Source organism: Streptomyces sp. NPDC107654 (assembly GCF_055639035.1).
In genome coordinates, this window is the sequence record NZ_JBVKBI010000019.1 from 56,298 (window position 1) to 112,750 (window position 56,453).

Annotated in this window: 50 protein-coding genes and 3 pseudogenes (2 of these 53 cut by a window edge); 27 read left to right on the forward strand and 26 right to left on the reverse strand. The window is 72.9% G+C overall.

From position 1 onward, the window contains the following. Both ACZ7N4_RS28215 and ACZ7N4_RS28220 read left to right on the forward strand, forming a co-directional pair. On the forward strand, positions 1-333 hold the 3' portion of the coding sequence (locus ACZ7N4_RS28215; RefSeq protein ID WP_471363073.1) for a vWA domain-containing protein. It extends 711 nt beyond the left edge of the window; the window shows 333 of its 1,044 coding nt (coding positions 712-1,044); its start codon lies off the left edge, out of view; its stop codon occupies positions 331-333. Between the two features lie 196 nt (positions 334-529). After that, positions 530-1,153: a DinB family protein gene (locus ACZ7N4_RS28220; protein WP_471363075.1), complete on the forward strand. Its 624-nt coding sequence runs from the start codon at positions 530-532 to the stop codon at positions 1,151-1,153. A 12-nt stretch (positions 1,154-1,165) separates the two neighbouring features. Here the strand turns inward: ACZ7N4_RS28220 and ACZ7N4_RS28225 are convergent, their stop codons facing one another. From ACZ7N4_RS28225 to ACZ7N4_RS28235, 3 genes and pseudogenes are all read right to left on the reverse strand, one after another. Further along, complete coding sequence (locus tag ACZ7N4_RS28225) at positions 1,166-2,125, reverse strand: RimK family alpha-L-glutamate ligase (protein WP_471363078.1); 960 nt, start codon at positions 2,123-2,125, stop codon at positions 1,166-1,168. 220 nt (positions 2,126-2,345) lie between these two features. After that, positions 2,346-3,089, reverse strand: a complete 744-nt coding sequence (locus tag ACZ7N4_RS28230; protein ID WP_471363081.1) for a class I SAM-dependent methyltransferase — start codon at positions 3,087-3,089, stop codon at positions 2,346-2,348. A gap of 197 nt (positions 3,090-3,286) precedes the next feature. Then, positions 3,287-4,138, reverse strand: a pseudogene (locus ACZ7N4_RS28235) (GNAT family N-acetyltransferase); the annotation flags it as partial. A gap of 211 nt (positions 4,139-4,349) precedes the next feature. On the opposite strand from ACZ7N4_RS28235, the gene ACZ7N4_RS28240 reads away from it, so the two are divergent. Beyond that, positions 4,350-5,252, forward strand: a complete 903-nt coding sequence (locus tag ACZ7N4_RS28240) for an EamA family transporter (protein ID WP_471363300.1) — start codon at positions 4,350-4,352, stop codon at positions 5,250-5,252. 7 nt (positions 5,253-5,259) lie between these two features. Further along, entirely contained in the window at positions 5,260-5,835 is a 576-nt protein-coding gene (locus tag ACZ7N4_RS28245; RefSeq protein WP_471363084.1) for a hypothetical protein, read from the forward strand. A gap of 144 nt (positions 5,836-5,979) precedes the next feature. Here ACZ7N4_RS28245 and ACZ7N4_RS28250 read toward each other — a convergent pair whose 3' ends face one another. The 5 genes and pseudogenes from ACZ7N4_RS28250 to ACZ7N4_RS28270 form a co-directional block, all read right to left on the reverse strand. Next, on the reverse strand, positions 5,980-8,730 hold the full coding sequence (locus tag ACZ7N4_RS28250) for an alkaline phosphatase family protein (RefSeq protein ID WP_471363086.1): 2,751 nt from the start codon (positions 8,728-8,730) through the stop codon (positions 5,980-5,982). A 92-nt stretch (positions 8,731-8,822) separates the two neighbouring features. Further along, entirely contained in the window at positions 8,823-10,214 is a 1,392-nt protein-coding gene (locus tag ACZ7N4_RS28255) for an ABC transporter permease (RefSeq protein ID WP_471363088.1), read from the reverse strand. Positions 10,215-10,402: 188 nt separating this feature from the next. Next, positions 10,403-11,335 (reverse strand): annotated as a pseudogene (locus ACZ7N4_RS28260) (ABC transporter ATP-binding protein); the annotation flags it as partial. A gap of 395 nt (positions 11,336-11,730) precedes the next feature. Beyond that, positions 11,731-12,366 carry a response regulator gene (locus ACZ7N4_RS28265; protein ID WP_471363090.1) on the reverse strand — a complete coding sequence of 212 codons (636 nt, stop codon included), beginning with the start codon at positions 12,364-12,366 and terminating at the stop codon, positions 11,731-11,733. A gap of 126 nt (positions 12,367-12,492) precedes the next feature. After that, positions 12,493-13,857, reverse strand: a complete 1,365-nt coding sequence (locus ACZ7N4_RS28270; protein ID WP_471363093.1) for a sensor histidine kinase — start codon at positions 13,855-13,857, stop codon at positions 12,493-12,495. Positions 13,858-14,121: 264 nt separating this feature from the next. Here ACZ7N4_RS28270 and ACZ7N4_RS28275 point away from each other — a divergent pair, with 264 nt between their 5' ends. The 5 genes from ACZ7N4_RS28275 (at position 14,122) to ACZ7N4_RS28295 (ending at position 18,530) form a co-directional block, all read left to right on the forward strand. Continuing rightward, a complete protein-coding gene (locus ACZ7N4_RS28275; protein WP_471363303.1) occupies positions 14,122-15,219 on the forward strand; it encodes an ABC transporter permease in 1,098 nt (365 codons plus the stop codon). After that, positions 15,216-15,899, forward strand: a complete 684-nt coding sequence (locus tag ACZ7N4_RS28280; protein WP_471363096.1) for an ABC transporter ATP-binding protein — start codon at positions 15,216-15,218, stop codon at positions 15,897-15,899. The genes ACZ7N4_RS28275 and ACZ7N4_RS28280 overlap by 4 nt, the downstream gene beginning before the upstream one ends. A gap of 258 nt (positions 15,900-16,157) precedes the next feature. After that, positions 16,158-17,039 (forward strand): helix-turn-helix domain-containing protein, encoded by an 882-nt coding sequence (locus tag ACZ7N4_RS28285; RefSeq protein WP_471363099.1) that lies wholly within the window; start codon positions 16,158-16,160, stop codon positions 17,037-17,039. 269 nt (positions 17,040-17,308) lie between these two features. Further along, the gene (locus tag ACZ7N4_RS28290; protein ID WP_471363102.1) at positions 17,309-18,073 is read left to right on the forward strand and encodes an SDR family oxidoreductase; all 765 of its coding nucleotides are present in this window, start codon (positions 17,309-17,311) and stop codon (positions 18,071-18,073) included. A gap of 130 nt (positions 18,074-18,203) precedes the next feature. Beyond that, a complete protein-coding gene (locus ACZ7N4_RS28295; protein WP_471363105.1) occupies positions 18,204-18,530 on the forward strand; it encodes a hypothetical protein in 327 nt (108 codons plus the stop codon). Between the two features lie 197 nt (positions 18,531-18,727). Here ACZ7N4_RS28295 and ACZ7N4_RS28300 read toward each other — a convergent pair whose 3' ends face one another. Together ACZ7N4_RS28300 and ACZ7N4_RS28305 are read right to left on the reverse strand one after the other, a co-directional pair. Further along, a complete protein-coding gene (locus ACZ7N4_RS28300; protein WP_471363106.1) occupies positions 18,728-19,774 on the reverse strand; it encodes a beta-ketoacyl-[acyl-carrier-protein] synthase family protein in 1,047 nt (348 codons plus the stop codon). Between the two features lie 116 nt (positions 19,775-19,890). Then, positions 19,891-20,781: an MmyB family transcriptional regulator gene (locus ACZ7N4_RS28305; RefSeq protein ID WP_471363109.1), complete on the reverse strand. Its 891-nt coding sequence runs from the start codon at positions 20,779-20,781 to the stop codon at positions 19,891-19,893. Positions 20,782-21,229: 448 nt separating this feature from the next. Between ACZ7N4_RS28305 and ACZ7N4_RS28310 the strand changes: the two are divergent. Both ACZ7N4_RS28310 and ACZ7N4_RS28315 read left to right on the forward strand, forming a co-directional pair. Next, positions 21,230-21,439: pseudogene (locus ACZ7N4_RS28310) on the forward strand (DUF1330 domain-containing protein); the annotation flags it as partial. A gap of 189 nt (positions 21,440-21,628) precedes the next feature. Next, positions 21,629-22,381, forward strand: coding sequence for a hypothetical protein (locus ACZ7N4_RS28315; RefSeq protein WP_471363112.1), 753 nt, complete (start codon positions 21,629-21,631; stop codon positions 22,379-22,381). Between the two features lie 399 nt (positions 22,382-22,780). Here ACZ7N4_RS28315 and ACZ7N4_RS28320 read toward each other — a convergent pair whose 3' ends face one another. Both ACZ7N4_RS28320 and ACZ7N4_RS28325 read right to left on the reverse strand, forming a co-directional pair. After that, positions 22,781-24,010, reverse strand: coding sequence for a cytochrome P450 family protein (locus ACZ7N4_RS28320; RefSeq protein WP_471363114.1), 1,230 nt, complete (start codon positions 24,008-24,010; stop codon positions 22,781-22,783). A gap of 161 nt (positions 24,011-24,171) precedes the next feature. Next, complete coding sequence (locus ACZ7N4_RS28325; RefSeq protein WP_471363117.1) at positions 24,172-24,537, reverse strand: hypothetical protein; 366 nt, start codon at positions 24,535-24,537, stop codon at positions 24,172-24,174. Between the two features lie 214 nt (positions 24,538-24,751). Between ACZ7N4_RS28325 and ACZ7N4_RS28330 the strand changes: the two genes are divergently transcribed. Beyond that, positions 24,752-25,729: an AraC-like ligand-binding domain-containing protein gene (locus ACZ7N4_RS28330; protein ID WP_471363119.1), complete on the forward strand. Its 978-nt coding sequence runs from the start codon at positions 24,752-24,754 to the stop codon at positions 25,727-25,729. A 24-nt stretch (positions 25,730-25,753) separates the two neighbouring features. Here ACZ7N4_RS28330 and ACZ7N4_RS28335 read toward each other — a convergent pair whose 3' ends face one another. From ACZ7N4_RS28335 to ACZ7N4_RS28350, 4 genes are read right to left on the reverse strand one after another with little or no spacing between them, the layout of a single operon-like run. Then, positions 25,754-27,142, reverse strand: a complete 1,389-nt coding sequence (locus ACZ7N4_RS28335; protein WP_471363122.1) for a GH1 family beta-glucosidase — start codon at positions 27,140-27,142, stop codon at positions 25,754-25,756. A gap of 17 nt (positions 27,143-27,159) precedes the next feature. Further along, positions 27,160-27,993, reverse strand: a complete 834-nt coding sequence (locus ACZ7N4_RS28340) for a carbohydrate ABC transporter permease (protein ID WP_471363125.1) — start codon at positions 27,991-27,993, stop codon at positions 27,160-27,162. Positions 27,994-27,999: 6 nt separating this feature from the next. Then, positions 28,000-28,944, reverse strand: coding sequence for a carbohydrate ABC transporter permease (locus tag ACZ7N4_RS28345; RefSeq protein WP_471363128.1), 945 nt, complete (start codon positions 28,942-28,944; stop codon positions 28,000-28,002). Then, positions 28,941-30,215, reverse strand: a complete 1,275-nt coding sequence (locus ACZ7N4_RS28350) for an ABC transporter substrate-binding protein (RefSeq protein WP_471363131.1) — start codon at positions 30,213-30,215, stop codon at positions 28,941-28,943. The genes ACZ7N4_RS28345 and ACZ7N4_RS28350 overlap by 4 nt, the downstream gene beginning before the upstream one ends. Positions 30,216-30,497: 282 nt before the next feature. Here ACZ7N4_RS28350 and yicI point away from each other — a divergent pair, with 282 nt between their 5' ends. The 3 genes from yicI (at position 30,498) to ACZ7N4_RS28365 (ending at position 34,428) form a co-directional block, all read left to right on the forward strand. Beyond that, on the forward strand, positions 30,498-32,768 hold the full coding sequence (yicI, locus tag ACZ7N4_RS28355) for an alpha-xylosidase (RefSeq protein WP_471363134.1): 2,271 nt from the start codon (positions 30,498-30,500) through the stop codon (positions 32,766-32,768). Between the two features lie 189 nt (positions 32,769-32,957). Continuing rightward, positions 32,958-33,524, forward strand: a complete 567-nt coding sequence (locus ACZ7N4_RS28360; protein ID WP_471363137.1) for a GNAT family N-acetyltransferase — start codon at positions 32,958-32,960, stop codon at positions 33,522-33,524. 49 nt (positions 33,525-33,573) lie between these two features. Next, complete coding sequence (locus tag ACZ7N4_RS28365; RefSeq protein WP_471363140.1) at positions 33,574-34,428, forward strand: GNAT family N-acetyltransferase; 855 nt, start codon at positions 33,574-33,576, stop codon at positions 34,426-34,428. A 71-nt stretch (positions 34,429-34,499) separates the two neighbouring features. Here ACZ7N4_RS28365 and ACZ7N4_RS28370 read toward each other — a convergent pair whose 3' ends face one another. Further along, positions 34,500-35,444 (reverse strand): MurR/RpiR family transcriptional regulator, encoded by a 945-nt coding sequence (locus ACZ7N4_RS28370; protein ID WP_471363143.1) that lies wholly within the window; start codon positions 35,442-35,444, stop codon positions 34,500-34,502. 155 nt (positions 35,445-35,599) lie between these two features. Between ACZ7N4_RS28370 and ACZ7N4_RS28375 the strand changes: the two genes are divergently transcribed. From ACZ7N4_RS28375 to ACZ7N4_RS28385, 3 genes are all read left to right on the forward strand, one after another. Further along, positions 35,600-36,598 (forward strand): N-acetylglucosamine kinase, encoded by a 999-nt coding sequence (locus ACZ7N4_RS28375; protein ID WP_471363146.1) that lies wholly within the window; start codon positions 35,600-35,602, stop codon positions 36,596-36,598. A gap of 8 nt (positions 36,599-36,606) precedes the next feature. Continuing rightward, entirely contained in the window at positions 36,607-38,175 is a 1,569-nt protein-coding gene (locus ACZ7N4_RS28380; RefSeq protein WP_471363147.1) for a sodium:solute symporter, read from the forward strand. 91 nt (positions 38,176-38,266) lie between these two features. Continuing rightward, positions 38,267-39,436 (forward strand): anhydro-N-acetylmuramic acid kinase, encoded by a 1,170-nt coding sequence (locus tag ACZ7N4_RS28385; protein WP_471363150.1) that lies wholly within the window; start codon positions 38,267-38,269, stop codon positions 39,434-39,436. 66 nt (positions 39,437-39,502) lie between these two features. Here ACZ7N4_RS28385 and ACZ7N4_RS28390 read toward each other — a convergent pair whose 3' ends face one another. The 3 genes from ACZ7N4_RS28390 to ACZ7N4_RS28400 all read right to left on the reverse strand — a co-directional run bounded on the left by ACZ7N4_RS28390 (position 39,503) and on the right by ACZ7N4_RS28400 (position 42,755). Beyond that, entirely contained in the window at positions 39,503-40,726 is a 1,224-nt protein-coding gene (locus tag ACZ7N4_RS28390) for a beta-ketoacyl-[acyl-carrier-protein] synthase family protein (protein WP_471363153.1), read from the reverse strand. Continuing rightward, positions 40,723-41,031, reverse strand: coding sequence for an acyl carrier protein (locus ACZ7N4_RS28395; RefSeq protein WP_471363156.1), 309 nt, complete (start codon positions 41,029-41,031; stop codon positions 40,723-40,725). Before ACZ7N4_RS28395 ends, ACZ7N4_RS28390 begins: the two co-directional genes overlap by 4 nt. Before the next feature lie 113 nt (positions 41,032-41,144). Next, positions 41,145-42,755: an MFS transporter gene (locus ACZ7N4_RS28400; RefSeq protein WP_471363159.1), complete on the reverse strand. Its 1,611-nt coding sequence runs from the start codon at positions 42,753-42,755 to the stop codon at positions 41,145-41,147. 50 nt (positions 42,756-42,805) lie between these two features. On the opposite strand from ACZ7N4_RS28400, the gene ACZ7N4_RS28405 reads away from it, so the two are divergent. The 6 genes from ACZ7N4_RS28405 (at position 42,806) to ACZ7N4_RS28430 (ending at position 48,863) form a co-directional block, all read left to right on the forward strand. After that, complete coding sequence (locus tag ACZ7N4_RS28405) at positions 42,806-44,017, forward strand: cytochrome P450 (protein ID WP_471363161.1); 1,212 nt, start codon at positions 42,806-42,808, stop codon at positions 44,015-44,017. 116 nt (positions 44,018-44,133) lie between these two features. Further along, positions 44,134-44,490 (forward strand): PRC-barrel domain-containing protein, encoded by a 357-nt coding sequence (locus tag ACZ7N4_RS28410; RefSeq protein WP_471363164.1) that lies wholly within the window; start codon positions 44,134-44,136, stop codon positions 44,488-44,490. Positions 44,491-44,515: 25 nt separating this feature from the next. Beyond that, the gene (locus tag ACZ7N4_RS28415; RefSeq protein WP_471363167.1) at positions 44,516-44,689 is read left to right on the forward strand and encodes a hypothetical protein; all 174 of its coding nucleotides are present in this window, start codon (positions 44,516-44,518) and stop codon (positions 44,687-44,689) included. Positions 44,690-44,960: 271 nt separating this feature from the next. Then, positions 44,961-46,133: a polysaccharide pyruvyl transferase family protein gene (locus ACZ7N4_RS28420; RefSeq protein WP_471363170.1), complete on the forward strand. Its 1,173-nt coding sequence runs from the start codon at positions 44,961-44,963 to the stop codon at positions 46,131-46,133. 34 nt (positions 46,134-46,167) lie between these two features. Next, entirely contained in the window at positions 46,168-47,577 is a 1,410-nt protein-coding gene (locus ACZ7N4_RS28425; RefSeq protein ID WP_471363173.1) for an FAD-dependent oxidoreductase, read from the forward strand. A gap of 536 nt (positions 47,578-48,113) precedes the next feature. Then, a complete protein-coding gene (locus tag ACZ7N4_RS28430; protein ID WP_471363309.1) occupies positions 48,114-48,863 on the forward strand; it encodes a beta-glucanase in 750 nt (249 codons plus the stop codon). Between the two features lie 80 nt (positions 48,864-48,943). Here the strand turns inward: ACZ7N4_RS28430 and ACZ7N4_RS28435 are convergent, their stop codons facing one another. The 6 genes from ACZ7N4_RS28435 to ACZ7N4_RS28460 form a co-directional block, all read right to left on the reverse strand. Next, complete coding sequence (locus tag ACZ7N4_RS28435; protein ID WP_471363176.1) at positions 48,944-49,210, reverse strand: hypothetical protein; 267 nt, start codon at positions 49,208-49,210, stop codon at positions 48,944-48,946. Between the two features lie 95 nt (positions 49,211-49,305). Then, positions 49,306-49,782 carry an MSMEG_6728 family protein gene (locus tag ACZ7N4_RS28440; protein ID WP_471363179.1) on the reverse strand — a complete coding sequence of 159 codons (477 nt, stop codon included), beginning with the start codon at positions 49,780-49,782 and terminating at the stop codon, positions 49,306-49,308. Positions 49,783-49,823: 41 nt separating this feature from the next. Beyond that, entirely contained in the window at positions 49,824-50,705 is an 882-nt protein-coding gene (locus tag ACZ7N4_RS28445) for an SDR family oxidoreductase (RefSeq protein WP_471363182.1), read from the reverse strand. Between the two features lie 62 nt (positions 50,706-50,767). Beyond that, positions 50,768-51,220, reverse strand: coding sequence for a hypothetical protein (locus ACZ7N4_RS28450; protein WP_471363184.1), 453 nt, complete (start codon positions 51,218-51,220; stop codon positions 50,768-50,770). A gap of 91 nt (positions 51,221-51,311) precedes the next feature. Further along, the gene (locus ACZ7N4_RS28455) at positions 51,312-52,931 is read right to left on the reverse strand and encodes a phytoene desaturase family protein (protein WP_471363187.1); all 1,620 of its coding nucleotides are present in this window, start codon (positions 52,929-52,931) and stop codon (positions 51,312-51,314) included. Then, positions 52,924-53,421, reverse strand: a complete 498-nt coding sequence (locus ACZ7N4_RS28460) for an SRPBCC family protein (protein ID WP_471363190.1) — start codon at positions 53,419-53,421, stop codon at positions 52,924-52,926. Before ACZ7N4_RS28460 ends, ACZ7N4_RS28455 begins: the two co-directional genes overlap by 8 nt. Positions 53,422-54,279: 858 nt before the next feature. Here ACZ7N4_RS28460 and ACZ7N4_RS28465 point away from each other — a divergent pair. The 3 genes from ACZ7N4_RS28465 to ACZ7N4_RS28475 form a co-directional block, all read left to right on the forward strand. Next, entirely contained in the window at positions 54,280-54,540 is a 261-nt protein-coding gene (locus ACZ7N4_RS28465) for a GlsB/YeaQ/YmgE family stress response membrane protein (protein WP_471363193.1), read from the forward strand. A gap of 193 nt (positions 54,541-54,733) precedes the next feature. Beyond that, positions 54,734-56,251 carry an MFS transporter gene (locus ACZ7N4_RS28470; RefSeq protein WP_471363195.1) on the forward strand — a complete coding sequence of 506 codons (1,518 nt, stop codon included), beginning with the start codon at positions 54,734-54,736 and terminating at the stop codon, positions 56,249-56,251. A 118-nt stretch (positions 56,252-56,369) separates the two neighbouring features. Further along, on the forward strand, positions 56,370-56,453 hold the beginning of the coding sequence (locus tag ACZ7N4_RS28475; RefSeq protein WP_189295676.1) for a hypothetical protein. The gene runs 132 nt beyond the window's last position; the window shows 84 of its 216 coding nt (coding positions 1-84); the start codon lies at positions 56,370-56,372; the stop codon falls past the right edge of the window.

A 56,453-nucleotide genomic window follows, 5' to 3' on the forward strand; every position in this document is an offset into this window, starting at 1 on the left:
GCGAACCCGTCGGAGTACCGGCTGATCCCGGTGACCCGTGACGCCGGGATCCGGGAATGGGTCGTCGAGAGCGGACACGCGTACCGCACCGGTGGTGCGTTCTACCAGCTGAGCAAGTCGGAGAAGATCCAGGCGCGCAAGCGGATAGCGGTCCTGGAGAAGAAGACGGACCGGGTGTACACGGGCCCCGAGGCGCGGGCCCTGCTCGGCCTGCCGGACGTCGAGGTCCGCGTCAAGCCGGACCACAACGACGACTTCACGATCTTCGTACAGAGCACCAGCGTGAACCGGAAGCTCGTGCCGAACACGCGGCTGCTGCTCATGCTCGCCTGAGAACACCGAGTCACGGCGCGGGCCGCCCGTCAGCAACCAGCGCGGTGTCTGCCCCTCGTTCACCTCGGTGCCGTCCGCCGCAGAGGCGAACGCCGTCGGGAAGGTCCCGCTCGCACGCGCGGTCCCTTCCCGACGAGGGCGGCGGTGCCGGTCGCAGGTCGAGCCACGTCGGCAGCGCATGACAGGCTCGTGCTCCGTGATCGATGATTTCGCGAAGGAGTACCTGCACAACGACCTGCGAGAGATTCGGCAGGCGATGCTCCCGAAGCTCGACGGGCTCTGCGAGTACGACATCCGCCGCCCTCTGACCACGACGGGGACCAACCTCCTCGGCTTGGTCAAGCACCTGTCGATGTGGGAGTCGAGGTACTTCGGAGAGGTCTTCGACCGACCGTTTCCCGAGCCCCTGCCACGGTGGGACGACGCCGTGGAGCCCGGGGCCGACATGTGGGCGACCGAGAGCGAAACACGGGAGGAGATCATCGACCGTTACCGTCGTGTATGGGTGCACTCGGACGCGACGATCAGTGTTCTGGCCGTTGGCTCCCCCGGCTATGTTCCCTGGTGGCCCCGCCCCCGGGTGAAGCTGTTCAACGTCCTGGTCCACATGCTCACCGAAACGAGCCGGCACGCCGGACATGCCGACATCCTGCGCGAGCAGCTAGACAACTCGACGGGGATGACGCCGAATTCCACGGGCCAGCCGTACGACGCGGCCTTCTGGGAGGCCCGTCGCGCGAAAATCGAGCGAGTTGCCGAGGCAGCCGCCGGAGTGACCCAGCCTGCTGGTTCGGTCCACGTGCGGAACGATGGCCCGTGAGGTGCACGGTCGTCAGGACAGCCGGTGACTCGGCGGGTCTGGGTTGGTCAGGTGGTGGTTGATCAGGGATGTGATCGCCGGGGCGACCGCGGTCATCTCCGGGCGCCAGCCGGGGACGGCGTTCACCTCGCAGATGGTGTGGGTGTCCGGGGAGGTGAAGAGCAAGTCGACCCCGGCGATGTGCAGGCCCAGGGCGTGGGCCGCTCGTACGGCCAGGTCTTCCGCTTGGGGGTGGCGGCCCGTGCACACGGTGGCGGTGCCGCCGTTGGCGATGTTCGCGGCGAGTGTGCGGCCGTGGGAGATGTGCAGGACGGCGGCGATCGCTTCGCCGCCGACGACGATGACCCGCAGGGTACGGCCGTGCGAGGGGGCGATGTGTTCCTGGAAGAGGAACGGTGTTTCCCGGGCCAGGCTGCCGGCCACCTCGCGCAGGAGGCGGGTATCGGGGGCCAGGAAGACCTGGGCGCCCTTCGCGCCGTTGACGCTCTTCACCACGCACGGGGCGGTGACGTGGGGGCTGCGGACGACACCTGCCAGAGGGGCGGTGGCGTACGAGAGGGTGTCGGGGACCGGCAGTCCGGCCAGGGCGAGTTCCTGTAACTGCCAGATCTTGTTGCGGGACTTCAGCTGGGAGTCCAAGGGGTTGACGAGTGTGCTGCCCATGCGTTCCAGGTGGCGCAGCAGGGTGACCTCGCGGTCCTGGTCCATGGGTCCTGCGACCTGACGCACGCACACCACCCTGGGTGCCGGCACGTCCGTTCCGCCCAGGGTGTGGAGGGTCAGCCGGCCGTCGCGGACGCCGAAGACGAGTTCGTCGGTGTGCCACAGAGCGAAGCGGGGGCCGTGGGCGGCGGCCAGCGCCGCTGCGAGTTCCCGGGTGGAGCGGCGGAGTACGGACGGGTGCTGTCGTACCAGCAGCCATACGTCGGCGGCGGCAGGGGTGTCCCGCTGGGCGGAGTGCTGGTCGGTCACGGTGGCTCCTTGCCCCTGTTCGTCACTCGTCGCCCGCTCGGGCACCGGCGCGGTCAGTCTCGCAGTGTCACCGACCGCGTCCCGGTGTTTTCGCAGATCCTGACGCGCCGGTGGCGGTGTCGGGGGGCGGGCGCTGGGGGGTCGCCCTCTCCCCCGCCCCCCTTCAGACCGTGCGACGGCAGCCGCGTACGGAGCCGCTCACGTCACTCCCCCCGGCCGGTCAGGCGCGGCAGCGCAGCATCTCCAGCGGGGGGTAGTCGATGAGGTCCGCCCAGAAGTCCTCGCCGAACTCGCGGATGCCGGCCTCGGACACCTGCAGCGGCACCCACTCCACCGCGCTGAACCCGGCGGCGCCCAGACAGTCCTCGTAGACCTCGCGGCGCGGGGCCGAGGAGACGATGGTGATCGGCTGCGGGTCGATGAGAGCGGTGACCCGTACCCGCGTTCCCGTCTCGATCTCCTCGCCGGCCGGCTCACAGAGGAACCCGTACTTGTCCAGGGACGGGTTGTCGAACCGGTAGTCGGGGTTCTGGGAGAGCACGAAGAACTCCCCGCCCGGCACGAGGTTCCGGTGGATGTTGCGGCACATCCGCTTCATCGTCGCGATGTCCTCGGCGTAGTTGAGGCACTGCACTCCGAGCGCGATGTCGAAGCGCTGCCCGAGAGGCCGCAGTTCGGCCACGTCACCGACCTCGTAGCGCACCCCCAGCGGGTCACGCTGTTCGATCTCCCGCGCGGCGGCGACCATCTCGATGGAGATGTCGACGCCGAGGACGTCCGTGGCGCCGCGCCGCTTGAACTCCCTGCTGTAGAAACCGGTGCCGCACGCCAGGTCGAGAACGGACTTGCCGCTCACGTCCCCGACCAGGCCCAGGAAGCTCGGTACCTCGCCGTAACGCGTCAGCGGGAGGCCCTTGAAGCCCTCGAACGCCTCGCCGATCCCGTCGTACTGCTGCACGCTCACGTGCGCCCCCTCATGTGTTCCGGTTCTGTACGCGGCTACGCCGGCCCTCCGTACCCGGAGGCTCGCCGGGGCCGCGCTCGTGGCAGAGAGTCTTCCTCCGCGCGGTCTGCTCGCCGTACTGGCAGATGACACGAAGTAGGGGGCCGGCGGAACCTCCGATCACCCAACTCCGGCGCGCTGGTCAGGCGTCCCGGGCGCCGGTCCCGGCTTTCGGGGCCTTGCCGGAAACCGGCCGACCTGTAGGTGGCGACCGCGCCGGCGCGGGCGCTCGGGGTGCAGACGGTCGCGCTCGACGAGCCCAGCTCCCGGAGTGCGGCCGCGGCGGCGACGGTGATCGCCTTGCCGTAGCCGTGACCTCAGTGTTCCCGGTGCACGCCCATCGGTTCGAGCAGCCCTGGCCGCCCGGGACCGGCCGACCAGACCGTCACCGCGGCCACCGCGCGCCAATGGTCGTCGTAGGCGACCAGGCAGCGCGCGTCGGCGTAGGGCAGCCCGGCCGCCATCGTGTGCCAGCGCTCTTCGGTGAACGAGGAGTTGTCGAACGACGCCCGGTGCACGGCGGTCCGCACGTGCGCCCGCTCCGGTCCGGTCACCTCGATCCGCACTCCGGGGTCCTCCACCGGCTCCGTGAGGTCGCGGCGCAGTGGCGTCCACGGCTCGTCCGGGTGCCAGCCGTGTCCGGCCAGCAGGTCGCGGACCAGTGCGCCGGCCGGCGCCTCCACGTACACCGGTCCCTCCGGCAGCACGCCGTGCCCCGGCTCGCCGAGGTCCCGGGCCAGCTGCCGCGCCAGTTCCTCGTCGCGCCGGGCGTCCGGCGCGGTCGTCAGCCGCAGCAGACCGGGACCGTCCAGCAGGCCGACGGCGAGGATCCGTCCGGCCCGGCTCCAGGTCCGGACCGCCGCGGCCGTCGCCTGCGCACCGAACCGCCAGAACCAGCCCAGGTCGCCCGGATGGAGTTGCATCGGCGCTCCGTCGTACTGCCACTCCCGCAGCACGGCCACAGCCTCGTACAACCCGTCGACGCCCGGCCTGCCCAGCACAATCGCCACAGCCCCCGATCAGACACCATCCGGTTGGTCCGCCACCAGTGGGGAGGGCTCGCGGCCCGGGGGCCGGGCCGACGCGGCGGGAGGCGTGCTGCCGCGGCGGTTCGGTCGTGTGCACCATCCACCCACCGTGCGGAGCCGGAGGACGGGGTGGGGCTCGGGAAAACCATGTGACGCGCGGCGGCGGAGCCCGGACAATCCACGCGTGGCCACCATGAACCTCGACGGGACAGAGCGCGGCCCGTCCCCGCGCCCCTCGCTGCCCGCGACGGTAGGAGGTGCTCTCGGCTCGGTCCCGCCGACGACACTGGTCCTGCTCGGCATCGTCAGCGTTCAGGTGGGTTCCGCTCTGGCCAAGCACCTGTTCAAGGCGGTGGGCAGTTTCGGGACGGTCTCGTTGCGGCTGTTCTTCGCGGCGGCGGTGCTGATGCTGCTGTGGCGGCCGTCGCTGCGCACGAGTCGTCGTACGTGGACCGTGGTGCTCGGCTACGGCGTGACACTCGGGCTGATGAACCTGTGCTTCTACCTCGCGCTGGCCCGTATTCCGCTGGGTGTCGCGGTGACCATCGAGTTCCTCGGGCCGCTGGCGGTGGCCCTGGCCGGGTCGAGGCGCCCGCTGGACGTGCTGTGGACCGGGCTCGCGGCAGGCGGTGTGGTACTGCTGATGGAGGGACGCGGTGACCTGGACCTCGTCGGTCTCCTGTTCGCGGTCGCCGCGGGGACGTTCTGGGGCCTGTACATCCTGGTGGGCGCGGCGTTGGGCCGCCGCACCGCGGAGGGCGACGGTCTGGCTCTGGGGATGGCCGTCGCGGCACTGGTGGTTGTGCCCTTCGGCGTGTCCTACAGCGGGACGGCGCTGGCGCAGCCGTGGGTCCTGGTCGCGGGGCTCGGCGTGGCACTGCTGTCTTCCGTCGTCCCGTACTCGCTGGATCTGGAAGCACTGCGCAGGATCCCCCCGCGGGTGTTCGGCATCCTGATGAGCCTCGAACCGGCGATGGCGGCCCTGATCGGCCTGGTCGTGCTGCGGGAGTCGCTGCACTGGTCGCAGTGGATCGCGGTGCTGTGCGTGGTGGCGGCATCGGCGGGTGCCGCCCGCGGGGCCCGGGAAGACGTCTGACCGCGGCGTGGTGCTCGCCGCGTCCCGCCTTGGCTTCCTCGCGGACACCTTCTACCTGCCGCGCCAGACGTCCACCGCGCACCCCGAGACCGGTGCCCCCGCCTACGGCCACGACCTGACGCCGGTCTACGGCAATCCCGACCGGCTGTGGGTTTCCGGCAACGGCGGCCTCGTGCAGTTCTCCAAGAGCGGCGGCGCCGTCTGCTACGACACCAGCGTCTCCCAGTCCTGGCCGGTGAACGCGTTCGTGGAGACCCTGCGGAACGAGAAGGGTGCGGTCGACACGGCGAAGGACGGCACCAGGCACTGGTGCAACGACTATCCGCACGCCCAGCAGATCAACACGCGGAAGTTCGTCAAGAGCATCGGCAACGACCCGGTGACCGGCAAGGTGGCCACCACCTGCGCGGACGAGTGCCCCATGGCGAACACCCACATCGATCCCACGACCGGTCAGGTCGTCAGGGACTACCACACCGCCGTCATCGAGATCATCCAGCCGAACGGCAGCCGCGGCGCGTACCAGTGGTCGGACAACAGCAAGCACTACCGGGCCACCTGGGCGGTCCCGTCCTACCAGTGACGCCGGCTCGGCGACGCTCCTTGTGAAGCCGAGGTGGGACAAGGGGGCCGGCGCGACCCGGAGTCGCGCCGGCCCTCCCGCCGTTCAGCACGGCCGGCACCGACATCAGCCGGGGTCGGCGGGCTCGGCCGGGAACGCTCGGCGTCAGCCGTCGGACTCCGGCGACGGGAGGTAGGCGCCGGGCACGTCGTTCGGAGCGTGGATCTTCTTCTCACCGGGGTACGGCCGTGTCCAGTTGTGCGTCTGGTACCAGGTGAGGTGGTTCATCTGGGCCGGGTTGGCGTAGTCGGGGACGGCGTGCGGGCCGGTCAGGTGCTGCTTCGACTTCCAGGTGTCCCACTCGGCGGCGAGGGACCTCTTGTCCGCCGGCACCTTCGCCGACGGCACGGCCGCCGCCTTGGGGTCCTGCGCGGCCGGGGTGTCCACACCGCAGGACGGCGGGGTCTTCAGACCGTCGGTCAGCGAGGTCCGGTTGGGCAGTGCGGTGAACGGCGTGTAGTCCGGGTGCCGGGTGAACGCCTGCCGCATGGGGGTGGCCGCGCTGTCCTTCTGGTTCATCGGGTGGATCCCGAGGATCTGCTCGATGGTGCGGATCATCGTGATCTGGGTGTAGTAGTGGCTGTCGACGGGGCCGTGCCGGGCCCAGGGGCTGATGATCTGGACCGGGGCGCGGTGGCCGTCGACGTGGTCGAGGCCGGCCTGGGAGTCGTCCTCCACGACGAAGATCGCCGAGTCCTTCCAGTACGCGCTGTGCGAGATCGTGTCGATGATCCTGCCGGTGGCGAGGTCGTTGTCGGCGACCTGGGCGGCCGGGCTCGCCGGGCCACCGGTGTGGTCGCTGGAGAGCCAGAACATGTTCAGGTTCGCCGGGCCGTTCCTCTCGAAGTCCTGCTTCCAGATCTGGTACCGGTAGACGTCCGGGACGCTGGTGTCGAACTTCGGGAAGCCGGGCACCGACACGCTGTTGAGGGACGGGATCGGCGACGACGAGTTCAGGGGGTAGGCGGTGGGCCGCCCGGTGGCGTCCATGTCCTTCGCGTCGCAGTACAGGTTCTGCCAGCTCGCCCCGGCGGGCTTGGTCAGGAACTGCTGGAACTCGCCGAAGTCCCGCACGCTCCTGCCGGCGGCCTGCGCGCCCGTCCACAGGAACCCGGTCTTCTGGTGGCCGAGGGCGTCGTCCTCGGTGTCGTAGCTGCGCGCGTACTCGCCGGCCGAGGACTCGGTGTACTCGGGATTGTCGGCCTGCATCAGCCAGTTGTGGCCCTCGGCGGAGTTGGTGCCGATGTCGTAGGTGTTGTCGTAGAGCCCGAACTGCTCGGCCAGGGCGTGCTGGTTCGGTGTCACGTTCTCGCCGAACTGGGTCAGCGACGGGTCGCCGTCACCCTTCGCGAGGTCCCCGAAGACCTGGTCGTAGGTGCGGTTCTCCTTCACGATGAGGAAGACGTGCTTGATGGTCGACGGGTCGCCGATCCGTGTGGGGACCGGCCGGGGCCTGGCATGGCCACGGCCCTTGGCCGGCTGGACCGAGCCGGCGCTCCAGCCGTTCTGCCGGAAGACCTTGGCGGTCTGGGAGCGGATGACACCGTCGCGGGGCAGGGTGAACCGGGTGAGGCTGGACGTCGTGTCATGGGTGCCGTGGCCCGCGCTGCCGGGGCGGCGCGCGTCGATGCCGCGGGTGTGGGAGACGACGACCTTCCGGCCGACGGAGGCGATCTCGGCGGGGAAGTAGTCGGTCGGCAGGAGACCGACGTAGCCGACCGGCTCCTGCGGGGAGGTGTAGCGGTAGACGGCGACGGCGTTGGCGCGGCCGAGTGTGACCAGCAGGCGGCCGTCGTCGGTGAGGGTCACCGCGGTCGGCTCGTAGCCGACCGAAGCCTCGGGCCAGGGCTGGGTGGAGATGGTCTGGACGACCTTGTCCTTGGCGGTGTCGATGACCGACACGTTGTTGTCGGCGGTGTTGGTGACGAACACCGCTCCGTGCTTCGCGTACAGCGCGGTCGGGTGCAGGCCGACGTCGATGGTGCCGACGGCGGCGGAGGGGTCGGCCAGGTCGATGACGCTGACCGTGCCGGTGGTGGTGGCGCCGGTCCGCGGGTCGGCGGGTACCTGGGTGCCGTAGGAGTTGAGGGTGGCGTCGCCGGACTTCGCGGGCCGTCCGCCCTCGTTGCCGACGTACAGCTTGTCGCCGACGCGGACCATGCCGCGCGGGGCGTTGCCCACCGCCCAGCTCCGCCTGACGGCCCCGGTGGCCGCGTCGAGGGCGACCACCCGGTTCTGTCCGTTGACGGCGGCGTACACGGTGGAGCCGTCGGCGGAGAACACCGCGGCGGCGACCAGGGCGTGCCTGCTGCCGTCGGCCGGGATCCTGACGGTCACCGGGTCGGTGAGGGTGCCGTCCGGGGTGACCGTGAACCTGGTGTAGCCGTCGGTCTGGCCCAGCCACAGCTGCTTGCCGTCGGGTGAGTACGCGGGGCCTTCCTGGCCGACGGCGCCGCTGCCGATGCGCAGGTCGTCGGCGGCGTTGGCGCCGACGCGCTGCTTGATCCGCCCGGTCGCGAGGTCCACGACGACCAGCGCGGCGTCGCCGTCGGCGACCGAGGCGGCGAGGTGGCTGCCGTCCGGGCTGACCGTCGAGGACATGATCTTGCCGTCGTCGATGACGAGACGGTCGCCGTACGGGGCGATGTACTGGTCGGCGGAGACGACCCGGCCCCGGTCGGTGACCTGGCCGACCTGGTCGGTGCCGAACGGATGCGTCGAGGCGACGGCGGTGCCGGTGGCCAGGGCGGCCGTGGTGATGCAGGCCGTGACCAGCGCTGCCCGGCGGCTGACGCGTCTGCCCAGCAGGTCGTAGTGCCCCTTCTCGGTCTGCCGGCGGCGGCGCGCTATCTGCATGTGGTGATCCCTTCGGGAACTTCGGGAACTTCGGGAACTGCGGGGCTGCGGGGCTGCGGGGATTGGAGCTGAGTCTTCGGGGTCGTTTGGGTCTACTTTGTTCTGGGGGTCTTCTGGGTTCTGGGGGTCTTCGGCGAGGTGGCGAGCAGTTCGACGTTGCCGTCGAACTGCCACAGCGGGTTGGGTGCGTCTCCTGTCGGAGTCCGCACCAGGAAGTAGCCGTTCACTTCCTTCGGCCCGTCGCCGTCGGCGACGAACCGGCCGTCGGCCGTGATGTCGAGCTGGTAGACGGCCGAGCCGGTGGCGGTGACGCCGGGCAGGTGCCAGGAGACGACGCACCGCCAGTCGTTGCCCGGGCCCCGGGCGCCGTCCTGGACGCCGGCCTTGGCGCAGGCCGCCGTGGTCCGCAACTGCGCCTCCGTGACGGCGGGCCGGTGGAGCTGCGCGGTCTGCATGCGGTACAGGTGGGCGAACCCCGTGGCGAGCGAGCGCTCGACATCGGTCTGTTCGATCCCGGAGCCGGTGGCCGTGGTCGTCGCCGCCAGGACCGCGACGGTCATCCCGAGGACTCCCGCGAGGGGCAGGGCGCCCGTGGTGAGCGCGCGGCGCACTGATCCGTCGTCGGTGGGGTTGGTGAAGTCGCGCCGTAGGAAGAGGAAGTGGGCCAGCGCTGTCGCGGTCACCGCCCACACGAGGCTGACGGCGATGCCGATGAGGAGCGGGGTGCGCTGCGCCGGGCTGGTGAACAGCCCGTTCCAGACTACGAAGGCGTCACCGGGCAGGGCGAGGCGTACGGCGACGGGGAGCGGCAGCATCTGGGCGAGCTGCATCGCCAGCGCGACGAACGCGGGCAGCAGCAGACCCATCGGTGACCGCCCGAACGCGACCGATCCCAGGAGCCCGATGCCGGCGAGGGCCACGGTCGGGGCGAGTACGCAGAGCCAGGCGAGGAGGACCCTGCCGGCGGCGTCCCCCGGCGCGAGGAGACGGCCGTCGAGGCCGACCAGCGGCTGGTCGCCGACGGCCACCAGTCCGCCGACCGTGCTGGAGACGGCCAGCCCGGCCACGAGCAGCAGGATGACGGTGAAGCTGGCCAGAGCCTTCGCCGCGAAGACACGCCGGGGCGAGCGGACGGCGACGAGCAGGTGGCGCCAGGTGCCGAGCCGGTCCTCGGCGGCGAACACGTCGCCGGCGACGACGGAGGTGAGCAGCGGGAGCGCCCAGGTGCCGGCGAAACCGAGCGTCACCAGTGGACCCGCCCACCCGGTGGCGTGCATCCAGCGGCCGAACAGGGTGTCCGTGGGCAGGGTGCTCTGCTCGCTCACACCGGCCACGAAGAGCGCCGGCGCGATCCAGCAGGCGAGGACCAGCAGGCGGATCCGCCATTGCGAGACGAGTTTGACGACTTCGAAGCGATAGCCCCGGGCAACCGAGGTACGGCCTGGTACGGCGGTGAGCGCGGGGGTCGTAGAGGTCGCGGTCATCGCCCTGCCCCCTGCCGCGGACCGGCGGTGCCGTGCTGTCCGACCGTCTGCCCGCCCTCGTGCCCGGCCGCCTGCCCGGTCTCGTGCCCGCCTTGGTGCCCGGTCGTCTGCCCGTCCTCGTGCCCGGCTCGACGACCGGTCTCCTGGTCGCCCTCCTGTCCGCCCTCCTGTCCGCCCTTCTGCCCGTCGGCCGCCGGCTGCGAGGTCAGGGCGAGGAACGCCGCCTCCAGCGGGGAGACGACCGGGGCGAGTTCGCGCAGCGCGATACCCGCGTGGACGAGCCGCACCACCAGGTCGTCCAGAGCGGGCACCAGCGCGCGCACCACGAGCACCTCGCGGCCCCGACGTCCGGCGGTGTCGTCGGTCAGGCGGATCCCCGGGGCGTCGAGGGCGAGCCGGCGGACGCGCTCCGGGTCGGACGTGACCAGCCGGTAGTCGAGTTCACGGCTCTCGGCGGCCAGTGTGTCCAGCGGCCCGGAGAAGACGACCCGCCCGGTGGCGAGGAGGGTGACCTCGGAGCACAGGGCCTCCAGGTCGTCCATGCGGTGACTCGACAACACGACGCCCGTCCCCTCGTGCGCGAGCCGGGTGAGAACGCCGTGGACGTGCTTCTTGCCGGCGGGATCCAGGCCGTTGGAGGGCTCGTCGAGGACGAGCAGCCGTGGCCGGGTGAGGAGGGCCGCGGCGAGACCGAGGCGTTGGCGCATGCCCAGCGAGAAGCCGCGGGTGCGGTCGTCGGCGACGTCCGTGAGCCCGACCTGGTCCAGTGCGTCGTCGATCCGCGCCGACCGCGTGTGGTCACCGCGCAGAGCGGCGAGCGCGGCGAGGTTCTGGCGGGCGGTGAGCGAGGGGTACAGCCCCGGCCCGTCCACGAACCCGGAGACACCATCCGGGGCCTCGAACGCCCGGCCCACCGGAGTGCCGAGAATCTCCAACCGGCCGCTGTCGGCCGCGGCCAGGCCGAGCAGCAGGCCGAGCAACGTCGTCTTGCCGGCGCCGTTCGGCCCGACCAGGCCGTGGACCCGTCCCCGCGCCACCTCCAGGTCCACGCCGTCGAGGGCGACGACATCACCGAAGCACTTGGTGATCCCGCGAGCCCGGATCGCGAGCTGTGAGTCCATGAGCCCCTTCTTTCGGAACGCCTCATGGACCCTAGGAAGCACACACGACACCGACAGGAGGGGGCAGTTGAACGCTCAGGGAACGGAAACCCAAACCGTGGTCAATTTCCCGACCCGGTGTCGGCAGACGTCCGCCGGACGGTGCGGAAGTCGTCCGGCGGACGTGGGGCGCGATTCGGTGCCGCGTTCCGCGCCCACCTCGGAGGCCTGGCCCGGTCCACGCCGGTCGGGTCCGGCGTTCGCCCCGCGGCACTCTTCGGATTCGCGCACGCGCGCGCCGTCCGCCCGGTGGAACCGGCGCACCGCGCGCTGGACTTCCCCGGCCGGCTTCCATTGCCGTTCGCGGCGCTCTCCGGACCGGCGCCCCCCGAGTCCCCGCCTGCCGAGGTTCCCGGTCAGCGGCGGATGAGGCCGAGCTGGGCGGCGGTGGCGACGGCGGCGGTGCGGGAGTCGACGGCGAGCTTGGTGTAGATCCGGGCCAGGTGGGACTTGACCGTTCCCTCGGTGAGGTGGAGGCGGCGGCCGATGGCCTGGTTGGACAGGCCCTCGGCGACCAGGGTGAGGACTTCGGTCTCACGCCGGGTGAGGGCGGTGCCCGGTGTGCGCAACCGGTTCAGGAGGCGCTCGGCGACGGCCGGGGCCAGGGTGGTGCGTCCGACGGCGGCGGTGCGCACGGCGGCGGCCAGGTCCTCGGGAGGGGCGTCCTTGAGGAGGTAGCCGGTGGCGCCGGCCTCGATGGCGGGCAGGGTGTCGGCATCGGAGTCGTACGTCGTGACGATCAGCACGCGCGGGGCGCCCGGACGGGCGGTGATCCTGGCGGTGGCCTCGGCGCCGTTCATGCCCTTGCCGAACTGCAGGTCCATGAGTACGACGTCGATGTCGCCCCCGGCGGCGCGGTCGACGGCCTGCTCGGCGGTGGCGGCCTCGGCGACCACCTCCAGGCCGGGTTCCGTCTCCAGCACGGCGCGGAGCCCGGCACGGACCACGGGGTGGTCGTCGGCCAGGAGGAGACGGATGGGAATGTCGGTCACGGGAGGCCCTTGGGGTCGGTGGGGCTTGGGACGCGGGGTCGGGGGGCGGCCTCGGTCGCGGGTGGGACATGGGGTCGGAGGGCGGCTTGCGTCACGGGCGAGGCGCCGGATCGTCGGCGGCTTGCGTCACGGGCGAGGCGCCGGATCGTCGGCGGCTTCCCTCACGGGCGAGGCGCCGGATCGTCGGCGGCCGCGTTCACGAGCGGACGCCGGACGCGGTCTCGGATTCGGTCGGGGACGGGCCTCGGATGCGCTCACGGGTCTGGTCTCCGGTCCGGTCCCGGTTCCGGTCGCGCCGGGCGGGGTCAGGGGCAGCCGGGCGAACAGGGCGGTGCCGTGGCCGGGGGCGGACGCGAGGGTCAGGGTTCCGCCGAGCGCGTGCACACGGGTGCGCATGGCGGCGAGGCCGAAGCCTCCGCTCTCGGGGCCGGGAGCGGGCAGTCCGCCGGGGTCGAAGCCGGTGCCGTCGTCGACGATGTCGAGGGCGACCTGGTCGCCGAGGTAGCCGAGGGTGATCTCGGTGGTGGTGGCGTCGGCGTGGCGGACGGTGTTCGCGACGGCGGACTGGGCGACGCGCAGCAGGGCGACCTCGTGCTCGGTCGGGAGCGGGACCGGGGCGCCGGTGAGGTGGAAGCGTGCGGTGAGCCGGTGGCGGGTGCCGGTGGTGGCGCAGAGGCGTTCCAGGGCGCCGGCCAGGGTGGTGCCGTCCAGGGCGGGCGGGGTGAGGGCGGCGACGAAGCGGCGGGCCTCGGCGAGATTGTCCACGGCGGCCTGACGAGCCGCCTCCACATGGCGGGCGGCGGCGTCGGTCCGGTCGGGAAGGGCGCGTTCGGCGGCGCGCAGCAGCAGCTGGATGCTGGACAGGCCCTGGGCGAGGGTGTCGTGGATCTCCCGGGCCAGACGTTCGCGTTCGGCCAGGACGCCGGCCGTGTGCTGGGCCTCCGCCAGGTCGGCGCGCGTGGCGGTCAGCTCCTGGATCAGGCGCCTGCGCTGCTCGCTCTCCCGGTACAGGGCGTCGTACCCCCGCACCACCGCGACGGCGACGGCGGCCCCCAGCGCCGGGCCGATGGCCATGGCCGGGCTGAAGGAGCCCTGGTGGGCGGCGAAGGCGACGATCGCGGCCAGCGCGGTCACGGCGACGGCGGGCAGGGCGGCGCGGCGGGACAGCAGGTGGAGCTGGAGGAAGTACAGCGGGAAGGCGGCCCAGACCCCGTCGGCGGTCAGCGCCAGCAGCACGAGCCACACGGCGCCCACGGCGGCCAGCCACCAGGCGGCGGCCCGCCGGGAGCCGCGGATCCGGGGCAGCAGCGGCCCGGCCGCGTACACCAGCCCGCACACCGCCGCGACGGCGACGATCAGTGCCGCGTACGACCGCCCGTCCGCCACGGCCCGGACACCGGCCAGGACGAGCAGACCGACGGTCAGCAGATGCAGGCACCAGGCCAGGGCACGGGTGGTGGGGGTCGGGGCGGGAGCGGTGGTGGTGTTCACAGTCCCTCCAGCCTAAGGAAGCGGACCCGGTGGTGCCTCTATCGAAAGATGGAGCCCGCGGATCACCTTCCGACGTGAGAACTGCCGTCCGTCGCCGGATGCCGGCGCAGGGGGTGGACGGCGAGAGTGGATGCGCTCCGCGTCCACAGCGGCCTCATTCCGCTGGACGCAGGGCGGCGCATCCCGCGGCACCGCTGGGGAGCGCGTTCCGCCGGACCGCTGGACAGCGTTCCGCCCCACCGCCGGAAAGGACTGGCCGAGGCCGTGTTCGTCGCCTGGAGAGACCTGAAGTTCGCCAAGGGGCGGTTCGCCCTGATGGGAACCGTCATCGTGCTGATCACCCTGCTGGTCGGGCTGCTGTCCGGGCTGACCGCCGGGCTGGGCCGGCAGAACATCTCCGCGATCACCGGCCTGCCCGCCGACCGGATCGCCTTCGACGCGCCCGGTGAGGGGCAGGAGTTGTCGTACGGCGACTCCACCGTCACCGAGGAGCAGTGGCAGCGGTGGGCCCGTACCCCCGGTGTCACCGCTGCCGAGCCGCTGGGCATCACGACGACCCGGGCCACCGCGGGGGCCCGCAGCGCCGGGGTCTCCGCCTTCGGGGTCGAACCCGGCTCCCGGCTCGCCCCGGACAGCGGCCGGATCACGGAGCGCGCGGCGGTGCTGTCCGTCCCCGCCGCCGACGCCCTCGGTCTCAGGCCGGGTGACGTCTTCACCCTGGCCGGGCGGCGGCTGAGGGTGGCCGCCGTCCAGGGCGACGCCTCCTTCAGCCACACCCCGGTCGTCTGGACCAGCCTGGAGGTCTGGCGGAGGACGGCGCCCCCCAGCGGCGACAGCGGGGGGCCGACCGCGACGACCGCGACCGTGATCGCTCTGAACACCACCTCCGCCGCCGACGTGCCGGCCGCCGACCGGGCCGCGGGCACCGAGACGGTCTCCAGGGAGGACTCGCTGTCCGCCATCGGCTCCTACGCCTCCGAGAACGGGTCCCTGCAGCTCATGCGCGGTCTGCTGTTCGTCATCTCCGCCCTGGTCATCGGCGCCTTCTTCACCGTCTGGACCGTCCAGCGCGGCAGCGACATCGCCGTCCTGAAGGCCCTCGGCGCCTCCACCGCGCACCTGCTGAGGGACGCCCTCGGGCAGGCGGTCGTCCTGCTCACCGGCGGCACCCTGCTCGGCACCGCCGTCGCCGCCGCCCTCGGCGCCGTCGTCGCCGGCTCTGCGGTGCCCTTCGCGCTGACGCCCGCGACCGTCCTCGTACCGGCCGCGGTGACGATCGTGCTCGGCGCGGTCGGGGCCGCCCTGGCCGTGCGCCGCATCACCTCCGTCGACCCGCTGACCGCACTGGGGAGCACCCGATGAGCCTGCAGCTGACCGGCATCACCCTCACCTACCCCGACGGCGAGGACCGCCTGACCGCGCTCGACCACGTCACCCTGGACGTGCCCCGGGGCAGTCTGACCGCCGTCGTCGGGCCGTCCGGCTCCGGCAAGTCCAGCCTGCTGGCCGTCGCCGCGACCCTCGTCGCCCCGGACACGGGCACCGTCACCGTCGACGGGACCACCACCACCGGCATGACCCGCGGCGACCTCACCGACCTGCGCCGCCACAAGATCGGCATCGTCTTCCAGCAGCCCCACCTGCTCCCCTCCCTCACCGCCGCCGAACAGCTCCAGGTCATGGCCCACATCGACGGCCGGTCCCCCGCCAGGGCCCGCGGCCGGGCCATGGACCTGCTCGACGCGGTCGGCCTCGCCGACCTGGCGCACCGTCGCCCTCACCAGCTCTCCGGCGGGCAGCGCCAGCGCGTCAACATCGCCCGCGCCCTGATGAACGACCCCATGGTGCTCCTGGTCGACGAACCGACCAGCGCCCTCGACCACGAACGCGGCGCCGCCGTCATCGACCTCATCGCCCGCCTCACCCGACGACGGGCCACCGCCACCGTGCTGGTCACCCACGACCGCGCCCACCTCGGCGCCGCTGACAGGATCGCCGAGGTCCACGACGGACGACTCCGCCTGCCGGCGGGCACGGGCTGAGACGCTGAGACGCTGAGCAGCGTGCGGTCGCCGGCCCCCGGCACCCGCCACTTGCGCCGGCTCCGGCACCCGCCATTGCGCCGGCCCCGGCGCCCGAGCCCTCGCACCGGAGCCGGCACCGCCACCGGAGCCGGCACCGCCACCGGAGCCGGCACCGCCACTGGAACTGGCACTGGCGCTGGCACTGGCACGGACCCACCGGCCGGGAGCGTCGCGCTCACGCGAGCCGCCGGTGCCCCGGGGCCGGATACTGGTGGGATGAGTGTGTCGCGCATCAAGCCTCACCTGCGGTGTCTGCACGGCAGCGGGACCGACCTCGGCCACGCGGTCGCGGAGCGGGCGCTGGAGCGGGCGGCGGGTGTGTCCGACGTGGCGCCGACACCGGCCGGCCCACCGGTGCACGTCCTCGTCGTGCACACCGGGAGGTCGGCCAACCTGCTCTGGTCGGCGGACGGGACCGCGCGACGCGAGCGGTTCCACGCCGGGGAGGCCTTGGTCAATCCGGCGGGATGGGCGTCCCGGCCCCGGTGGCAGGAGGACGTGGAACTGCTGCTGCTCGGCATCGATCCGGCGTGGCTGGAGAAGCTGGCGGCCGAGAGCGGGGCCAGGGGCAGGGTCGAGCTGGTGCCTCGGTTCCACTTCACCGATCCGCTGCTGAAGATGCTGCTGGAGCGGCTGGTGGCCGAGTACGCCGGCCCCGGCCCGGCGGACACGCTGTACGCGCAGTCGCTGGCGCAGGCCGCCGCCGCGATGATGCTGCGCGTCGCGGGCGAGGGCGGCGCCGTGCCGGTCCGCGAGGGCGGGCTGTCACCGCGTCGGCTGACCGAGGTTGTGGACTTCATGCACGCGAACCTGTCCCGGCGGGTCACGCTGGCGGACCTGGCGGCGGTGGCGGGGGTCAGCGAGTCCCACTTCACCCGAGCCTTCAGGACGTCGACCGGCCAGTCACCGCACCGATACCTGACACAGCGGCGCCTCGACCACGCACGGCGCGAGCTGGTGCGGACCGACAGGCCCATCGCGGAGATCGCGACGGAGGCGGGTTTCGCCGACCAGAGCCATCTGACCCGGATGATGCGGCGCTACGAGGGGGCCACCCCCCGGATGCTGCGGGACGCCGACGGCGGCGGCCGACGCTGAGGGCAGCGGCCGAGCGTAACCGTGGCTGATCGCCGGACCGCTGCCGGGGCAGACGGCCGGCCCGCGACCGCGGCAGACCCCGCGGGCAACGCCCGAGTCGACAGCGGGGGGCGGGTGGCCGTGTTCGACGTCGTGAGCGGTTCGTTCCAGCGGCGATCGGATCGTTCAAGATCTACGGCCCCTGCCGCGGCGAAGCTGCTGGACGTGTCACGGCCCGGGTGTCCGCCCAGGCCGTGTCCTCCCCGTTCGGCACACCGTAGGAGGCTGTCATGGTCAACACCCCGGACAAGACTCTCGCAGGCAAGGTCGCCTTCGTGGGCGGCGCGTCCCGCAACCTCGGCGGGCTGATCAGCACCACCCTCGGTGCGGAAGGCGCGCGGGTCGCGGTGCATTACAACAGCGACTCCTCCCGGGCCAAGGCCGAGGACGTGGTCGCCCAGATCAACGCGGGGGCGGGCGAGGCGTTCGCGGTCCAGGGCGACCTGACCCGGGTGGCAGAGGTGGAGCGGGTCTTCGACGAGGTCGTGAACCGGTTCGGCAGGCTCGACTACAGCATCAACACCGCCGGCATGGTGCTGAAGAAGCCGCTCACGGAGATCACGGAGGAGGAGTACGACCGGATGTTCGCGGTCAATTCCAAGGCCGCGTTCTTCGTGATGCGCGAGGCCGCGCGCCGGATCGAGGACGGCGGGAAGATCATCACGATCGTCACCTCGCTGCTCGCCGCGTACACGGGCCTGTACTCGGCGTACGCGGGCAGCAAGGCACCGGTCGAGCACTTCACCCGGGCTCTGTCGAAGGAGCTGTTCGGCCGGAACATCTCGGTGAACAACATCGCTCCGGGGCCGATGGACACCTCGTTCTTCTACCCCGCCGAAGACGACGAGTCCGTCGCCTACCACAAGTCCTCCGCCATGAACGGCGACCTCACCAAGATCGAGGACATCGTGCCGTGGGTGAGGCACCTGCTGACCGACGGCTGGTGGGCCAACGGCCAGACGCTCTTCCTGAACGGCGGCTACACGACGCGCTGAGCGGCGGCAGTCGCGGGTCCGGCGGGCCGCCCCGGCGCGCCCTTTCCCCAGCTCTCCCCATGTGGAACCGGGGGCCGGTGAAGGCGCCCCTCACTACCGCGAGAACAACGGCTTCCGGATCTCGGGCGACATGTCCGCCGCGAGCGCCGAGGACGCCCAGCGGGAGGCCGGGCGCATCGAACCGGTGCTCAAGCGGCTGTGGCAGCAGGGAGAATGGGACCCGCAGACGGTACGTGCCGCGCTGCTGAGGCTCGGCTACGGCGGAACACTGCGGGTGGAACCGATGGACTCCCGTTACGTGGACGGCCGGGAGGTCCGGCCCGAGGGTGCGCTGGTGGGTCTGCGCGTCCATGACGACGCCTGCGTCACCGCGTTCGTGCAGAAGACCAACTACCAGGTGTCGACCAACGGCCCCTACCCGGAGACGGGTTGCTTCGAACCACCGGCCGGTCACTGAGCACCGGGTCGGTCCCCCGCTTCCGCCAGCCTCACGGCACGCATCGACCAAGGCCGTGGCCGTTCCAGGCGGAGCGGGTGAGAGGCGGCTCGCCCTGCCTGGATCGCCGCTCCGAGACCGGCCCGTGTCCGCCGCGCCGGGTCGGCGCGGAGCTTCCCCAGGACGAGGGGGAGGCCCTGCGCGGCCCGGCCGGCCGGCTAGTTCCGCCAGGTTCCGTGGAGGGCGGAGACGGAGAACCCCGGCCCGTAGGCGACCATCAGCGCGCTCTGGTCGTCGGCCGGGGGCCGGCCGTGGGTGCGTTCGAGGACGCGGAGAACCGAAACGCCGCCGAGGTTGCCCTCCTCGACGAGGGTGTCGAGGGAGTGGCGGACGTCGGTTTCGGTGAGGCCGAGGGCGGTGGCGGTGTCGAGGATGATGGGCTTCGACCCGGGGTGGATGACCGGCACGTCGACGGGGCGGCCGGCGAGCCAGTCGAGGACGGCGGGCATGACGTGTCTGGCTCCGCCGGTGGCCTGCTTCGTACTGTCGAAGTGCAGGCCCGTGCCGTCGATGCGGCCGGCGTACATGGTGAGGCTGTCGGGGAGGGCGTACTCGAAGACCCCGTCGGCGTCGACGGTGAGGCCGGGACCGAGAGGCTCGCTGGAGACGAGGGTGGCGGCTCCGCTGTCACCGAACAACGCCTTGTAGATCATGTGCTCGATCTCGGTGTCGACGTGGTTGTAGGCGGTGGACAGCACTTCCGCGGCGACGACGAGGACCCGGGAGCCGGGGCGGAGGAGGGCCTGCTCCACGGCCCGGACGAGGGCGTGGGCACCGCCGGCGCAGGCGACGGTCGTCAGGGCCGTACGGCGGACGGTGGGCCGTAGGCCGAGCCGGGCGATCAGGTGGATGTCGAGGTTGGGGACGGCCCAGCCGGTGGCGTGGGTGGTGATGAGGCCGGTGATGTCGCCGGGCTGGAGCCCGTGTTGGTGGAGGGCGGCGCGGGCGGCTTGTTCGGCCATGGCGAGGCCGTCCGTGAAGGCGCGGGTGGCGCGTTCGCCGATGCCCGCCGTGCCGTTGACGGTGGGCGTGTCCAGTGGCTGCGTGAAGTAGCGGGTGTCCACGCCGCAGTTGCGAATGACGCGGAGTATCGCACCGAGGCGTGGATGGTCGGGGTGATGGGTCCGAATGTCCTCTGCTATCTCGTCCGTGGTGATTTTGTGCGGGGCGAGGACGGTACTGGGGCGGGCGATATGAGCGGGCATGAGTTCCCCCCTGAAGGCGCTGCGACCTGTTTGGGTCAAGGTACGGCAAAGTTGGCTGGTTCGTTTCCTTCACCGTCCCCGAAATAGTGCTGGCCGTGCACCAAAGAGGGGCAAATTCAGGCGTCCAGGCGGGTTCCCGGTGCCTGCAACATGCGCGGTCGGTTCCCGGCCCGCCGCGGACCCGACCGAAAAACGAGGATCATGCACCGGGATCCGGGCGCCGCGAGCGGCTGCGCCACACACATCGTCACCCAGCCCGGCCCCTCGACCGCGTGGCGGATCGGACGCTCGTCACCGTCGGGGTGGATGGAGGCGCCGCCCTTCTCGTACAGGAGCCGGGCGGCGGGGTCGGCGAGGACCTCCGCCTCGATCTGCCGGAGCACCTTGTCCTCGGGGCGCTGGGCGAGCGCGGCCTGCAACTGCGGCATCACCAGCGGCGCCCACGCCGTGTCCCACTCGATGAGCTGGTCGCGTCCGTCCAGGAGCATCCACCGCATGGTGTTGGCGGGGGCCTGGCCGCTTTCGAACAGGGCGTGGAAGCGGTCGTTGCAGGTGACGAGGTTCCAGGAGGCGTCGGTGACGTACGCGGCGTGCGTGATGCCGGCGACGGCGTCGGCCCAGGCGGCCGGGAGGGCGTGGCCGGAGGTGTCGTAGAGGGGGCCGGGCGGATCCTCGCCCCGGGCGTACCGGCAGAGGCTGATCCACTCCTGCTCGTTCATGTCGTAGAGGCGCGCTACGTCCCGGAGGAGGTCGACCGGGGGATGGGGGTAGTTGCCGGACTCCAGGCGCTGGTACGTGCGGTCGGCGTAGCCGAGGAGTCCGTCCACCTGTCCCTGGGACAGGCCCGGGGCGCGGCGCCCCCGGCCGGTGGGGCGGGAGAGTCCGTGGGATTCGGGGGATATGAGGGCACGGCGGTCTTTGAGAAGTTTTTTCAGTGCGTGGCGGTTCACTGGCGCGTAGTCCCCCGGGGGCTTGTGTTGACTGCCGGTCAGTGTAATTAGTGTCATGCGGTTTTGCTGTAAAAGATTGGCCCTAGATATCCGGTGATTGCGTGCTGCATGCTCGGTGACGCGGGGTCGCCCGGTCGCCTTGTGCGGTCATCAGTGACCTCGCGCACCCCTCGCGGGCGCGCATCGGCAATGCGGAACGCGCCGACTGCTGTCCGCGAGCGGGAGACCGGGGGCGAGCCGGGTTTGCCGTCGGTTTCCGGGGCCGTTTCCCGTGAGCGGGAATCGCGGGTACGGCGCCTGGGAATCCGTCAGCACTCCAGATCTCGCGTCCCGGCGGCCAGGCCACGGCCGGTGCCCCCTCGCCCTACCCCAGGGGCCTCGGCACCGGCCGTCCGGTGCTCCTGCCGGTCGGACCACGGGAGATCAGGCGCGCCGGTACGCGGTACGGGGCGCACGACCACGGCACCTCACCGGAAGACCGTCCCCGTCGTTCACCACGCCGTCGGCGATTCGCCGCACCGGCGGTCGGACCCTCGTCCGTGTCGGTCGGGTCGTGGCGCATGACGCCGGAATCGCCGAGCGCACCGTCCTGGTCGAGTTCGACGGCTTCGAGCAGGCCGTCGCGGCGCGCGAGAGTGCGGCCTGCCAGGAGGCCCTGGCCGCCCTCTCCGACGGCGTCGAGCGCGACTTCCGCATCGTCGAAGGCCTCGACTGACGGAGGTCCAGCCGACTCTTCGCTGAGGCCCTCCCGCCTGCTCCAGCCCAACGGTCACGGCCGACTCACATCCGTGACCGGCGAGGGGCGAGCCGGAGCCCCTCGACCTCGCCCAGCCACCCGGCGAGGGGCGAGCGAAGTACGCCTGGGAGGATGGCCGTGCCCTGGACACGGGCGAGGAGGGGATCGATGGCAGACGTCCACGGAGAGCCGGTGGCCGCATCAGGCCCCCTCCCCCACCCCCTGCGGACGCGCGCTCTCGCGAGGGAGTCCGGCCGCGTCCGGGAGTTCCTCGACGCAGGGGCGTGGCGCCTTTCCCCGGCGGACACCCACGCCATGGGGGCCGCCCTGGCTCGACTGGACGCTCCCCTCCCCACCCGGCGGGGCCCGGCGGAGAAGATCCGGGCGACGGACCGGGACAGGCGGCTGCAACGCGTTCTGCGGACCACCGTCCACCACCTCGACGCCGGTGCCGTCAGCCCGTCCGCCGCCGCCCTTCTGGCCGCCGTCGCCCGCGCCCTGCTGCCCTGGCACGCCGCCCCCGATCCACCGAAGGCGGCCGCGGCCCCGAGGTACGCAGCCGTGCCGGGTACGGCGAACGGCGCGGCGCCACCGACGGCGGCGGGCGAAGCACTGCTCCCCGAGCTGACCGCGCTGTTCACCGCGCTAGCCGCGACGAGCGCGCCCGGCACCGTCCCGCTCACACCGCCGGTCGAGCCCTGGCAGGTCCGGCACACGGGGAGGTTCCGCCACTACAGCAGGCCCGGGCCGGGGGTGTGGGCGGCGAAAACCGTCGCCTGTCCCGGATGTGGAGGCGAGGACGGGCCGTGGACGGTGACCTGCGACTGGCGTCGGGCCGCGCTGGGGTGTCCCTGCGGAGCGGTGAACCGCGAACACGGCCTCGCCCTCTCCGAGATCTGGCTCGTGCTGCCGGAGGCCTGACCACCGGCATCGGCGACCGGGACGGGTGAGGCGCGGGCCACTCACCAACACCCACGACCGGAACGGACAAGAGGCGGGCCACTCACCAACACCCACGACCGGAACGGGTAAGAGGCAGGCCACTCACCAGCCCCCACTACCGGAACGGACAAGGGCGCAGGCGGCGCGGAGCCGCGTCGCGCCCGTTCCGGTAGCACGGTCGGCGGCACTCCGGCCCGGCCCACGTCGACGCCCGGACGGACGCCCGGAGCTCGCCGCCGGGTTCGCCTCCGCCGGCCGGACGACTCTCGGCGTCCTGCGTCCGGGCCCGCACGCGGCGGGCCGCCGTGTTCCCGAGGACGTCACCGTGGAGGCGGCGGACCGCGCGGACCGGCACCGCGACTGCGGGTCCTCCCCGGTTCAGTCCGCCCGGCCGCCGGGGGTGAACGTGACGGGTAGCCGGGCCGGGCCGCGGAGGCCGCCGGGCCGCCAGTCCAGTTCCGCCGGGGGCACGGACAGCGCGAGGTCCGGGAGGCGACGCAGCACCGTTCCGATGGCGATCCGGCCTTCGAGCCGGGCGAGCGGCGCGCCCAGGCAGTAGTGGATGCCGTGTCCGAAGGCCAGGTGGGCGTTGTCCCGCCGGGTGATGTCCAGCCGGTCGGGGTCGGGGAACCGGGCCGGGTCGCGGTCGGCGATGGCGGACGCGATGAGCACGGTCGCGCCGCGCGGGACGGTCACGCCCGCGATGTCGACGTCCTCTCGGGCGAACCGGGCGATGCCCGGGCTGACCGGGCCGTCGTAGCGGAGGAACTCCTCGATCGCGTCGGGCAGCAGGTCCGGGTGCTCGCGCAGGAGGGTCAGCTGGTCGGGGTGGGCGAGCAGCGCGGCGATGCCGCCGCCGATCAGGTTGACCGTCGTGACGTATCCGGCCACCAGCAGCAGGAAGGTCATCGCGATCAGCTCGTCGTGGTTCAGTCGCTGCTCCTCGTCGTGGGCGGTGATCAGCGCGCTGAGGAGATCGCCTCCGGGGTGGGCGCGCTTGGCGTCGAGGTGCGCGGTCACATAGGCGTGCATCCGCTGCCAGGCCTCGTCGACGGCGGCCGGGTCGGGCAGTTCCTCCCCGCGTACGAGCATGGCGTCGGTCCATCGCTGGAAGTCGTGCCGGTCGTCCACGGGCACGCCGAGCAGCTCGCAGATCACGGTGACCGGCAGCGGCAGCGCGAAGTCCGCCACCAGGTCGGCCCGGCCGGCCGGGACCACCGCGTCGAGGAGCCGGTCGGTGATCTCCCGGACGCGGGGCTCCAGCTCGGCGACCCGGCGTGCGGTGAACGCCTTGGAGACCAGGCGGCGCAGCCGGGTGTGGTCGGGCGGGTCGGAGCGGAGCATGTTGCTCATCATCGACTCGCGCTCGAACCGGGGCAGCTGCTGGACGAGCCGTGGGTCCGAGGCGTCGCGGACATCGCTGCTCAGCCGCGGGTCGGACAGGGCGGCGAGGCCGTCCTCGTAGCGGGTGACCAGCCACGCGTCCAGGCCTCCGGCGAGCACCGCGCGCCGCACCGGGCCGTCCTCCCGCAGCCGCCGGTAGAGCGGGAAGGGATCGGCCACGAAGGCCGGGTCGGCGTAGGGGAGAAGGACTGGCGGCCGGCTCATCATGCCTCCCGTGCGGGCACCGAGCGCACGTGCCCCGTCGGCTGGTGTCTCGCATGCCCCTTTTGCTGGTTTCCAAGGGTGATGTTCCCAGTTTGCCGGGAGCCGCAGTCCTTCTCACCCGTCCACGCGGCCGGGGCCCGCCTAGGGCCCCGGCCAGGGGGTCAGCAGGCGTCCACGTACCAGACCGGTCCCCAGTCGCCGCTCGCGTCCGACGAGGGTGCGCCCGGAGTGGTGTAGATGAGCCTCTTGTTCTTGTCGTACATCCGGGCCCTCGTGCCGGCCGACTGGTTGTTGTACCAGGAACCGCCGCTGTTCAGGCCGTCGGGGATCTCCTGGAGGTAGCAGTCCTTGAACCGGAAGGCCAGGTCCTTGAAGTTCGCCTGCTTGTAGCCGCAGAAGTAGTACTTCGGGCAGTCGGACGGGGCCGCCGTCACCCGCGGCTGCGCGGAGGCGGTGGGGGCGAGCATGCCGGCCAGGCCGAGCGCCGCGGCGGCCGCGGCCAGACCGACCTTCTGTGACGTCCGCACGAAAGATCCTCCTGTCTCGGGGAAGCACCGCCCGCAGACCGGCGGTGCGATCCGAGCCTGCCCGCTCGCCGCCCCCGGTGTCGTGAGCACACGGCGCACAGTGCTTGGCACGGAGCGCACACGGCGATTGACGCGGAACCGTCTTCCGGTGGGCGCAGCGAGCGGCCGAGAGTGCTGGAAGACCACCGGCCATGCGACACCACGGGGAAACGTCATGATGACCGTCCTGGACACCTCCTGCCTGCCGCCCGCCGAGAGGACGGCCGCCTGGGCGGAAGTCACCGCCGAAGCCCTGGTGACCACCCGTATGAGGTTTCCCGACCCCGCGAACTTCGGCGCGCGGATCAGTGCCATGGCGCTGGGGCCGGTGCAGCTGTCGGCGATCTCGTACGCGCGGCTGGTCTGCTACCGCTCTCCGCGGCTGATCCGCGCGTCGGACCCCGAGCTGTACCAGATCGGCGTGATCACCTCCGGCCGGCAGAGCATCGAGCAGGCGCGGCACGACACCGTCGTGGAGCCCGGTGAGATCGTCCTGTACGACAGCTCCCGGCCGTTCGAGGCATCGGCCTGCGGTCCGGGCTGCTGCGGTTCCCTGGTCCTGCAGTTCCCCCGGAGCCTGCTGCCATTACCCGACCATCTGGTCGCTCCGCTGTGCGGAACGGCCCTCGGCACGGCCGACGGCGTGGGGCACGTCCTTCGCGAGACCCTGGTCAGCCTGGCGCGGGCGGACACCGACCTCACCCCGCTGGACCGGCAACGGCTGGGCGCGACCGTCGTCGACCTCGCCGCGGCGGTCATCGCGCGGTGCGTCGACCGTACGTCCGCGCTGCCTCCGGAAAGCCGTACGGCGACGTTGTTCCGGCAGGTCAGGGCGTTCGTCACGGAGCATCTGCACGACCCCGGGCTGGGTCCGGCCACGGTGGCGGCGGCACACAGCATCTCCGCGCGCTACCTGCACCGGGTCTGCCAGGCGCACGGGACGACCGTGAGGAGCCTCGTCCGGCAGGAGCGGGTCGCGCGGTGCCGGCGGGACCTCGCGGACCCGCTGCTCCACGCGACCCCCGTCAGCGCGATCGGTGCCCGCTGGGGGTACCCGAGGGCCTCCGACTTCACGCGCGCCTTCCGTACGGCGACCGGGATGACACCGACCGCCTACCGGAACCTGTGGCGGGGCGCGGACGCCGCGGGGTGAGCGGGCGCGGCCGGCGACGTGCGGTCACCGCCGCTGCGCCGCGATCAGCGCGCGGTACCAGTGGTAGCTGTCCTTCGGCGTCCGCCGCAGGGTGTCGAAGTCGACCCGGACGATCCCGAACCGCTTGCCGTAGCCGAAGGCCCACTCGAAGTTGTCCAGCAGCGACCAGACGTAGTGGCCGCGGACGTCCACGCCCGCGTCCAGCGCGGTCTTCAGCGCGGTGAGGTGGTCGCGCAGGTAGGCGACCCGGTCACGGTCGTGCACCGTCCCGTCCGCGCTCGGCTCGTCGTGTTCGGCGGAGCCGTTCTCCGTGATGTGGATCGGTGGCAGCGCGTCACCGTACCGTTCCTTCAGCGCCACGAGCAGGTCGGTGAGGCTCTCCGGTACGACCGGCCACTCCATCGCGGTGTGCCGCGCCCCGTCCAGCCGGACCTCCGCGTACCGGTTGTCCGTCGCCGTCCGCCGCGCGGGGTCGGCCTCCCGGTGCGGGGCGTCGGCGACGACGATCGGCCGGTAGTAGTTGATGCCGAGGAAGTCCAGCGGCTGCCCGATCAGGGCCAGGTCGCCGTCGCGCCGGAAGTCCTGACCGCTGATCAGCTCGCCCCAGGTCTCCTCCTCGGTGTCCGGGTGGCGGCCGGCGAGAAGCGGCTCGGTCCACACCAGGTTGTGCTGGGTGTCCGCGCGGACGACGGCCGCGCGGTCGGCGGCGGAGCCGGTGGCGGGCAGGTTGCGGTCGAGGTTGAGGGTGATGCCGGCCTCGCGCACCCCGGCCGCCCGCAGAGCCTGCACGGCCAGTCCGTGCCCGACCAGCAGGTGGTGGGCGGCGGCGAGCGCACCCCGGCCCTCGCGGGCGCCGGGGGCGTGGCGGCCGACGGAGTAGCCGAGGAAGGCGCTGCACCACGGCTCGTTGAGGGTGATCCAGCGCGGCACGCGGTCACCGAGGTGTTCGGCGACGACGGCCGTGTACTCGGCGAACCGTTCGGCGGTGTCCCTGACCCGCCAGCCGCCTCGGTCCTCCAGCGCCTGGGGCAGGTCCCAGTGGTAGAGGGTGGCGGCCGGCTCGATGCCCGCCGCGAGCAGCTCGTCCACGAGCCGCGCGTAGAAGTCCAGGCCCTTGGGGTTCACCGCGCCCGAACCGGCCGGCACGATCCGCGGCCAGGCGATCGAGAACCGGTAGGAGTCCACCCCCAGTTCCCGCAGCAGCGCCACGTCCTCGGGGTAGCGGTGGTAGTGGTCGCAGGCCGTGTCACCGGTGTCGCCGTTCGCGACGAGTCCGGGGGTGTGGCTGTAGGTGTCCCAGATCGACGGGCCGCGGCCGTCCTCGCGTACGGCGCCCTCGATCTGGTAGGAGGCGGTGGCGGCGCCGAAGACGAACCCCGGGGGGAAGCGCGGGAAGTCGGTCGTGTCGCTCATGTGCGGGGCTCCTGGGGTCACTTGACGGAACCGCCGGTGATACCGGCGGCGATGTACTTCTGCGCGAGGACGAGCAGGATCGCGGCGGGGATCGCGGACAGCACGGACGCGGCCATCACCGAGCCCCAGTCGCCCACGTGGGCGCCGATGTACTGGTAGATGCCCAGCGTGACCGGCTTGACGTCGTCGGTGGTGTTGAGGGTGAGCGCGAACATGAAGTCGCTCCACGCGAACAGGAACGCGAACAGGCCCGAGGTGATCAGGGCGTTGCGGCTCATCGGCAGCACCACCCGCACGAAGGTCCGCAGCCGCCCGGCCCCGTCCAGCTGCGCGGCCTCGATCACCTCGCCGGGGACGGACACCATGAACGAGCGCATCAGCACGATGGAGAAGGGGATGCCGAGCGAGGCGTCCGCGAGCATCAGCCCGGCGTAGGAGTTGACCAGGCCCAGGTCGACGTACGACGTGTAGAGCGCGTTGGCGATGACGATCCCCGGCACCATCTGGGTGATCAGGGTGCCGAACACGAGGGTGCGCGTCCCGGGCAGCCGGAACCGAGCCAGCCCGTACGCCGCCGGGGCCGCGATCGCCAGGCACACGGCCACGGCGCCGAGCGAGACCACCAGCGAGGTCAGCAGGTGTCCGCCCTGGTCGCCGAGCGCCTTGGAGAAGCCGGAGAGGTCCAGGCGGTGCGGCACGGGATCGACCTCGATCAGTCCGGCCTCGGGCTGGAGCGCGGTGTCGAGCATCCAGTACAGCGGGAACAGCATCACGGCCAGGACGAGCACACCGGCCACGGTGGAGCCCAGGCGGCGTCCGCGCGCACGCGGCTTCACGTTCTCGGCGGCCATCGCCGGTCACTTCCCCTCGGTGCGGTTGGCCCGCAGGTAGAACACCGCGAACACCGCGGAGATCAGGATCAGTACGTTGCCGACGACGGCACCCGCTCCGAAGTCCAGCCGGACGAACGAGTTCTGGTAGGTGAGCGTGCCCAGGGTCTGGGTGGCGTCGGCGGGGCCGCCGTCGGTGAGGGCCAGGATCAGGTCGAGGATCTTGACCGTCGACATGAATCCCAGGACGAGGACGACCGTGATGACGGGCCGCAGCACCGGCAGGGTGACGGAGCGGAACGTCCGCCAGGCGGAGGCGCCGTCCAGGGCTGCCGCCTCGTACAGCTCGTGGGGGACCTCCTGCAGCCCGCCGTACAGGATGACCATGTTGAACGGGATGCCGATCCAGATGTTGACCAGGATGACGGACAGCAGGGCCATGTGCGGGTCGGTCAGCCATGGAGTGTGACCGCCGAGGCCGACCGCGTCGAGGAAGGCGTTCAGTACACCGGTGTCCTGGTCGAGGACGCGCCGCCAGACGATGCCGGAGACCACCATGGGTACCAGCCAGGGCAGCAGGATCAGCGACCGCAGGACGCCGTTCAGCGGAAACGTCCGGGTGAAGAAGACGGCGAGGGCGAGGCCGATGCAGAACTGTCCTAGGAGCGAGCCGGCGGTGAAGACGAGCGTGTGCCACAGCGCCTTGCCGAAGAGGGCGTCCTGGAGGACGTTCGACCAGTTGTCGAAGCCGTTGGGGGGCGCCTCGCCGGTGAAGAACGTCTTCGGCGTGTAGTGCTGGAAGCTCATCACGACGTTGCGGAGGAGCGGGTAGCCGAAGAACAGCAGCATGAAGAGGACCGCGGGGGCGACGAACCCCCACTGGGCGAGCCGGTTCCGGCGCCGCGGCCGGGCGGGGACCGGTGCGCCGGCCGGGGGCACCGCGGTGGGCGTGGTCACGGTGGAGGTGGTCATCCGCGCGTACCCCGGTTCCCGCTCGTGGCCCGCTGCTGGGCCCGCTGGAGGGCGGCCCGGCTGGACTGGCCGGTCAGGGCGGACTGGAAGGCGCTCTGCAGGGCGAGCGACACGCCCGTCCAGCCGGCGCCGAGCCTGGCCGTGCGGGACCGGGCCGTGGCGACCTGGTCGGCCAGCGCGTCCAGCTCCGGCACCCGCTCGCGCCACACGGCGGCGGCCTTCTCGTTGGCCGGGACCATCCAGCTGTTGAGCGCGTAGGCCAGCTGCTCCTTCTCGCCGGCGAGACAGGCGACGATCCTCCCGGCCATCCGCTCCCGGCGCCCGTCACCGGTGTCCGGCACGGTGAGCACGGCACCGCCCAGCGGGCCCACGGACCTCTCCCCCGCCCTCGGCACCGGGATCCGCGCGATGCCCCAGTGCAGCGACTTCTCGGAATCGAGTGTCTCGACCTGCCACGGACCGTTGACCATCATCGCCGCGTTGCCCGCCATGAACTGGTCGTTGACGTCGGCCTGCGTCCAGCCCACCGTCGCCTTCGACAGCGAGCCGTCCTGCAGCAGGCTCTTCCAGTAGTCCAGCGCCTGGACGACCTTCGGTCCGTCGAGGCGGGTCTCGTCCCCGCCGTTGGACCACATGAACGGCGTGAACTGGAAGACGCCGTCCTCGGCGCCGCCCGCGCTGAGCGCCAGGCCGTACTGCTTGCCCCGGGTGAGCCTCTTCGCGGTCGCGCGCAGCTCCGCCCAGGTGGCGGGCACCTTCAGGCCCGCGCGGTCGAGGATGTCCTTGTTGTAGAAGAGCGCGAGTGTGTTCACCGTCCGGGCGGCTCCGTAGTAGGTCCCTTTGTAGGAGCCGAAGTCGACGATGCCCCGCGGGACGTCCTCGGTACCCAGCCCGAGCGTCCTGAGGTCGACGAGCCCGCCGGCCTCGGCGAACGTCGGCATCTCCGAGGCGTCGAACTGCACGATGTCGGGCAGCGACCTGGAGGACGCCATGCGCAGTGCCTTCGTCATCACCTGCGCCGCCGGGACGCTCTGCTGCTCGACGGTGACGCCCAGCCGTTTGCCGCAGCGGGCCATCGCCTGCGCGTCCCAGCGGTGGTAGGTCTCGTCGGTCGACGAGTTCAGCACCGTGTAGACGGAGCCGTCGCGCTGCCGGCCGCAGCCGGTCAGCGCCGCCCCGGCGACCAGGGCGCAGACGGCCACGAGGGGTATGACGGCACGGCGAGAGGGTCGGACGGCACCTCGAGGGAATCTATTGAAGCGCTTCGACATGCGCGGCCCTTGCTGTCGTACTACTCCGGCGGCGTTGCCGGACATGTTTGTTCACTGGCATGACTAATACGCCATGCGGGCCCCGGACGGAAGACCCGCGCATCTGTCCGTCCTGGGGCACCAACACCCGGGGGCGATCGGAGGGCCCATGATCATGGCTGGTCACCGTTGTTTTACCGGGACTTGCCCCTGTCCGGCGGCGAGGTGGTCTGTGTACGATCCACATCCCGGGCGACGCCTCCGCGCCCCGCTCGAACCACTCCACCTCACCCGAGGAAGAACATGAAGTTCACCAACGGCTTCTGGCGCATCCGCGACGGCGTGCAGATCGCGTACGCCGTCGAGACGCGCGATGTCCGCGTGGAATCGAAGCGCTTCACCGCCTATGCGGCCGCGAAGAAGGTGGCGCGGAGGGGGGACACGCTCAACGCGCCGCTCCTCACGGTCGACTGCTTCTCGCCCGCCGAGGGCGTGATCGGTGTCCGGGTGACGCACCACGCCGGCAGACGCCGTCCCGGCCCGGACTTCGCGCTCACCGGCGCGCCGGACGGCGCGGGCAGCACCCGCCGCGACGGCACCGTCACCGAGCTGACCAGCGGCCCGCTGACCCTCCGCCTGGACGAGGCGGCCCCCTGGGCGCTGGCGTTCGAGGGAGCGGACGGACGCGAGCTGACGCGGGCCGGGGCCAAGGGCACCGCCTTCGCCACCACCGACGACGGGGCCCACCACGTCCTCGCCCAGCTGGCGCTCGGTGTGGGCGAACAGGTCTACGGCCTCGGCGAGCGCTTCACCCCGTTCACGAAGAACGGCCAGGTCGTCGAGGTCTGGCAGGCCGACGGCGGCACGAGCAGCGAACAGGCCTACAAGAACATCCCGTTCTACCTCTCCTCACGCGGCTACGGCGTCTTCGTCAACCATCCCGGCAGGGTCTCCTTCGAGGTCGGCTCCGAGTCCGTCGGTCAGGTGCAGTTCAGCGTCGAGGACCAGTCCCTCGAGTACTACGTGATCGCCGGCCCCTCACCGAAGGAGGTCCTCGCCCGCTACACCGCCCTCACCGGCCGCCCGGCCCTGCCGCCCGCCTGGTCGTTCGGCCTGTGGCTGAGCACCTCCTTCACCACCGACTACGACGAGGCGACGGTGACGTCGTTCGTCGACGGCATGGCCGAGCGCGGTGTCCCGCTGACGGTCTTCCACTTCGACTGCTTCTGGATGCGCGAGTACCAGTGGTGCGACTTCGCGTGGGACCCCGCCGTCTTCCCCGACCCCGAGGGCATGCTCGCCCGTCTGAAGGCCAGGGGTCTGAAGGTCAGCGCCTGGATCAACCCCTACATCGCGCAGAAGTCACCGCTGTTCGAGGAGGCGGCACGGCTGGGCCACCTGGTGCGCCGGCCGAACGGCGACGTCTGGCAGTGGGACCTGTGGCAGGCCGGCATGGGCCTGGTCGACTTCACCAGCCCGGACGCCCGGGACTGGTTCCGGGCCAAGCTCCAGACGCTGCTCGACCAGGGCGTGGACTGCTTCAAGACCGACTTCGGCGAGCGCATCCCCACCGACGTCGTGTGGCACGACGGCTCCGACCCGGATCGGATGCACAACTACTACACCCACCTCTACAACCGGACCGTCTTCGAACTGCTGGAGAAGGAGCGGGGCCAGGGCGAGGCCGTCCTGTTCGCCCGCTCCGCGACCGCGGGCGGCCAGCAGTACCCCGTGCACTGGGGCGGCGACTGCTGGGCGTCCTTCGAGGCCATGGCCGAGTCCCTGCGCGGCGGGCTGTCCCTGTCCCTGAGCGGGTTCGGCTTCTGGAGCCATGACATCGGCGGCTTCGAGGGCATCCCGGACCCCGCGGTGTTCAAGCGCTGGCTCGCCTTCGGCCTGCTCTCCTCGCACAGCCGGCTGCACGGCTCCACGTCGTACCGCGTGCCGTGGAACTTCGGCGAGGAGGCCGTGGCGGTCGCCCGGCAGTTCACCCTGCTCAAGCACCGTCTCATGCCCTACCTCTACGGCGCCGCGACCGAGGCCCACCGCTCCGGCGTCCCCGTGATGCGCCCGATGCTCCTGGAGTTCCCGCACGACCCGGCGTGCCGCCCGCTGGACCGCCAGTACCTGCTCGGCCCGGACCTGCTGGTCGCCCCGGTGTTCACCGAGGACGGCGAGGTCGAGGTCTACCTCCCCGAGGGCACCTGGACGCACCTCCTGACCGGCGATCGGGTCACCGGCCCGGCCTGGCGCACCGAGCGGCACGGCTACGACAGCCTGCCGCTGTACGTCCGCGAGGGCGCCGTCCTGCCGCTCGCCTCCGACGACAGCCGCCCGGACGGCGACTGGCTGGACACCCCGACCCTGCTGGTCCACCCCACGGCCGCGCCGGACTACACCGCCGAGGCCACGGTCCCCGACCTGACGGGCGCCACGGCCGCGACCTTCACCGTCCGCCGCGACGGCACGCGGCTGCGCGTCACCGCGCGCGGCACCGACCGCCCGTTCACCGTCCACGTCCCCGGCGGCGCGAGCGCGACCGGCACGGGCGAGGTGGTCGTACCCGTGGGCTGAACGGCGCGACGGCGCCACGGCTTTGGCGACGGCACGCTCGGACCGCGGTCGTCGGGGGCGGTGGCCGGGGCGGTGGCCCGGGCCGTGGCCGACCCGGCACTGCGGACGCCGTTTCAATGCCCGAGCGGAGCGCGTACGTGACCGACTAGTGTGTCCCGCGAGTCAGTCAGCAGTTCAGGGGGATGCGCGATGACCACCGTCTCCGGGCAGGTTCCGGCGGCCGTCACCACCGAGCGGCTCGTCCTGCGGACGTTCACGGCCGGTGACGTCGAGGACCGGTACGCGTACCAGTCGCTGCCGGAGGTCGCGCGCTACCTCTACCGCCCGCCGCTCACCCGCGAGGCGTGCGCCGAGTCCCTCGCGGCGCTCGCCGGGGGAACCGGCTGGACGGCCGACGGCGACAAGCTCGTGCTGGCCGTGTGCCGGGCGGAACGGCCCGGTGTCCTGGGCGAGGTGACCCTCACCCTCGCGAGCGCCAGCGCACGGCAGGCCGAGATCGGCTGGGTGCTCCACCCCCGGCACGCCGGACACGGCTACGCCACCGAAGCGGCGGGCGCGCTGCTGTCGCTGGCCTTCGGCCGGCTGGGCGTCCACCGGGTGTACGCCCGGCTCGACGTCCTCAACACCGCGTCGGCGGCCGTGTGTGAACGGATCGGCATGCGCCGCGAGGCCCACCTGGTCGAGAACGACCTCGACGGGGACCGCTGGGGCAGCGAGTACGTCTACGCGATACTCGCCCGCGAGTGGAACGGCTGAACTCCACCCGTCCGCGGCCACCGGTCGCGCGGTTCGGTGATGATGAGGCATGCGCCCGGACGACTGGCACCTCACCGACGACATCGACGGCTTCCTCGCCCGCGCCGGGGACTTCCTGCGCTCGCGGCCCGCGCTCCACACCACGCCGCTGACGACGATCGAGAAGCTGCGCACCCGCGGGGCGGACGCGTTCGGCTCCGAGGCCACCGTCTTCGGCCGGCTGGAGTCGGGGGGCGAGGTCCGCGCCGTCTGCTACCGCCTCGCGACCCACCGCCTGACCCTCACCCCGCTCTCCCCCGAGCAGGCCGACGGCCTCGCCGTCCGCCTGGCCGGCCAGGGGCTCCGGCTCTCCGGTGTCACCGCGGACCAGGACACCGCCGTCGCTTTCGCCGAGGCATGGCAGCGGCGCGCGGGTGCGGCGGCCCGACACGACTGGCGGGGCCGTCTCCACCGTCTCGGCACGCTCACCCCGCCGGAGCCGCGTCCGGAGGGCCGGGGCCGTGTCCTGGGCGTGGGTGACCGGGAGCACCTCCTGCACTGGTGCAACGAGTTCGTCGCGGAGGTGGGAGAGGCGCCCCTCGACGCCGCCTCCTGGGCCGGCTCCCGCTTCGCCGACAAGCACTTCACGTTCTGGGAGACCCCGGACGGCACGCCCGTCTCCCTGGCGGGCTCGACCTCGATGGTCGGCGGCATGGTCCGGGTGGACCCCGTCTACACCCCGGCCCGCCTCCGGGGACGCGGCTACGCGGGCGCCGTGACGGTCGCGGTGACCAGGGCCGCGCTCACCGCGGGCGCGACGGACGTCGTCCTGTTCACGAACCCGGCCAACCTCACCAGCAACGCCCTGTACCGGCGGATCGGGTACGTCCCGCTGGCCGACTTCGCCGGGTACGCCTTCTCCTGAGAGCCGGGTACGCCCTCTCCTGGGAGGGGTGCGCCTTCTGCCGAGCGGAGTGGCCGCCCGCATCGGGCCGCTCAGTCGGCGGCCGGCCTGTGGCGGGTCTGCTGCGGGGGCCTGCGGCGCTGCACGGCACGGTAGGTCTTGTGCAGGGCCGCGGTCGCGGTGTCGAAGCCGCGCTGGGCGACACCGACGAACAGGCAGTCCACTACGGCGAGCTGGGCGATGCGGCTGACGGTGGCGCCGGAGCGGAAGGGTGTCTCCCGGGCGGAGGTGGTCAGCACCAGGTCGGCGCTCCGCGCCAGGGTGGAGCGGGGGGCGTTGGTGAGGGCGATGGTGGTCGCGCCGCGTTCGGCGGCGACCTGGAGCGGCTCCACCGTGTCCTCGGTCTCGCCCGAGTGGGAGACGGCCAGGGCGACGTCGCCGGGCCCGAGCAGGGCGGTGGCGGTGAGGGCGGCGTGCCGGTCGGTCCAGATGAACGCCATGTGGCCGATGCGGTGCAGCTTCTGATGGAGGTCCTGGCCGACGAAAGCGCTGGCGCCGGCACCGAAGATGTCGATCCGCCGGGCTCCCGCCACGGCGTCCACCGCTCGGCCCAGGACGTCGATGTCCAGCCCGGCCCCGGAGTCCTCCAGGGCTCGCACCTCGCTGTAGATGATCTTGTCGACGATCTCGTCCAGCGTGTCGGTGGCACTGATGTCGGTGCTCGGTACCGGGCGCTCGCCGTCGAGGGCGTACTCGCGGGCCGCGGCGGCGGCCAGGGCGAGGCGCAACCGCGGGTAGTGGGTGATGCCTATCGTGCGGCAGAAGCGCATGACGGTGGCCGCCGAGGTGGCCGCCCGTTCGCCGAGCGCGCTGATGGACAGTTCCGACGCCCTCGCCGGATCGGCCAGGACCACGTCGGCCACCCGCCGCTCCGAGGGCGCCATGGACGGCAGTTCCGCGCGGATGCGCGCCAGGGTCCCGGCGGGAGAGGCCTGCTCCGGCCTGGACGGGGTGCGGGGTGGTTTCCGGCCGGCCATGGACCGCTCCCTCCTGGGTGGGTGCGCGACACGGTAACTCCACCCCGTCGGCCCGTCAAAAATTTACGCGGCTCACGGAACGAGGTTACTTGTTGACATCCGGAGGTCCGCGTTCTGATACTCGCTGCAACCCCGGACACACGAAGGCGTGCCGCATGACAGCAGCAGTCGCGGTGGACCTGGGCAAGACCGGCTGCCGTGCCGTGCTGTGGGACGGCGCCGGTCCCGCCCAGGCTGTTCACGAGGCGCCCGGTGCCCCCGGGCTCGCCACGGACGGTGGAGTGGAGGCGGCCCGTACGGCCGTACTCGCCGCCGTCCGCCCGCTCCTGGCCCGGGCGCCCGCCCTGCGGCCGACGGCACTCTGCGTGGGTGCGGCGGGCGCCGCCGCCGCACCTCGGGCGGCCCGTGACCTGGCCGCTCTGCTCCTAGGGGAGCTGTCCGCGGACGAGGTGGCCGTCACCAGCGACGCGGTCACCGCCCACGCCGGTGCCCTGGGCGGCCGGAGCGGCGTGGTCCTCGCGATCGGCACCGGCGCGGTGGCCGTCGGCATCGGGGACGACGGGTCGTACGCGCGTGTCGACGGGTGGGGGCCCTGGCTCGGTGACGACGGCAGCGGCGCCTGGATCGGCGCCGCCGGACTGCGTGCCGCGCTGCGCGCCCACGACGGACGCGGACCGGACACCGCGCTGCTGGCCGCCGCCAGAGAGCGCTTCGGCGACCCCGACCGGCTGCCCGTCGCCCTGGGCCGCGACGGCAACCCCGCCCGCACCGCCGCGTCCTTCGCCCCGGACGTCGCCCGCGCGGCGGCGACGGGAGACGCCCCGGCCGCGGCGATCGTCCGGGGCGCCGCCACCGCGCTCGGCGAGGCCGTGCTCGCCGCGGCCCGCCGGATCGGCGGCGACGACCTCCGCGCCGCCGTCACCGGCGGCCTCACCGGACTCGGTGAACCGCTGCTCGGACCGCTGCGCTCGACGCTCGCCGGATCCCCGCGCCCGCTGCGCCTGCGGCCCCCGCTCGGGGACCCGCTGGACGGTGCGCGGCTGCTGACCCTGGACACCGGCACCCCGCACGAGCCGCATGTCGTCCGCGTCCGGCGGACGGCGCCCCTGCCCACCGCCCCCACCCCGCCGGTCCCCCCGCCGGCCGTCGCCTAGGAGACAGTGTGCGCCAACTCGACCTCGTGGTGATCGTCGTCTACCTGGTGGCGATCGCCGTGATCGGACTGCGCCTGGCCGGCCGGCAGACGACGTCGAAGGACTACTTCGTCGGCGAGAGCAGCATGCCGTGGTGGACCGTCTCGTTCTCGGTGGTCGCCACCGAGACCAGCGTGCTCACCGTCATCAGCGTGCCCGGCGGCGCCTACAGCGGCCAGGGTTTCGGCAACGTGGAACTGGCCCTGGGCTACGTCGTCGGCCGGGTCGTCGTGGCCACCGTCCTCATCCCCCTGTACAAGCGGGGCGGCTTCGTCAGCGCCTACCAGTACCTCGGTACGCGCTTCGGGCCCAGGCTCCAGGGACTCGCCTCGGTCACCTTCGTCTTCACCCGTCTCCTGGCCGAAGGCGTCCGGCTGTTCGCGTCCGCGATCCCCATCAAGCTGCTGCTCGACGAGTTCGGCGTGCACGCGGACTACCGCCTCATCATCATCGTGCTCACCGTGATCACCGTCCTCTACACCTACCTGGGCGGCATCAAGGCGGTCATCTGGACCGACGCCATCCAGATGGGGCTCTACCTGGGCGGCGCGGTGCTCGCCATCGCCGTGCTGTCCGCGCACGTCGGCGGCGCCGGCCTGACGCGCGCCCTGGACGGGGGCCGGTTCCGGCTCTTCGACACCGACTTCACCCTCGCCCACATCCTGACCAGCCCGTTCGCCCTGCCCACCGCCATCGTCGGCGGCGCGATCTTCGCCATGGCCAGTCACGGCTCCGACCAGCTCATCGTCCAGCGCATCCTGGCCACCCGGTCCCTGCGCGACGGCCAGAAGGCCATGATCGCCTCCGGTGTCTTCGTCACCTTCCAGTTCGCGGCCTTCTCCCTGGTGGGCGCGCTGCTGTGGTCGTACGACGAGGGCAAGAGCTTCCGGGAACTGGGCCTGGGCAGTTCCGACGACCTCTACCCGAACTTCATCCTGCACGGGCTGCCCGTGGTGGTCTCCGGTCTGCTCGTGGCCGGCATCCTCGGCGCCGCCATGGGCTCGCTGTCGTCGGCGCTGAACTCCATGTCCAACTCGACCGTCGCCGACATCATCCACAGCTTCTTCCGCAGGAGCCCCTCCGAGGCCTCGCTGCTGCGGCTCGCGCGCGTGATGACGCTGGTGTGGGCGGCGCTGATGGCGGTGTTCGCCTGTGCCTTCAGCACCAGCACCGGGAACGTCTACCTCACCGGTCTCACGATCGCCGGCTACACCTACGGCGCCCTGCTCGGGGCGTTCCTGCTCGGCCGCACGGTCCGGCGGGCGGGTGAGACGGACGCCGTCGTGGCGTTCCTGGTGACGGTCGCGGTGATGACGTACATCGTGCGCGAGGTGAGGATCGACGTCGGCACGGCCGGCGGCACCGTACCGACGGCCATCGCCGCCCAGTGGCTGGTCCCGATCGGTGTGGTGGCCACCCTCGTCGTCGGCGGCCTGATGAGCCTGCTGCACCGCGCCCCGGAGACCGCGGAGGTCCGGGCGGACGGCGACCAGCCGGATCCCGGCCAGGGCCGTGTCCCGACGGCCACCCCCCACTGACGGCTCGTCACCCCGGGTGCGAAAGCCGCGCCTTTTGAACCCGCTCGACCCCGACAGCTCCCTCTCGACCCCGACCGCCGTGGGAGGCACCATGCGGGTGATCGGCCTGATGTCAGGCACCTCGTACGACGCGATCGAGGCAGCCGCCGCCGACCTGACGCTGGACGACGACACGCTGCTCCTGCGGCCCCTCGGGCACCTCTCCGTCCCCTACCCGGACGCACTGCGCGCCCTCATCGCCGCCTCCCTGCCGCCGGCCGCCACGACGACCCAGGCCGTGTGCGCCCTGGACAGCGGTATCGGGCAGGCCTTCGCCGGCGCCGCGGCGCGTGCCCTGCGCGACCTGTGCGGGGGCGCCGCGGACCTGGTGGTCTCGCACGGCCAGACGGTCCACCACTGGGTGGAGGACGGCGTCGTCCGCGGCACGCTCCAGCTGGGCCAGCCGGCCTGGATCGCGGAGGCGACCGGGCTTCCCGTCGTCTCCGACCTGCGCAGCAGGGACGTCGCGGCCGGCGGCCAGGGCGCACCGCTGGTCGGGATGACCGACACCCTGCTGCTGCGCGCCCTCCCCGGCGTCCCGGCGGCGCTGAACCTCGGCGGCATCGCCAACGTCACCGTCCTCGCGCCCGGCGCCGATCCGCTGGCCTTCGACACCGGCCCCGCCAACGCCCTGCTGGACGCGGCCGTGCACCACTTCACCGACGGCGGGGCCACGCACGACGAGGACGGGCGCCGTGCCGCCGCCGGACGGGTCAGCCCGGAGCTGCTGCGCTTCCTCCTGGACGACCCCTACTACCGCAGGGCCGCCCCGAAGACCACCGGCAAGGAGCACTTCCACCTGCCGTACCTCAAGCGGGCGCTCGACGCCGTCCCGACGCCCGCCCCCGACGACGTCCTGGCCACCCTGGCCCGGCTGACCGCGGTGACGGTGGCCGACGCCTGCCGTGCCCACCGGGTCACCGAAGTCGTCGTCTCCGGCGGCGGCACCCGCAACCCGGTACTCCTGCGCATGCTCGCCGAGGAACTGCCCGGCGTGCCGCTGCGCCGCAGCGACGACCTGGGGCTGCCCTCCGACGCCAAGGAGGCCCTGGCCTTCGCGGCCCTCGGCTTCCTCACCGTCCACGGCCTCCCCGGCACCCATCCCGCCGCCACCGGCGCCTCCAGGGCGACGCTGCTCGGCAGCATCACCCCGGGCCTGGGCCCCCTGCGCCTCCCCGAACCGGCCACCCGCGCACCGCACCGACTCCGGATCGTCCGCTGACACGGCCCGGGGCTTCGGCGCACGCAGAACCGACCGCACGGCGGTGGGGCGGCCGGCGGTCCGTGGTCAGGGGGTCTGGAAGACGAGCACGGCGTTCTGTCCGCCGAAGCCGAACGACGTGCTCAGGACGGTGTCCATCCGGCAGGCCCGGGCGGCTTTGGTGACGATGTCGAGGTCGATGCCGGGGCCGGGGGTGTCCAGGTTGGCGGTCGGGTGGATGGTCTGGTGCTGGAGGGACAGCACGCACACGGCGGCCTCCACGGCGCCCGCCGCCCCCAGGGAGTGTCCCAGGATGCTCTTGGTGGCCGTGACCGGCGGCGGCCCGGGGAAGACCCGGTGCAGTGCGGCGGCCTCCACGCGGTCGTTCACCTGGGTCGAGGTGGCGTGCGCGTTGATGTGGTGCACGTCGCCGGGGGTCAGTCCGGCTTCCGCCAGTGCCGCTCGCAGCGCGCGTGCGCCGCCCTCGCCCTCGGGATGGGGGCTGGTCGGCTGGTGGGCGTCGCTGGTGGCGCCGAAGCCGGAGAGGACCGCCTTCCCGGTGGCGCCCCGGGCGCGCGCGTGTGCCGCCCGCTCCAGGACGAGGACTCCGGCGCCCTCCGCCAGCACGAAGCCGTCCCGTTCCGTGTCGAAGGGGCGTGAGGCACCCGCCGGGTCGTGGCAGCGGGTGGACAACGCGCCCAGCCGCCAGAAGCCCAGGGCGGCCAGCGGCGCGCAGGCGCTCTCCGCCCCGCCGACCAGCGCGATGTCGCACATGCCGCCTTTCAGCAGTTGCCGGCCGACACCGATGGCGGTGGCGCCGGAGGCACAGGCGGTGCTGACGCCGAGGCCGGGTCCCTTCGCGCCCAGGTCGGCGGCGATCTCACCGGCGGCCATGTTGGGCAGGGAGCGGGGCACCGTGGTCGGCGAGATCTTCCGGTACGTGCCCGCGGTCAGGCACTGGTTCACGTGCAGGTCGGTGTCGCGGCCGCCGCTGCCCACGCCGATGACCACGGCGACCCGGTCGGCGTCCCACTCCCCCGGTTCCAGACCGGCGTCCCGGGTCGCCTCCCGTGCGGCGGCGAGCGCGAGGTGGATGAAACGGTCGGTGCGCCAGCGCAGCCCGCGTCCGAGGGCGGCGGCGAGTTCCGCGTCCGGGACCCGGCAGCTGAAGTCCACCGGCAGGCCGGTGAGCCGGGGGTCGGTGGACGCGGTCGGTGTGCCCGCGCACAGCCGCCGCCAGGTCGCGTCGGCACCGATTCCGGCCGGGGTGGCCAGACCGATGCCCGTGACGACGGTCTCGGACCGCCTCACGCGTCGACGTCCGCGGGCGCGGCGGCCAGCGTGTGCAGGACGGCGCGGGTCGAGTCGTCGGCGAACCGGGCCACGTAGTCGGCCACCGCGCCGATGGTGACCTCCGGGCCCGCCGGCATCGACTCGTCCGTGAGGGGGACGTCGATGCCGGTCTCCTCCTCGACCACGACGAGCAGTTCCGCCATCGCGATCGAGTCGAGGCCGAGGTGCTGCAGATTGCTGTCGGCGCTCAGTTGCCCGGGATCGATTTCGAAATGGCGGACGATGAGACGGACGAGGGTGTCGACGATCAGCTGGTCGGCCATGCTTTCTCCCCGGGCAGGAAAGTCAGTTCGAGCGGCGGAAAGTCAGCAAAGCGCACCCGCCTCCGGCCCGTCCGGCAAGCGCGCGTGTGTCGGAGAACAATGACCGAAGTGGTCTACGGAGAGGTTTCGCTGCACTGCGCGGTGCGCCTTTCCCGAAGGGACTCCTGGCGGTGCGGGGAAGGCGTGGCGGCGAGGCGCGGCATCCCCCGCCACACGGCCGCCGCGCCCGTGACGGCGACCAGGGCCGCCACCCAGGCGCTGCGGGTGAGGCCCGCGACGAAGGCGTCCGTCGCGGCGGACAGCAGATGGCTTCTCACGGCGGGGGCGGCGTGCCGGCCCGCCAGGGCGGCGGCGACGACGCTCTCCATGGCCGCGGACGGCCACCCGCCCGGTCCCGCGCTCACCGCCGCCTCGCCGATCCGGTCCCGGTAGACGGTGGCGAGGACGGACCCCTGGACGGCGACGCCCAGCGTGGCGCCGACCTGGCGGGTGGCGTCGTTGACGGCGGATCCGACACCCGCGTACGCCTCGCCCACGTTCTCCATCACCGCGGCGGTGCCGGCCGCGGCCGTCAGCCCCGCCCCCACGCCCGCGACGACCTGCACCAGGGCCAGGTGCGGGTATCCGGACTCCGACGTCGTGCCGGACAACAGCACGAAGGAGCCGGCGACCACGGCGAGGCCGGTCACCAGGACGGACCGGTGGGTCAGGCGCGCGGTGAGCGCCGCGGCCAGCGCCGCGCCGACGACCAGAGCGGCGGGCAACGGCAGCGAGCGCACGCCGGCCTGCCAGGGGGTGCATCCCAACACCCCCTGCAGGTAGAGGGAGATCACGAAGAGCGCGCCGAACATCCCGAACGCCATCATGGCCAGTGCCGCCGCCGGTACCGTGACCTCACGCCGTCTCACATGCCGTGGCAGCATCGCCGTCGGCGCCCGCCGCAGCCACACCCCGAACGCCGTCAGCAGCCCGGCGCCCACGGCGGACGCGGAGAGGACCGGTGTGCTGGTCCAGCCGCGGCCGGGGCCTTCGATGACCGCCCAGACGAGCGCCAGCAGCCCCGTCGCGGAGAGCACGGTCCCCGGCACGTCGACGGGCTCCGTGCGCGCGGGCGGCGGAGCGGGGACCACCAGGAGCGTGAGCACGACGACCGCCACGGCGAAGGGGACGTTCAGCCAGAACACCGCCCGCCAGGAGTGGTGGCTCACCAGCCAGCCGCCGATCACCGGCCCCAGGGCACCGCCCACCCCGCCCACGGCCGCCCACAGGGAGATGGCCCGGCGCCGTCGTACCGGCTCCGGGAACATTCCCGTGAGCAGCGAGAGCGTCGCCGGCATGATGAGGGAGGCGCCCGCGCCCATGGCCCCGCGCGCGGCGATCAGCTGCCACGGCACGGCGGACGTCGCCCCGGCCAGGGAGGCGAGGGCGCAGAGGACCAGGCCGGCGAGGAACGCCCGTCTGCGGCCGATCCGGTCGGTCACCCCGCCCGCGGTCAGCACCAGTCCGCCCAGCACCAGTGCGTAGGCGTCGACGATCCACTGCGTCTGTCCGGCGGACGACGCCAGGGCGGTCTGCAGGTCGGGGATCGCGACGTTGAGCACGGTGAGGTCCATGCCCAGCAGGAAAAGCCCCGCGCAGACGGCCGTGGTGGCCGCCCGGCGTTTTCGCGGGTTTCCCGCACCCGCGTGAAAAGAAGCGATATCCGTTCGGATTTCACCCGTCATGTGCACTCTTTATCAGAGAGCGGGACCGAGGAATGGCGGACGAGGTCTGAATGGAAGCATCCGACACGTTCATCGACGGCATGACGGGGCAGTTGCCCTTCGACATCGGTACGGACGACTTCGTGCGGGATCCGTACGTCCATTACGAGGAGATGCGCCGTGCGAGCGGCCCGGTGCACCGTACGCCGTCGGGTGACGTGGTGGTGCTCGGCTACCACGAGGCGAAGGCCGTCCTGTCGGACCCGCGTTTCGGCCATGGAGCCCAGACGGCCCGGGACGTGACGGGTTACGGAGTGCCGGCCCGGACCTTCCTGCTGACCGATCCGCCGGGCCACACCCGGCAGCGCGAACGCGTACGGCGTGCCTTCACCGCACGCGAGATGCTGTCCCTGCGCCGCAGGATCGGCGAGATGGCGGCCGGGCTGGTCGCGGAGGCGGCACGGTCCGGTACGGCGGACGTCGTCGCCGAGATCGCGCGGCCCCTGTCCGCGCGGGTGGTCGCGGAGGTGATCGGCGTACCTGACGACCTCCGCGACCGTTTCGCGCAGGCGGCCGCGCTGCTGGTGCGCGGCATGGATCCGCCCGGCGTCCTCGATCCGGCCACCCGCGAGCGGATCGCGCGGGCGCGGGTCCGGCTGGCGCGGGACATCGGCGTCGCGCTGCGGCGTCCGGCCGTCACCGGGATTCTGCGCGCCCTCGCCCAGGGCCCGGACGGCCGGGCGGCCCGCACGGACGCCGTGGCCACGTGCGCCCAGCTCGTCGCGGCCGGATACGAGACGACGGTGGGCCTGATCGGCAACGGCACGCACGCCCTCCTCCGGCACCCCGACCAGCTGGCGTGGCTCACGGCGACCGGCCCCTCGGAACAGGCGTGCGCGGCGGCCGTGGAGGAGCTGCTCCGCTTCGACCCGCCCATCCAGATGGCGCCCCGCTGCGCCCTGGAGGACGCCGACATCGCGGGTACGCCCGTTCCGCGCGGCACCGTCGTCGCCGTCCTGCTCGGAGCGGCAAACCGCGATCCGCGCGTCTTCCCCGACCCGCACCGACTCCGGCTCGACCGCCGCCCCCGGCACCTCGCCTTCGGACTGGGCAGCCACTACTGCCTCGGCGCCGCACTGGCCCGCCTGGAAGCCACGGCCGCCCTCGCGCACCTGCTCCCCCGCCGGCCCCGGCCGACCGGCTCCCCGGTGTCCTACAGCCCGTCACGGATCGCCCGCAGCGTCCGGAGCCTGCACGTGCGGTTGCACCCGCCGGAGACCTGACGCGGCCCCCGCCGCCGTGCGAGGACGGGACATCCGCTACGCCTTCCGGGCGCTTCGGGCGTCCGCCGCCACATCACCCGCCTGCACATGGGTACCTGCCCGCAGAGGAGGTTGCGATGTTCGAGGCATCCGATATCCGTGAGTGGCGAGGGCACGACGTGGTCGACCAGGACGGCCACAAGATCGGCGCACTGGAGTCGATCTACGTGGAGACGGGCACCGACGCGCCGTTCTTCGCCACGGTGACGATGGGCCTGCCCACCCGGCGCCGACTGGCATTCGTGCCGCTCGGGGGTGCGACCGTCGGTCCGGGGTACCTGAAAGTGGCTTACAGCAAGGACCGCGTCAAGAAGGCACCGTCGATCGACACCGACGGGGAGCTGACCGCCGCCCAGGAGCCCGAGGTCTTCGCCCACTACGAGCTGACCTACGCACCGGGCGCGGGCGGCGAACGGCGCCTGGCCCGCCGTTGACGTACCGAAGCCTCCGGGAGGCCCGATGATCCTGTTCCTGCTCCTCGTTCTCGTGGCCCTCATCCTGGGCATCGTCGGCTTCGCCGCCCACGGCCTGTTCTACCTGCTGATCATCGGCGCCGTCGTCCTCGTCGCCGATCTGGTCTACGTCGCCGTGCGCTTCAGCCGAGGGGGCCACAAACACCGCATCGCCCGTTGACGAACCCCGGCAGCGGCCTGCTTCCTGCCGGGTCCTTGCCGGGTTCCTGCCGGATTCCTGCCGGGTTCTTGCTGGTCGCGAGCGTCTGGCGTCGGGGCGTGGGTGAGACGCGCGCGCCGGAGCTGCTCGCGGCCGGCCCTGACGCACGGCCGCCTTCCCTGTCCGGGACCCGCGCACCCGTGCCGGTCGGGCGACCCGGTCGCGCGTTTCCGACCGGAAGGCTGCAAGCTGGTACAGACATGGGCGAAGCGGCGTACGGCAGGGAGCGGTCATGGATGGCGCGGACAGCGTGACCGTAGGCGTGCTGGGCTCCTACGGAGGCCGGAACGTGGGCGACGAGGCCATCCTCAGCGCCCTGCTTGACCGGGTCCGGGCCGGACGGCCCGACGCCCGCTTCGTCATCTTCTCCCGCAGTCCGGAGCACACCCGCGCCGTCCACCCCGACGTCGAGGTCGTCGGCTGGGAGGGGGTCTGCCGGGAGGGCATCTCGGCGCACCTGCGGCGGCTGAACGTCCTGGTGCTCGGCGGCGGCGGGATCCTCTACGACACCGAGGCGCGCCGCTACCTGCGGACGGCCCGGACCGCTCAGGAACTCGGCGTGCCCGTCTTCACGTACGCCGTGGGGGCCGGCCCTCTCACCGACGAGGCGGACTGTGCCTGGGTCCGCACGGTGCTCTCGGACGCGGTCGAGGTGACGGTCCGGGACGAGGAGTCGAAGCTGGTCCTGGAGGAAGCCGGGCTGACCAGGTCCGTCACCGTCACCGCCGATCCGGCGCTGCTGCTGGAACCCGGCGACGGCGGGCGGGCGCTGCTGCGGGCCGAGGCCGTGCCGCGCGGAGTGCGGCTGGTGGGCATGAGCGTGCGGGAGCCGGGGCGCGCGGCCGAGCACCTCGACGAGGAGGGGTACCACCAGTTGCTGGCCAGCGTGGGTGACTTCCTCGTCCACCGCCTGGACGCCCACGTCGTCTTCGTCTCGATGGAACGCGGCGACATCCGGCACGCGCACGCCGTGGCCTCACGCATGGCGGAGGCGGACCGCTGCACGGTGCTGCGCGGCGACCACGGGCCGCAGCAGGTCCTGGACATCGTCGCCCAGCTGGACCTGGCCGTCGGCATGCGGCTGCACTTCCTGGTCTTCGCCGCGCTCGCCGGGATTCCCCTGCTGCCCCTGCCCTACGCGGGCAAGGTGTTCGACTTCGCCCAGCAGGTCGGCGCGCCCGCCCTGCGCGGTGTGGTCCGGGAGACGGCGGGGCTGCTGCTGGCCGAGGTGGACCGCCTGTGGGACGAGCGGCGCGCCCGCGCGGCCGAGACGGCGGTGCGCACGGCGGCGATGCGGCTGCGGGCGGCCGGGACCGCCGACCTGCTCCTCGGTTACCTCGACGCCGCGGCCGGGCGGCCCGCCATCGGCCACGGCGCGCCCGTGCCCGTCTCCACCGCGGGCTGACCCCGCCGGCCATCGCTTCTCCGAGGGAGTGAACGTGACCTACCTGATGCCGCCCCGCGTTCCCAGGAAGGTGGAGCTGCCGCCGCGTCAGGCGCTGCACGCGGGGTCCACACAGGTGCTGGTGATCGGCGGGGGGCCGGCCGGGATCGGTGCCGCCCTGGGTGCCGCCAACGCGGGCGCGGAGGTCGTGCTCGTGGAGCGCTACGGGTTCCTCGGCGGCAACGCGACCGCGGCCCTGGTGATGCCGCTGATGAGCTTCCACAACGAGGTCAAGCAGGCCGCGGCCGGTGACACCACACGGCTGCTGCCGCCCGACCACGGCGAGGGCGAGCCGGTCGTCGGCGGGGTGCTGTGGGTGCTGCTCGACCAGCTCGTGCGCAGGGGGGCGGCGATCCGGCCCTCGCTGGAGACCGGCTACACGGTGCCCTTCGACCCGGAGCTGTTCAAGCTCGTGGTGTACGAACTGCTGGAGAACCACGAGGTCCGCACCCTCCTCCATTCCTTCGCGTCCGACGTCCTCAGCCTGCCCGACCGGGCGCGTGCGGTGTTCGAGACGAAGTCGGGGCCCCTCGTGCTGGACGCGGACGTGATCGTCGACTGCACCGGGGACGGGGACGTCGCGGCCGCGGCGGGGGCGTCGTACGAGACCGGCCGGCCGGAGGACGGCTGGACCCAGCCCATGTCGCTGATGTTCCGCATGGTCCGCTTCGACCACGGGGAGTTCACCGCCTACACCCGTGCCCACCCCGACCAGTGGCGGGGCGTGCACGGGCTGTGGGACCTGGTGCGCGCCGCGACGGCCGCCGGGGAGCTCGACCTGCCTCGCGAGGACATCCTGTTCTTCGCCACGCCCCAAGCCGGTGAGGTGGCGGTGAACTCCACCCGGGTCACCGAGGTGCTGGGCACCAGCGTCTGGGACCTGACCCGGGCGGAGTTCACGGCGCACCGCCAGATGGCGCAGATCGCCCGTTTCCTGCGCGACCGGGTGCCGGGCTTCGCCGACTCCTACGTCGCCCAGAGCGGCGTCCAGGTCGGCGTCCGCGAGACCCGCCGGATCCTGGGCGAGTACCAGCTGACCGGCGACGACGTGCTCACGGCCCGGAAGTTCGACGACGCCGTCGCCCGCGGCGCCTACCCGGTGGACATCCACAACCCCAGCGGCCGCGGCACCGTGCTGAAACGCGTGCCGCGCGGGGAGGCGTACGACATCCCGCTGCGCTGTCTCCTCCCCCGGGGGGTGGACCGGATCCTGGTCGCGGGGCGCTGCATCTCCGGCGACCACGTCGCCCACTCCTCCTACCGCGTCATGCCGATCTCCATGGCCACCGGGCAGGCGGCGGGGGTCTGTGCGGCGCTCGCGGCCACGGGGGGCCGGCCGCCGCGGGACGTCCCGGTGAGCGCGGTCCAGCGGGAACTGCGCGCGCAGGGCGCGAGCCTCCCCTGACCGGGGCCTCGTCCTGGCCGCACCGGCGACGGCCGGGACGCACCAGGTCACCGACGCCTCCCCCGGCTGGGATCGGCGCGTGACGATCATGCATGTACGAGTGGCGTGGCGACGTCGACAACGCCTCGCTCGGCGCGCTGCACGCCGACGGCTTCGGCCACGCGGTCGGTCCGGCCGACTGGCGGCCCCGGCTCGAACGCCACGGCCTCGGCTGGCTCCGCGCCCGGGAGGGCGGCTCGCTGGTCGGCCTCGTCAGCGTTGCCTGGGGCGGCGGGGCCCATGCCTCCTCCTGGACAGGTGGTCGCGCCCCGGCGCCGGGGCAGGGGCCTGGGCGCCGGGCTCCTCGCGACGGCGGCGGACGAAGCCCGTGCCGCAACTTCGAGGACCACCTGCGCCCCTTCTCTGCCGACGCCTGCTGTTTCCGGGAGACGGCGGCCGGGCTGATCGCCCTCCAGGGGGGCATCCCGAACGGATGTGCCCGCGGGCGAGCCGCGACCTCGGCGCATGACCGGTTGTCAGCCGGTGAGACATCGCCTATGGACGAACCGACATCCCGCGGCCCCCTGCCGGGCCCGCGCACCCCGCCCCCGCCCGACGTGGTGTTCACGGCGGACTTCAGCTCGCAGACCCAGTGGGTCGCGGGTCGCACATGGGCCTATCCCGGAGGCGGCCCGGTCAACCCCGACGACGACAAACTGGACCACCTCGTCTCCGACCCCGGCTACAGCCGCTCGGGAACGTTCCGGGCCACCCGCCGGCCGGACGGGAGGTGGGACACGGGGCTGCTCACCACCGAGGACAGCGAGGAGGGGTTCACCGTCCGGCCGGGGGACGTCCTGGAGGCACGGGTGCGGCTGCCCCGGGAGGTCGGCGCCTGGCCGGCCATCTGGACCTGGCGGAACGGCAACCACGAGATCGACGTCTTCGAGTACCACCCCGACAACCCGGACCTGCTGGAGTTCACCAACCACGTGCGCCACGCCAACCTGTACGTCCACGACGAGGCCGTCAGCCCCGGGGCGTGGATCGAACTGCGCACCGAGTTCGGGGTGCATTCGGTGGTCTGGTGGCTGAACGGCACGGAGATCTTCGCGGACGAGCGGGGCGTGGGGCACGCCTGGCGTGCCCACCTCATCGTCAACCTCTCGGTCAGCGCGGGCCGTTACCACCCGGCACCGGCGGCCGACACCACCGAGATGTCGTTCGAGGTGGCGGACCTGGTCGTACGGCGTCCGTCCGACGACGACCGGGCGCACGGGGAGTCACGCCGGCAGGAATCCGTGTGAGCTCCCGCCATCGGAATCCGTGCGAGGCCCTGCCGGCGGAATCGGTGTGAGGCTCTACCGTCCGGAATTCGTGTGAGGTTCTACCGCCCGGAATCCGTCTGCCCCTCCCCCTCCCCCTCCCGTTCCCGATTCTCCCGTTCCTCCGTCTCCCGCTCCCGGGCCTCGACGCCGCGCAGCGGTTCGCCGGCCACCGTGCCCTGCTCGGGCTGGTAGCCCTCCTTCGCGCTCGCCGTGCCCGGGACCGACCGCTCACGGGCCTGGCTCTCGCCGCCCGAGTGCGCTCCGGGCTCCTCGTCGCCGCGGGCCCGTGCGTACGGGTCGGCGGGCTTGTCGGTGCGTCCCGTCATGGCCGTCCTCCGCTCCGCTCGTCGCCGCGCCCGGGTTCCCCCGGGCCCGCGGGGAAAACGGGGTCCGGAGGCGGCGCCGGGTCCGTCGGGTGCGGTCAGGCGGGGGCCTCGTCCCGGTCGGAGGCCGGCCACACGTAGGGCAGGTCGTCGGGGACGCCGGGGAACACGTGCCCGTAGGCCTCCCGGTCCTTGCGGACGAGCGCGGACTGGTGGCTGCGGTGGAAGGCCTCGTCACCGAGCCACGGCGGCAGTTCCCCGGCGGCGTCGAGAGCGGGCTGGTCGCGCACGGGCGCACCCGGACGGCACATGGCGTATCCGGCGACCAGTGAGGCGGCGCAGCTGTCCTGGTGGCCCTGCTCCCGCCACACGCGGCAGACTTCGAGGCCGTAACGGACCAGGGCCTCCTCGTACCCGCGCCACATCCGTACGGCCGGGTGCCTGCGCCAGCCGTACCCGGGGACCGTCAGTCCGCGCAGCACCTGGAGCGCCTCGACCCGCTGCTTGCCCAGTCGTCGGCGGTCCAGGAGCAGCGCGGAGCGCCGGAAGTCGGCATCGGGCAGGAACGTCTGCATGGGCGCCGTCCTGGAGGTGGGTGGGGGCTGGGGCGCGACCCTCAGCGCGCGTGTCGTCGTGCCGCCCGGTCGGCCTCGCCGCCGGCGCCGAGCAGCCCGGTCGGGGCCAGTCCCCCCTCGGCTTCGAGGCGTGCCAGGTCCCGGCGGGCCAGGCGCAGCACCAGCGGCGGAAGGACGGCCCGCACCGGCTGCACCAGCCGCAGCCAGGGAGGTGCGTACACGGCTGTGCGCCGCTTCTCCAGGCCACGTACGATCCGGGCGGCGACCTCCTCGACGGAGTACACCCGGCGCGCGGGCGCCGGCATGTGGCCGCGCAGCTCGCGCAGCACGGTGTACCGGTCGGCGTCACGCACCATGTCGGTGTCGGTCCAGTTCAGGTAGGCGATGCCCACGGCGACGCCGTCACCGGCGACCTCGGGGCGCAGCGCGTGCGCGAAGGCCTCCACGCCGGCCTTGGACGCGCAGTAGGCGCTCATCAGCGGGGCGGCGCCGAGCGACGCGAGGGAGCCGATCTGCAGGAAGTAGCCGGCCGTGGCCCGCAGATCGGGCAGGAAGACCCGGGCGGTCTGGGCGCTGCCGGTCAGGTTGGTGTCGACGACCCGGCGCCAGTCGGCCGGGTCCGTGGCGGAGAGCGGACCGCCCTCCGCGATCCCGGCGTTGGCGATCACCACCGAGGGCGTACCGAGACACCGGCGGACCTCACGGGCGGCCCGTTCCAGGGCCTCGAGGTCGGTCACGTCGGCCTCGACCGCGAGCGCCTGGACCGGCAGCCGCGCGACCAGCTCGTCCATCAGGTCCTTCTCGTGGCCGAGGAGGGCCGGTCGCGCTCCCCGCCGGGCCACTTCCCGGACGAGGGCCGCCCCCACGCCGCGTGCGGCACCCGTCACCACGACGGTCCGGTTCTGCAAGGGACTGCTTCGCACGGCTCTCCGCCTTTCTCCACGGGGCGTCCGATGCCCTCGGCGCGCTCCGGTCCCGGGTGCGGTCAGGTGCGGGCGGCCGGAGGGCCCGCGGTGTGGTCGGGGTGTCCGGGGGTGCGGCGGGCCTCCTTCATCTCGGCTTCGTACAGATGGTCCCGTCCCTCGGCGAGGGCGCTCACCGCGTCGCGTTCCAGGTCGCGGAAGGGCCGGTAGTAGGTGGCGTTGTAGGCCTCGACGACCTGGAAGGTCCAGTGACCCGGGATGACGTTGCGACCCAGGATCTCGGTCTCCACCCTGTCCGCCCACGCGTGGTGCCCGGCCTCGCGCAGCAGCCGTACCGACCGGTCAAGCTCCAGGTCCGCGCCGCCGGTGAGCTGGTGGAAGCTGTACAGATGGCCGCGGGCGCGCTCGGTGGTCTCCAGTGCCTTGGACAGCGATCCGAGGGCCTCGACGGTCAGGTCGTCGACACCGTCGGGGCGGCGGTGCCCGGCATCGGGCCCGTCCAGGTGATCGTTCATGGCGCTCCTTGGCTGCCGTACGCCGGATACCGTCTGCCCATCTCTTCCCGTGGAGACGGGTGACCGGACGCACCGTCGGCCGGACGTGTGATCAGCGCCTGCGTCCGGTGCGGTCCCGGCGGCTGAGGACACGTTGGGCGGCGACGAGACCGGGTGTCCGGTGGGCGCGGAGTGCGGCGCGCGCCGCGTTGGCGCCGGGTGCGCCGTGCACGCCTCCGCCGGGGTGGGCTCCCGCGGAAGCGAGGTAGAGGCCCGGGACGGGGGTCTCCGGCCGCCCGGTACCGGGTATCGGGCGGAAGAAGAGCTGCTGGTGGAGAGCGGTCGTGCCGCCGTTGATGGCGCCGGCCGAGAGGTTGGCGTCGAGCGCCTGGAGGGTGGGCGGGGTGAGCACCCGCCGGGCCCGGACGAGGGAGCGGAAGCCCGGCGCGAAGCGCTCCACCTGCTGTTCCACGCGGTCCGCCATGCGTTCGGCGTCCGCGGGACCCCAGCCGCCCGTGATGCCCTCGCCGCCGGCGTCCGTGCGGATGTCGCGCGGGACGTGCGTGTACGCCCAGGCGGCCTCGGTGCCCGTGGGGGATCGCGTCCGGTCCGCGAGGGTCATCTGGCCGAACAGCAGGAAGGGCCGGTCGGGCACCTGGTGCATGGCGATCTGCGCGGCGAAACGTGTCAGCTCGTCCATGCCGTCGGCCAGGTGCACGGTCCCGGCGCGGCGTGCCTGATCCGCCTGCCAGGGCACCGGTCCGTCGAGCGCCCAGTCCACCTTGAAGGTGGCGAAGTCCCACTGGAAGCGCCGCAGGTCGGTGAGCAGTTGGGCGGGGAGGTGCTCGTGACCGACCAGTTCCCCGTAGAGGGCGGGCACGGCCACGTCGGCGAGTACGGCCCTGCGCGCGGGCACCGTCTCGCCCGCGGCGGTCCGCACTCCCACGGCACGGCTGCCGTCGATGACGACGCGCTGCACCCGCTCCCCGCAGTGGACCGCGCCTCCCCGTCGGCGCAGCCGCCGGACCAGCGCCTCGGTGAGGGCGCCGGCCCCGCCCACGGGCACCGGGAAGCCGTACGTCTGCCCGAGCACCGACATCAGCCAGCCGAAGCCGCCGCTGCCCGCCGACTCGGGGGCGAGGTCGGCGTGCAGGGCGTTGCCGGCCAGCAGCAACCGGCCGCCCTCGCCGCGGAACTCCTCCTCCCCCATCCGGCGCACGGGCAGAACCAGTGACCGGGCGGTGCGCAGACCGCCCGCCGCCCGCAGGGTGCGCAGCAGCCCGACCGCGGCCCGTACCGGGGGGAAGGGGGTGAACAGGGCGTCGAGCAGATCCGGTTGCAGCGTCTGCCACAGGGCGAACAGGCGTCGCCAGGCCGCTCCGTCACCCGGTGCGAACGCCTCCGCGGACGCGGCCGTGACGTCGATCCTCCGGTCCAGCACCATGCACCGGCCGTCGGTCAGCGGATGTGCGAGCACGTGCGGGGCGTGGCTCCAGCGCAGGCCGTGATCCTCCAGGCGGAGGCCGGAGAGGACGGGGGACGCGGCGGCCAGGGGATAGAAGGAGCTGAAGAGGTCGCTCACGAAGTCGGGGTGCACGCCCCGGTCGTGCCGGACCGCGCCGCCCGGCTGTGGCTGTTCCTCGAACACCTGGACGCTCCAGCCGGCGTCCGCGAGCAGGTTGGCGGCGACGAGTCCGTTGGGTCCCGCCCCGATGACCACGGCGTCAGGCATGCCCGGTCCCCTGCGCGGGGCGTGTCCGCGACGTCGGCTGCTGCTCCCGGTGGCTGCTGCGGCCGTCCTGACAGCAGCGCGCGAGGCGGGCGAGCATGGAGCGGTGGCGTATCTGGATCAGCGCCTCGACCCCGAAGTTGTGCAGCATGGCCCCGGGTCCCTGCAGGGGGTGTTCGTCCACGAGGACGAGGCAGTGCTCGCCCCACTCGCGCAGCTCGATCGAGAAGCGGGCCGAGCCGAGGAACCCGGCGATGATCTCCAGCTCCAGGAGCGATCCCTCCCGGCAGTGCCGTACGACCGTCTCGTTGCCGAGCCTGAGCGGGCCCAGCCTGATCTCGTAGGCGAGGGTCGCGTCCTTTTGCGGCCACTGTCCGCGCTTCGGGTGGGAGGTGCCGGTGCCGACGACCCACTCGGCGTACCGATCACCGTCGGCGAGGACGTCCCAGACCGCTGCGGGGTCGGTCTTGATCACACGATGCCGCGCCGCCATGTGTGCCTCCGGGGGCAGGAGAGCCGATGGTGGTCACCGGGTGCCCGGGATGCCGCGGACCGAACCCCGGCGGCGGGCGTGGGGCACGGCACGGCACCGGCCGGCACCGGCCTCGCCCGGCGCCGGGTTCACCCGGACGGCTCCGTGTACGGGGGCCGTCGCGGGGAAACCGGGGGTGGCTCGGGCCGGTCCTTCGACCGGACTCCGGGCGGCGGGTGCCGAGACCGACCCCCGAGCAGGTCCCGGCACCCGTCTTCAGCGCACCGCACGCCCCGTCTGCCGCGTGCCGCACACCCCGTCTGCCGCAGCGTGCCGCATGCCCATATCCGCGGCACACCGCCCCCGCCTTCGACGTGCCGCGCCCGTCTTCGGCGCCCCAGCGTCCCACCCGCTTCCCTCCCGGCCAGGCCCCGCAGCAGGGCGCTTCGGCTGCGACGGGGAACCGTCCACAGGGCCGCCCCCGCCGCCCCACCGTTCCGGCGAGGCGGCGGCGGCGGCCGGGAAGCCGGTCGTGGCGGCCCGTTCCACCCGCGCCACGGACAGGCCGGCGTGGACCAAATCACCGAGCGCCGACCGGCGGCGGGGCCGGGGCGGGCACGTCGAGTGCCGAGCGCCGGCCGGCGGCGGACCGCGGCGGCCGAGCCGTGCCGGCCGGGTCGGACCGGCCGGGTTTCGCGGTGGCCCGCCGGGCGGCGTCCCCGCCGTGACCGCTCGTCCGCGTCCCGGTGAGCGGCGCGGAAGTCGCCGGTGCGGGAACGGGCGTGCGAGAGAGAAGTCGGGGCACCCGCAGGGACGCATCCGTGCAAGGCACATCCGCCGTGCCCCGCACCTTCGGTGAAGGAAAGGAAGGGAGAAGCAGTGTCGTTCCTCTGGGCCGTCATCGCCGGTCTCGTCATCGGACTGCTCGCCAAGCTCGTCATCCCCGGACGTCAGCCGATCCCCCTGTGGATGACGGTCATTCTCGGCATCCTCGGCGGTGTCGCCGGCAACGCGCTCGCCACCGCCTTCGGTGTGCGGGACACGGGAGGCATCGACTGGCTCCGCCACATCCTGCAGATCGGCGTCGCAGCGGTCCTGATCTCCCTCGTCACCCCGATGTGGGCCCGACGGCACGCCTGACCGTCTCCGCTCCGGCCCCTCCCCCGGCCGTTCACCGTGGGGCCGGAGCGGAGCCGTGTTCGCGTGGCAGACGACCGGCGTCGGGCCCGGCCTGGCCGCCGCCCGGGTCCCGGGAGCAGGCTGGGTAAGTGTGCCCGCTGCCGGACGGGGGAACTGGTCCGCCCGGGTGGCGGCCCTGGCGAGAGGAGTCCAGGTGACAACTTCGTCCCCGGCGGCAGACGGCCGGGACACGGGTTCCCCGGAGGCCGGCTACGAGCCGGATCCGCACCGGTGGCGGGCCCTGTGGGTCACCCTGGTGGCCGGCTTCATGAGCCTGCTGGACGTCACCATCGTGGCGGTCGCCCTGCCCACCATCCAGCGCGATCTGCACGCCTCCCCCGCCCAGGTGCAGTGGGTGGTCTCCGGATACGCCCTGAGCTTCGCCCTCGCCCTGGTCACCGCCGGCCGCCTCGGTGACGCCCTGGACCGGCGCCGTATCTTCCTGCTGGCCCTCAGCGGCTTCGTGGTCTGCAGCGCGGCCTGCGGAGCGGCCCCGGACATCACCCTGCTGGTGGTGGCCCGCCTCGCCCAGGGCCTGGCGGCAGGCTTCATGGCTCCCCAGAACTCCGCGCTCATCCAGCAGATGTTCCGCGGCGCCGAACGCGGCCGTGCCTTCGGCCTCTTCGGCTCCACCGTCGGCATCTCCTCCGCCGTCGGCCCCCTCATCGGAGGCGCCATCCTCGCCCTGGCCTCGGGCGCCCAGGGCTGGCGGTGGATCTTCTACGTCAACGTGCCCATCGGCGTCCTGGCCGTCCTCCTCGGCCGCCGGCTGCTGCCCCGCACCCGCCGCTCCGAGCGGGGCCACATGGACACGACCGGCATCGTGCTCCTCGGCCTCGGCGTGCTGGCGCTGATGTTCCCGCTGGTCCAGGCGGACTCCGGAGGTCTCAGCCGGCTGTGGTGGCTGTTCCCGGCCGGTGCCCTGCTCCTCGCCGCCTTCACGGGGTGGCAGCACCGCCTCGTCGCGCGGGGTACCCAGCCGCTGCTCGACCCGCGCCTGTTCACCACCGTGCGCGGCTACGCCGTCGGCGCCGGCATCGGCACGCTGTACTTCATCGGCTTCAGCGGCGTCTGGCTGGTCTTCGCCCTCTTCTACCAGCACGGTCTCGGCTTCTCCCCGCTGCGGTCGGGCCTCGCCGTGACGCCGTTCGCGCTGGGCTCGGCGGGCGCGGCCGTGGTCGCCGGCCGGATGGTGGAGCGGTTCGGCCGGCTGCTCACCGTGTGCGGACTGGCCGGTGTCGTCGTCGGTCTGGGCGGCACCGCGCTGCTGCTCCGCCTCGCGCCCCTCGGCATCGCGCCGTGGGTCGCCGCCCCGGTGCTGTTCCTCGGGGGCGTCGGCGGTGGTTTCGTGGTGTCCCCGAACATCACCATGACCCTGCGGGACGTGCCGGTACGCATGGCCGGTGCGGCGGGCGGTGCCCTGCAGACCGGTCAGCGGCTGGGCGCCGCGCTGGGGACGGCGGCCCTGCCCGGCCTGTTCTATCTGGTGCTGGGCCGGAGCCAGGACTACCGCGCCGCTCTCGTCACCGCGCTGGGCGCCGCTCTCGTCGGCATGACGGCGTCGCTGGTGCTCGCGACGGCCGACTGGCAGCGCGACCGCCGGGCGAGCCGACGGCGCCGGAGGTGCCCGGAGGAGGTCGCCAACGACCCGGTGCACGCCCGGCATACCTAGGGGCGCGTTCCACCAGGTCCATCAGGGTGGCCCGGGGCCGTGTCGGACGGGCGATCCGCCGAGCCGCCCGCCATGCTGGGCCGGAGGCGGCCCCCTGAGCGGCGACAAGGAGCACAGCATGCCGAAGGACCCCGTGGAGCGATTCCTGGCGGCGCTGGATCCCGGCCACCGCGAGTCCGTCGGCGCGAAGCCCCGCGAGGAA

Coding starts and splice junctions, on each gene's coding strand:
- ACZ7N4_RS28375 (WP_471363146.1), top strand. CDS start 35,600: ATGACAGCAGCAGTCGCGGTGGACCTGGGCAAGACCGGCTGCCGTGCC.
- ACZ7N4_RS28240 (WP_471363300.1), top strand. CDS start 4,350: ATGAACCTCGACGGGACAGAGCGCGGCCCGTCCCCGCGCCCCTCGCTG.
- ACZ7N4_RS28455 (WP_471363187.1), bottom strand. CDS start 52,931: ATGCCTGACGCCGTGGTCATCGGGGCGGGACCCAACGGACTCGTCGCC.
- ACZ7N4_RS28420 (WP_471363170.1), top strand. CDS start 44,961: ATGGATGGCGCGGACAGCGTGACCGTAGGCGTGCTGGGCTCCTACGGA.
- ACZ7N4_RS28385 (WP_471363150.1), top strand. CDS start 38,267: ATGCGGGTGATCGGCCTGATGTCAGGCACCTCGTACGACGCGATCGAG.
- ACZ7N4_RS28255 (WP_471363088.1), bottom strand. CDS start 10,214: ATGACCGCGACCTCTACGACCCCCGCGCTCACCGCCGTACCAGGCCGT.
- ACZ7N4_RS28430 (WP_471363309.1), top strand. CDS start 48,114: ATGGACGAACCGACATCCCGCGGCCCCCTGCCGGGCCCGCGCACCCCG.
- ACZ7N4_RS28345 (WP_471363128.1), bottom strand. CDS start 28,944: ATGACCACCTCCACCGTGACCACGCCCACCGCGGTGCCCCCGGCCGGC.
- yicI (WP_471363134.1), top strand. CDS start 30,498: ATGAAGTTCACCAACGGCTTCTGGCGCATCCGCGACGGCGTGCAGATC.
- ACZ7N4_RS28290 (WP_471363102.1), top strand. CDS start 17,309: ATGGTCAACACCCCGGACAAGACTCTCGCAGGCAAGGTCGCCTTCGTG.
- ACZ7N4_RS28400 (WP_471363159.1), bottom strand. CDS start 42,755: ATGACGGGTGAAATCCGAACGGATATCGCTTCTTTTCACGCGGGTGCG.
- ACZ7N4_RS28335 (WP_471363122.1), bottom strand. CDS start 27,142: ATGAGCGACACGACCGACTTCCCGCGCTTCCCCCCGGGGTTCGTCTTC.
- ACZ7N4_RS28250 (WP_471363086.1), bottom strand. CDS start 8,730: ATGCAGATAGCGCGCCGCCGCCGGCAGACCGAGAAGGGGCACTACGAC.
- ACZ7N4_RS28330 (WP_471363119.1), top strand. CDS start 24,752: ATGATGACCGTCCTGGACACCTCCTGCCTGCCGCCCGCCGAGAGGACG.
- ACZ7N4_RS28340 (WP_471363125.1), bottom strand. CDS start 27,993: ATGGCCGCCGAGAACGTGAAGCCGCGTGCGCGCGGACGCCGCCTGGGC.
- ACZ7N4_RS28410 (WP_471363164.1), top strand. CDS start 44,134: ATGTTCGAGGCATCCGATATCCGTGAGTGGCGAGGGCACGACGTGGTC.
- ACZ7N4_RS28405 (WP_471363161.1), top strand. CDS start 42,806: ATGGAAGCATCCGACACGTTCATCGACGGCATGACGGGGCAGTTGCCC.
- ACZ7N4_RS28305 (WP_471363109.1), bottom strand. CDS start 20,781: ATGACACTAATTACACTGACCGGCAGTCAACACAAGCCCCCGGGGGAC.
- ACZ7N4_RS28320 (WP_471363114.1), bottom strand. CDS start 24,010: ATGAGCCGGCCGCCAGTCCTTCTCCCCTACGCCGACCCGGCCTTCGTG.
- ACZ7N4_RS28395 (WP_471363156.1), bottom strand. CDS start 41,031: ATGGCCGACCAGCTGATCGTCGACACCCTCGTCCGTCTCATCGTCCGC.
- ACZ7N4_RS28415 (WP_471363167.1), top strand. CDS start 44,516: ATGATCCTGTTCCTGCTCCTCGTTCTCGTGGCCCTCATCCTGGGCATC.
- ACZ7N4_RS28360 (WP_471363137.1), top strand. CDS start 32,958: ATGACCACCGTCTCCGGGCAGGTTCCGGCGGCCGTCACCACCGAGCGG.
- ACZ7N4_RS28450 (WP_471363184.1), bottom strand. CDS start 51,220: ATGAACGATCACCTGGACGGGCCCGATGCCGGGCACCGCCGCCCCGAC.
- ACZ7N4_RS28280 (WP_471363096.1), top strand. CDS start 15,216: ATGAGCCTGCAGCTGACCGGCATCACCCTCACCTACCCCGACGGCGAG.
- ACZ7N4_RS28295 (WP_471363105.1), top strand. CDS start 18,204: ATGTCCGCCGCGAGCGCCGAGGACGCCCAGCGGGAGGCCGGGCGCATC.
- ACZ7N4_RS28435 (WP_471363176.1), bottom strand. CDS start 49,210: ATGACGGGACGCACCGACAAGCCCGCCGACCCGTACGCACGGGCCCGC.
- ACZ7N4_RS28300 (WP_471363106.1), bottom strand. CDS start 19,774: ATGCCCGCTCATATCGCCCGCCCCAGTACCGTCCTCGCCCCGCACAAA.
- ACZ7N4_RS28315 (WP_471363112.1), top strand. CDS start 21,629: ATGGCAGACGTCCACGGAGAGCCGGTGGCCGCATCAGGCCCCCTCCCC.
- ACZ7N4_RS28440 (WP_471363179.1), bottom strand. CDS start 49,782: ATGCAGACGTTCCTGCCCGATGCCGACTTCCGGCGCTCCGCGCTGCTC.
- ACZ7N4_RS28460 (WP_471363190.1), bottom strand. CDS start 53,421: ATGGCGGCGCGGCATCGTGTGATCAAGACCGACCCCGCAGCGGTCTGG.
- ACZ7N4_RS28350 (WP_471363131.1), bottom strand. CDS start 30,215: ATGTCGAAGCGCTTCAATAGATTCCCTCGAGGTGCCGTCCGACCCTCT.
- ACZ7N4_RS28285 (WP_471363099.1), top strand. CDS start 16,158: ATGAGTGTGTCGCGCATCAAGCCTCACCTGCGGTGTCTGCACGGCAGC.
- ACZ7N4_RS28370 (WP_471363143.1), bottom strand. CDS start 35,444: ATGGCCGGCCGGAAACCACCCCGCACCCCGTCCAGGCCGGAGCAGGCC.
- ACZ7N4_RS28365 (WP_471363140.1), top strand. CDS start 33,574: ATGCGCCCGGACGACTGGCACCTCACCGACGACATCGACGGCTTCCTC.